General features: G+C 43.5%; 63 protein-coding genes and 1 tRNA gene (2 of these 64 cut by a window edge). 18 read left to right on the forward strand and 46 right to left on the reverse strand.

All coding sequences use genetic code 11. From position 1 onward, the window contains the following. The 8 genes from gpmI to MKY93_RS15245 all read right to left on the reverse strand — a co-directional run. On the reverse strand, positions 1-153 hold the start of the coding sequence (gene gpmI / locus MKY93_RS15210; RefSeq protein WP_340759972.1) for a 2,3-bisphosphoglycerate-independent phosphoglycerate mutase. It extends 1,374 nt beyond the left edge of the window; 153 of the gene's 1,527 nt are visible here — the first part of the coding sequence; the start codon lies at positions 151-153; its stop codon lies off the left edge, out of view. Then, positions 143-907 (reverse strand): triose-phosphate isomerase, encoded by a 765-nt coding sequence (tpiA, locus tag MKY93_RS15215; protein WP_340759973.1) that lies wholly within the window; start codon positions 905-907, stop codon positions 143-145. The genes gpmI and tpiA overlap by 11 nt, the downstream gene beginning before the upstream one ends. Before the next feature lie 11 nt (positions 908-918). Continuing rightward, positions 919-2,106, reverse strand: a complete 1,188-nt coding sequence (locus tag MKY93_RS15220) for a phosphoglycerate kinase (RefSeq protein WP_340759974.1) — start codon at positions 2,104-2,106, stop codon at positions 919-921. Between the two features lie 133 nt (positions 2,107-2,239). Then, the gene (gene gap / locus MKY93_RS15225) at positions 2,240-3,247 is read right to left on the reverse strand and encodes a type I glyceraldehyde-3-phosphate dehydrogenase (protein ID WP_340759976.1); all 1,008 of its coding nucleotides are present in this window, start codon (positions 3,245-3,247) and stop codon (positions 2,240-2,242) included. Between the two features lie 66 nt (positions 3,248-3,313). Beyond that, positions 3,314-4,339 carry a sugar-binding transcriptional regulator gene (locus MKY93_RS15230; protein WP_340759978.1) on the reverse strand — a complete coding sequence of 342 codons (1,026 nt, stop codon included), beginning with the start codon at positions 4,337-4,339 and terminating at the stop codon, positions 3,314-3,316. A gap of 132 nt (positions 4,340-4,471) precedes the next feature. Continuing rightward, positions 4,472-4,702 (reverse strand): glutaredoxin family protein, encoded by a 231-nt coding sequence (locus MKY93_RS15235; RefSeq protein ID WP_340759980.1) that lies wholly within the window; start codon positions 4,700-4,702, stop codon positions 4,472-4,474. 301 nt (positions 4,703-5,003) lie between these two features. Then, positions 5,004-5,795 (reverse strand): TPM domain-containing protein, encoded by a 792-nt coding sequence (locus tag MKY93_RS15240; protein WP_340759982.1) that lies wholly within the window; start codon positions 5,793-5,795, stop codon positions 5,004-5,006. After that, complete coding sequence (locus MKY93_RS15245; protein ID WP_078817916.1) at positions 5,792-6,370, reverse strand: LemA family protein; 579 nt, start codon at positions 6,368-6,370, stop codon at positions 5,792-5,794. The genes MKY93_RS15240 and MKY93_RS15245 overlap by 4 nt, the downstream gene beginning before the upstream one ends. A gap of 425 nt (positions 6,371-6,795) precedes the next feature. Here MKY93_RS15245 and MKY93_RS15250 point away from each other — a divergent pair, with 425 nt between their 5' ends. The 5 genes from MKY93_RS15250 (at position 6,796) to MKY93_RS15270 (ending at position 11,178) form a co-directional block, all read left to right on the forward strand. Next, a complete protein-coding gene (locus MKY93_RS15250) occupies positions 6,796-7,536 on the forward strand; it encodes a metal ABC transporter ATP-binding protein (protein ID WP_078817914.1) in 741 nt (246 codons plus the stop codon). Next, a complete protein-coding gene (locus tag MKY93_RS15255) occupies positions 7,536-8,396 on the forward strand; it encodes a metal ABC transporter permease (RefSeq protein ID WP_078817912.1) in 861 nt (286 codons plus the stop codon). Before MKY93_RS15250 ends, MKY93_RS15255 begins: the two co-directional genes overlap by 1 nt. 62 nt (positions 8,397-8,458) lie before the next feature. Continuing rightward, positions 8,459-9,436, forward strand: a complete 978-nt coding sequence (locus tag MKY93_RS15260; protein ID WP_340759987.1) for a metal ABC transporter solute-binding protein, Zn/Mn family — start codon at positions 8,459-8,461, stop codon at positions 9,434-9,436. Between the two features lie 144 nt (positions 9,437-9,580). Next, on the forward strand, positions 9,581-9,895 hold the full coding sequence (locus MKY93_RS15265; RefSeq protein ID WP_340759989.1) for an ArsR/SmtB family transcription factor: 315 nt from the start codon (positions 9,581-9,583) through the stop codon (positions 9,893-9,895). Continuing rightward, positions 9,886-11,178: an arsenic transporter gene (locus MKY93_RS15270; protein WP_340759991.1), complete on the forward strand. Its 1,293-nt coding sequence runs from the start codon at positions 9,886-9,888 to the stop codon at positions 11,176-11,178. Before MKY93_RS15265 ends, MKY93_RS15270 begins: the two co-directional genes overlap by 10 nt. Before the next feature lie 280 nt (positions 11,179-11,458). Here the strand turns inward: MKY93_RS15270 and ehuA are convergent, their stop codons facing one another. The 5 genes from ehuA to MKY93_RS15295 form a co-directional block, all read right to left on the reverse strand. Next, positions 11,459-12,232: an ectoine/hydroxyectoine ABC transporter ATP-binding protein EhuA gene (gene ehuA, locus MKY93_RS15275; RefSeq protein WP_340759994.1), complete on the reverse strand. Its 774-nt coding sequence runs from the start codon at positions 12,230-12,232 to the stop codon at positions 11,459-11,461. Positions 12,233-12,278: 46 nt separating this feature from the next. Next, on the reverse strand, positions 12,279-12,962 hold the full coding sequence (gene ehuD / locus MKY93_RS15280) for an ectoine/hydroxyectoine ABC transporter permease subunit EhuD (protein ID WP_340759996.1): 684 nt from the start codon (positions 12,960-12,962) through the stop codon (positions 12,279-12,281). Beyond that, positions 12,962-13,621 carry an ectoine/hydroxyectoine ABC transporter permease subunit EhuC gene (ehuC, locus tag MKY93_RS15285; protein WP_340759998.1) on the reverse strand — a complete coding sequence of 220 codons (660 nt, stop codon included), beginning with the start codon at positions 13,619-13,621 and terminating at the stop codon, positions 12,962-12,964. The genes ehuD and ehuC overlap by 1 nt, the downstream gene beginning before the upstream one ends. A 116-nt stretch (positions 13,622-13,737) precedes the next feature. Further along, complete coding sequence (gene ehuB, locus MKY93_RS15290) at positions 13,738-14,625, reverse strand: ectoine/hydroxyectoine ABC transporter substrate-binding protein EhuB (protein ID WP_078817903.1); 888 nt, start codon at positions 14,623-14,625, stop codon at positions 13,738-13,740. 704 nt (positions 14,626-15,329) lie between these two features. Continuing rightward, positions 15,330-15,401, reverse strand: a tRNA-Arg gene (locus MKY93_RS15295). Between the two features lie 231 nt (positions 15,402-15,632). Here MKY93_RS15295 and clpP point away from each other — a divergent pair. Then, entirely contained in the window at positions 15,633-16,226 is a 594-nt protein-coding gene (gene clpP / locus MKY93_RS15300; protein WP_078817902.1) for an ATP-dependent Clp endopeptidase proteolytic subunit ClpP, read from the forward strand. Positions 16,227-16,271: 45 nt separating this feature from the next. Here the strand turns inward: clpP and MKY93_RS15305 are convergent, their stop codons facing one another. From MKY93_RS15305 to hprK, 12 genes are all read right to left on the reverse strand, one after another. After that, positions 16,272-16,532: an HPr family phosphocarrier protein gene (locus MKY93_RS15305; RefSeq protein ID WP_009498269.1), complete on the reverse strand. Its 261-nt coding sequence runs from the start codon at positions 16,530-16,532 to the stop codon at positions 16,272-16,274. Between the two features lie 51 nt (positions 16,533-16,583). After that, a complete protein-coding gene (gene whiA, locus MKY93_RS15310; RefSeq protein ID WP_340760002.1) occupies positions 16,584-17,516 on the reverse strand; it encodes a DNA-binding protein WhiA in 933 nt (310 codons plus the stop codon). A gap of 42 nt (positions 17,517-17,558) precedes the next feature. Next, positions 17,559-18,554, reverse strand: a complete 996-nt coding sequence (locus MKY93_RS15315; protein ID WP_009498271.1) for a gluconeogenesis factor YvcK family protein — start codon at positions 18,552-18,554, stop codon at positions 17,559-17,561. Continuing rightward, positions 18,532-19,419, reverse strand: a complete 888-nt coding sequence (gene rapZ / locus MKY93_RS15320; RefSeq protein ID WP_009498272.1) for an RNase adapter RapZ — start codon at positions 19,417-19,419, stop codon at positions 18,532-18,534. The genes MKY93_RS15315 and rapZ overlap by 23 nt, the downstream gene beginning before the upstream one ends. A gap of 6 nt (positions 19,420-19,425) precedes the next feature. Then, positions 19,426-19,902: an 8-oxo-dGTP diphosphatase gene (locus MKY93_RS15325; RefSeq protein ID WP_221836865.1), complete on the reverse strand. Its 477-nt coding sequence runs from the start codon at positions 19,900-19,902 to the stop codon at positions 19,426-19,428. Positions 19,903-20,099: 197 nt separating this feature from the next. Continuing rightward, complete coding sequence (trxB, locus tag MKY93_RS15330; protein ID WP_078817900.1) at positions 20,100-21,050, reverse strand: thioredoxin-disulfide reductase; 951 nt, start codon at positions 21,048-21,050, stop codon at positions 20,100-20,102. 92 nt (positions 21,051-21,142) lie between these two features. Beyond that, positions 21,143-22,666, reverse strand: a complete 1,524-nt coding sequence (locus tag MKY93_RS15335) for a tetratricopeptide repeat protein (protein WP_340760006.1) — start codon at positions 22,664-22,666, stop codon at positions 21,143-21,145. Positions 22,667-22,756: 90 nt separating this feature from the next. Further along, the gene (locus tag MKY93_RS15340; protein ID WP_078817898.1) at positions 22,757-23,278 is read right to left on the reverse strand and encodes an acyltransferase; all 522 of its coding nucleotides are present in this window, start codon (positions 23,276-23,278) and stop codon (positions 22,757-22,759) included. Then, on the reverse strand, positions 23,275-23,931 hold the full coding sequence (gene ppaX, locus MKY93_RS15345) for a pyrophosphatase PpaX (RefSeq protein WP_340760938.1): 657 nt from the start codon (positions 23,929-23,931) through the stop codon (positions 23,275-23,277). Before ppaX ends, MKY93_RS15340 begins: the two co-directional genes overlap by 4 nt. Further along, positions 23,921-24,895 carry a nucleoside recognition domain-containing protein gene (locus tag MKY93_RS15350; protein ID WP_078817896.1) on the reverse strand — a complete coding sequence of 325 codons (975 nt, stop codon included), beginning with the start codon at positions 24,893-24,895 and terminating at the stop codon, positions 23,921-23,923. The genes ppaX and MKY93_RS15350 overlap by 11 nt, the downstream gene beginning before the upstream one ends. After that, positions 24,867-25,700, reverse strand: a complete 834-nt coding sequence (gene lgt, locus MKY93_RS15355) for a prolipoprotein diacylglyceryl transferase (protein WP_078817895.1) — start codon at positions 25,698-25,700, stop codon at positions 24,867-24,869. Before lgt ends, MKY93_RS15350 begins: the two co-directional genes overlap by 29 nt. Then, the gene (gene hprK, locus MKY93_RS15360) at positions 25,701-26,651 is read right to left on the reverse strand and encodes an HPr(Ser) kinase/phosphatase (RefSeq protein WP_078817894.1); all 951 of its coding nucleotides are present in this window, start codon (positions 26,649-26,651) and stop codon (positions 25,701-25,703) included. Positions 26,652-26,808: 157 nt separating this feature from the next. On the opposite strand from hprK, the gene MKY93_RS15365 reads away from it, so the two are divergent. Next, positions 26,809-27,360, forward strand: a complete 552-nt coding sequence (locus MKY93_RS15365; RefSeq protein WP_340760010.1) for an N-acetylmuramoyl-L-alanine amidase family protein — start codon at positions 26,809-26,811, stop codon at positions 27,358-27,360. Positions 27,361-28,239: 879 nt separating this feature from the next. Here the strand turns inward: MKY93_RS15365 and MKY93_RS15370 are convergent. The 6 genes from MKY93_RS15370 to MKY93_RS15395 form a co-directional block, all read right to left on the reverse strand. Continuing rightward, the gene (locus tag MKY93_RS15370) at positions 28,240-29,436 is read right to left on the reverse strand and encodes a DUF4097 family beta strand repeat-containing protein (protein ID WP_078817892.1); all 1,197 of its coding nucleotides are present in this window, start codon (positions 29,434-29,436) and stop codon (positions 28,240-28,242) included. Positions 29,437-29,520: 84 nt separating this feature from the next. After that, complete coding sequence (gene uvrA, locus MKY93_RS15375; RefSeq protein WP_340760013.1) at positions 29,521-32,385, reverse strand: excinuclease ABC subunit UvrA; 2,865 nt, start codon at positions 32,383-32,385, stop codon at positions 29,521-29,523. 7 nt (positions 32,386-32,392) lie between these two features. After that, the gene (gene uvrB / locus MKY93_RS15380) at positions 32,393-34,375 is read right to left on the reverse strand and encodes an excinuclease ABC subunit UvrB (protein WP_340760015.1); all 1,983 of its coding nucleotides are present in this window, start codon (positions 34,373-34,375) and stop codon (positions 32,393-32,395) included. A gap of 362 nt (positions 34,376-34,737) precedes the next feature. Then, entirely contained in the window at positions 34,738-34,995 is a 258-nt protein-coding gene (locus MKY93_RS15385; RefSeq protein WP_009498285.1) for an IDEAL domain-containing protein, read from the reverse strand. Positions 34,996-35,659: 664 nt separating this feature from the next. Next, positions 35,660-36,871, reverse strand: coding sequence for an ABC transporter permease (locus tag MKY93_RS15390; RefSeq protein WP_340760018.1), 1,212 nt, complete (start codon positions 36,869-36,871; stop codon positions 35,660-35,662). After that, complete coding sequence (locus MKY93_RS15395; protein ID WP_340760019.1) at positions 36,855-37,601, reverse strand: ABC transporter ATP-binding protein; 747 nt, start codon at positions 37,599-37,601, stop codon at positions 36,855-36,857. The genes MKY93_RS15390 and MKY93_RS15395 overlap by 17 nt, the downstream gene beginning before the upstream one ends. Positions 37,602-37,721: 120 nt before the next feature. On the opposite strand from MKY93_RS15395, the gene MKY93_RS15400 reads away from it, so the two are divergent. The 4 genes from MKY93_RS15400 to MKY93_RS15415 all read left to right on the forward strand — a co-directional run bounded on the left by MKY93_RS15400 (position 37,722) and on the right by MKY93_RS15415 (position 39,671). Further along, complete coding sequence (locus tag MKY93_RS15400; protein ID WP_040759529.1) at positions 37,722-38,147, forward strand: HIT family protein; 426 nt, start codon at positions 37,722-37,724, stop codon at positions 38,145-38,147. 127 nt (positions 38,148-38,274) lie between these two features. Further along, positions 38,275-38,631: a YtxH domain-containing protein gene (locus MKY93_RS15405; RefSeq protein WP_340760021.1), complete on the forward strand. Its 357-nt coding sequence runs from the start codon at positions 38,275-38,277 to the stop codon at positions 38,629-38,631. Between the two features lie 206 nt (positions 38,632-38,837). After that, positions 38,838-39,401, forward strand: a complete 564-nt coding sequence (locus MKY93_RS15410) for an HTH-type transcriptional regulator Hpr (protein ID WP_009498290.1) — start codon at positions 38,838-38,840, stop codon at positions 39,399-39,401. An 84-nt stretch (positions 39,402-39,485) separates the two neighbouring features. Then, entirely contained in the window at positions 39,486-39,671 is a 186-nt protein-coding gene (locus MKY93_RS15415; RefSeq protein ID WP_040759532.1) for a hypothetical protein, read from the forward strand. Positions 39,672-39,714: 43 nt separating this feature from the next. Here MKY93_RS15415 and MKY93_RS15420 read toward each other — a convergent pair whose 3' ends face one another. Beyond that, a complete protein-coding gene (locus MKY93_RS15420; protein ID WP_139366000.1) occupies positions 39,715-39,816 on the reverse strand; it encodes a YjcZ family sporulation protein in 102 nt (33 codons plus the stop codon). Between the two features lie 145 nt (positions 39,817-39,961). Between MKY93_RS15420 and MKY93_RS15425 the strand changes: the two genes are divergently transcribed. Continuing rightward, positions 39,962-40,921 carry a peptidylprolyl isomerase gene (locus MKY93_RS15425; protein ID WP_340760023.1) on the forward strand — a complete coding sequence of 320 codons (960 nt, stop codon included), beginning with the start codon at positions 39,962-39,964 and terminating at the stop codon, positions 40,919-40,921. Positions 40,922-40,981: 60 nt separating this feature from the next. Here MKY93_RS15425 and yhaM read toward each other — a convergent pair whose 3' ends face one another. The 9 genes from yhaM to MKY93_RS15465 all read right to left on the reverse strand — a co-directional run bounded on the left by yhaM (position 40,982) and on the right by MKY93_RS15465 (position 49,346). After that, a complete protein-coding gene (yhaM, locus tag MKY93_RS15430; RefSeq protein WP_340760025.1) occupies positions 40,982-41,920 on the reverse strand; it encodes a 3'-5' exoribonuclease YhaM in 939 nt (312 codons plus the stop codon). After that, the gene (locus tag MKY93_RS15435; RefSeq protein ID WP_340760027.1) at positions 41,917-44,769 is read right to left on the reverse strand and encodes an ATP-binding protein; all 2,853 of its coding nucleotides are present in this window, start codon (positions 44,767-44,769) and stop codon (positions 41,917-41,919) included. The genes yhaM and MKY93_RS15435 overlap by 4 nt, the downstream gene beginning before the upstream one ends. Positions 44,770-44,773: 4 nt before the next feature. Then, positions 44,774-45,985, reverse strand: coding sequence for a metallophosphoesterase family protein (locus tag MKY93_RS15440; protein ID WP_340760029.1), 1,212 nt, complete (start codon positions 45,983-45,985; stop codon positions 44,774-44,776). Between the two features lie 291 nt (positions 45,986-46,276). Next, positions 46,277-47,536, reverse strand: a complete 1,260-nt coding sequence (locus tag MKY93_RS15445; protein ID WP_340760032.1) for an ABC transporter permease — start codon at positions 47,534-47,536, stop codon at positions 46,277-46,279. After that, entirely contained in the window at positions 47,529-48,428 is a 900-nt protein-coding gene (locus MKY93_RS15450; protein WP_340760034.1) for an ABC transporter ATP-binding protein, read from the reverse strand. Before MKY93_RS15450 ends, MKY93_RS15445 begins: the two co-directional genes overlap by 8 nt. 62 nt (positions 48,429-48,490) lie before the next feature. Next, positions 48,491-48,649: a hypothetical protein gene (locus tag MKY93_RS20460; protein WP_425441350.1), complete on the reverse strand. Its 159-nt coding sequence runs from the start codon at positions 48,647-48,649 to the stop codon at positions 48,491-48,493. Beyond that, a complete protein-coding gene (locus MKY93_RS15455; protein ID WP_176132556.1) occupies positions 48,634-48,792 on the reverse strand; it encodes a hypothetical protein in 159 nt (52 codons plus the stop codon). Before MKY93_RS15455 ends, MKY93_RS20460 begins: the two co-directional genes overlap by 16 nt. Positions 48,793-48,810: 18 nt before the next feature. Continuing rightward, the gene (locus MKY93_RS15460) at positions 48,811-49,122 is read right to left on the reverse strand and encodes a hypothetical protein (protein ID WP_340760036.1); all 312 of its coding nucleotides are present in this window, start codon (positions 49,120-49,122) and stop codon (positions 48,811-48,813) included. A 2-nt stretch (positions 49,123-49,124) separates the two neighbouring features. Further along, complete coding sequence (locus MKY93_RS15465) at positions 49,125-49,346, reverse strand: helix-turn-helix transcriptional regulator (RefSeq protein ID WP_445683511.1); 222 nt, start codon at positions 49,344-49,346, stop codon at positions 49,125-49,127. 150 nt (positions 49,347-49,496) lie between these two features. Here MKY93_RS15465 and MKY93_RS15470 point away from each other — a divergent pair, with 150 nt between their 5' ends. Together MKY93_RS15470 and mgsA are read left to right on the forward strand one after the other, a co-directional pair. Continuing rightward, positions 49,497-49,682 carry a YhzD family protein gene (locus tag MKY93_RS15470; RefSeq protein WP_340760038.1) on the forward strand — a complete coding sequence of 62 codons (186 nt, stop codon included), beginning with the start codon at positions 49,497-49,499 and terminating at the stop codon, positions 49,680-49,682. 497 nt (positions 49,683-50,179) lie between these two features. Continuing rightward, positions 50,180-50,584, forward strand: a complete 405-nt coding sequence (gene mgsA, locus MKY93_RS15475) for a methylglyoxal synthase (RefSeq protein WP_040759538.1) — start codon at positions 50,180-50,182, stop codon at positions 50,582-50,584. A 78-nt stretch (positions 50,585-50,662) separates the two neighbouring features. On the opposite strand, the gene MKY93_RS15480 is transcribed toward mgsA, so the two are convergent. The 4 genes from MKY93_RS15480 to MKY93_RS15495 form a co-directional block, all read right to left on the reverse strand. Beyond that, positions 50,663-51,448, reverse strand: coding sequence for an enoyl-CoA hydratase (locus tag MKY93_RS15480; RefSeq protein ID WP_340760041.1), 786 nt, complete (start codon positions 51,446-51,448; stop codon positions 50,663-50,665). A 115-nt stretch (positions 51,449-51,563) separates the two neighbouring features. After that, complete coding sequence (locus MKY93_RS15485) at positions 51,564-53,075, reverse strand: coproporphyrinogen III oxidase (protein WP_340760043.1); 1,512 nt, start codon at positions 53,073-53,075, stop codon at positions 51,564-51,566. Positions 53,076-53,326: 251 nt separating this feature from the next. Beyond that, positions 53,327-53,677, reverse strand: coding sequence for a YlbF family regulator (locus MKY93_RS15490; protein ID WP_078817880.1), 351 nt, complete (start codon positions 53,675-53,677; stop codon positions 53,327-53,329). 12 nt (positions 53,678-53,689) lie between these two features. Then, entirely contained in the window at positions 53,690-54,847 is a 1,158-nt protein-coding gene (locus MKY93_RS15495; RefSeq protein WP_340760045.1) for a DUF445 domain-containing protein, read from the reverse strand. Between the two features lie 174 nt (positions 54,848-55,021). On the opposite strand from MKY93_RS15495, the gene MKY93_RS15500 reads away from it, so the two are divergent. Next, on the forward strand, positions 55,022-55,801 hold the full coding sequence (locus MKY93_RS15500; RefSeq protein WP_340760047.1) for an ABC transporter substrate-binding protein: 780 nt from the start codon (positions 55,022-55,024) through the stop codon (positions 55,799-55,801). A gap of 1 nt (position 55,802) precedes the next feature. Here the strand turns inward: MKY93_RS15500 and MKY93_RS15505 are convergent, their stop codons facing one another. Next, a complete protein-coding gene (locus MKY93_RS15505) occupies positions 55,803-56,195 on the reverse strand; it encodes a ferritin-like domain-containing protein (protein WP_078817877.1) in 393 nt (130 codons plus the stop codon). Positions 56,196-56,276: 81 nt separating this feature from the next. Between MKY93_RS15505 and MKY93_RS15510 the strand changes: the two genes are divergently transcribed. From MKY93_RS15510 to MKY93_RS15520, 3 genes are all read left to right on the forward strand, one after another. Then, a complete protein-coding gene (locus tag MKY93_RS15510) occupies positions 56,277-56,480 on the forward strand; it encodes a YheE family protein (protein WP_078817876.1) in 204 nt (67 codons plus the stop codon). 44 nt (positions 56,481-56,524) lie between these two features. Continuing rightward, on the forward strand, positions 56,525-56,677 hold the full coding sequence (locus tag MKY93_RS15515; protein ID WP_171805929.1) for a hypothetical protein: 153 nt from the start codon (positions 56,525-56,527) through the stop codon (positions 56,675-56,677). Between the two features lie 225 nt (positions 56,678-56,902). Continuing rightward, positions 56,903-57,671: the 5' portion of a hemolysin family protein gene (locus MKY93_RS15520; RefSeq protein ID WP_340760051.1), read on the forward strand. It continues 551 nt past the right edge of the window; only the first 769 of its 1,320 coding nucleotides appear in the window; the start codon lies at positions 56,903-56,905; its stop codon lies off the right edge, out of view.

Below are 57,671 nucleotides of genomic sequence, written 5' to 3' on the forward strand. Positions count from 1 at the left end.
CGCTTCCCCGCACGCCGTCAACGTAGCATGAGGGAAATTCTTCCACAGCAAATCGAAGTTTGGAATGTTGGCATGCGCAACAGCATTTCCGTATTTCTCGTCACGCAATCCAAAGCCGTCCAAAATAATGAGCGCGACTGGATTATTCGACATGAGTCCCAGCCTCCACTAATTGAACAAATGCTTCCGGATCTAGGCTCGCTCCCCCAACTAGTGCGCCGTCAATATGGTCTTTGCTGAGTAACTCAGCAATGTTTTCCGGTTTGACACTGCCGCCGTATTGGATGCGGATAGCGTCCGCCACCTCTTTTGAGTAGATGGTCTCTATTTTATGGCGGATCGCTCCGCACACTTCATTGGCATCTTCGGCAGTAGCAGTCTTTCCTGTTCCGATAGCCCAGATCGGTTCGTAGGCTATGACGGATTTTTTTGCTTGTTCTGCCGTGATATCGGCAAATGCTTTTTCCACTTGAGCGGAAACGAACGAGACCGTTTCCTTCGCTTCTCGTTGCTCCAACGTTTCTCCGACACATACGATTGGCACAAGTTGATGCTTGTGTGCAGCCACTACTTTTTTGTTGACCGTTTCATCTGTTTCATTGAAATACTGACGACGTTCCGAGTGTCCAAGTATGACATACTGCACACCGAGATCTGCAAGCATGGCTGGGCTGATTTCCCCAGTAAATGCTCCTTCATCCTTATCGTGCATCGTTTGTGCACCCACTTTGACAGCACTCGTTTCAAAACGTTGCAGCAAGTCTGTTACATAAAGTGCAGGTGGGCAAATGACCGCTTCCACTTTATCAGATGCAGTGATTCGTTCTTTGATTTGTTCAGCAAAATCTGCAGCTTGATTGGATAATTTATACATCTTCCAATTTCCTGCAATAATACGTTTTCTCAAAAGAATTCCTCCTATTCTCGATCTTCTAGTACCGCAACTCCCGGCAATTCCTTACCTTCCATGAATTCCAATGAAGCACCGCCGCCTGTGGAGACGTGATCCATTTTATCCGCCACCTCGAACTTTTCAACAGCAGCCGCCGAATCTCCACCGCCGATCACCGTGTACGCAGCCGTTTCTGCCATCGCATCTGCAACGGTTTTCGTACCGTTCGCAAACGGTTCCATTTCAAATACGCCCATCGGTCCATTCCAAATGACGAACTTGGAGTCTAGAATTACTTGCTTATACCGCTCGGCTGTTTCCGGTCCAATATCCAGTCCCATCCAGCCTTCTGAAATCTCTCCGACTGAGACGGTTTTTGTCTCTGCATCCACTGAAAAAGCATTCGCCACTACTGCGTCCGTCGGCAAATATAAGTTGACATCTTTGTCCTTTGCTTTTTGGATGAACGACTTCGCCAGCTCTACTTTATCCTCTTCCACTAACGAATCTCCAGTTTGGTGACCTTGCGCACGTGTAAACGTATACGAAAGACCGCCGCCAATAAGTAAATTATCCACTTTGTCCAATAAATTATCGATAACACCGATTTTATCTTTTACCTTCGCCCCTCCAATTATAGCAGTGAAAGGCCGTTCAGGATCAGACAACGCTTTGCCGAGGACATCTAATTCTTTTTCCAGCAAGAAGCCAAGAACTCCGGGTATGTATTGAGCAATCCCGGCAGTGGAAGCGTGTGCACGGTGCGCGGTTCCAAATGCATCGTTAACAAACACATCTGCAAGTTCAGCAAACTGTTTTGCTAGTTCTGCATCATTCTTCTCTTCACCCGGATTGAAACGGACGTTTTCGAGCAGAAGGATATCGCCATCTTTCATTGCAGCGATCGCTTGTTCAACTTCTTCACCTACAGAAGCATCCAATTTCCGTACAGGTTTGCCAAGAAGTTCAGACAATTGCTCTCCAGCAGCCGTCAAGCGCATATCTTCCTTTACTTCGCCTTTTGGACGTCCCAAGTGACTCGCTAAAATGACTTTCGCACCTTTGCCTGTCATATACTCAATTGTTGGGAGTGCGGCCCGAATCCGTGTGTCATCGGTCACTTTTCCTTCTTCCATCGGTACATTGAAATCTACGCGGCAAAAGACGCGCTTTCCATTCAACTCGACATCTCTAACCGTTTTCTTTAACTTCATAGATCTTGTCCTCCTTGCCATAATCAAAAGGGGAGGAACGGGTTTATCCGTTCCTCCCACCCATATTCATTCATTATAATCAATCAACAATAAATTGGCTATGATTTATAAAAGAATCACTCGATTTCTTGGCTTAAAGTCCTTGTTTTTCCATATAGCGAGCCAAATCGATACAGCGCGCAGAGTAGCCGGATTCATTATCGTACCAAGAAATAACTTTTACCATATTTCCGTCAAGCACCATAGTAGACAATGCATCCACTGTAGAAGAAGCTGTATTGCCATTGTAATCAATAGAAACAAGTGGCAGTTCATTGAAGTATAGAAGCCCTTTTAATTCATTTTCTGAAGCTTGCTTTAACGCAGCGTTCACTTGTTCAGTCGTGACGTCTTGACCGACTTCCGCAACAAAGTCCACAAGGGAAACGTTCGGTGTTGGTACACGTACTGCCATTCCATCTAGTTTACCCTTTAGTTCTGGAATTACTTTTGTTACAGCTGAAGCTGCGCCAGTTGATGTCGGAATCATGGATTCTGCTGCTGCACGTGCGCGACGGTAGTCCTCATGCGGCAAGTCCAAGATGCGCTGATCATTTGTATAAGAGTGGACCGTTGTCATCATTCCACGTTTAATACCGAATGTATCATTCAATACTTTCACGACAGGCGCCAGGCAGTTCGTCGTACAAGATGCGTTTGAAACAATATGGTCCGTTGCAGGATTGTATGTTTCTTCGTTTACACCCATTACAAGTGTTGTCATTTCACCTTTTGCCGGTGCGGAGAGGATGACTTTTTTAGCACCAGCATCGATGTGTTTTTGCAATTTTTCTTTATCGCGGAACACCCCAGTTGAGTCTATGACAATATCTACGCCAAGATCTCCCCATGGTAAATTAGCTGGATCTTTTTCTGCAAATACTTTAACCTTTTTGCCATCGATCACTAATGATGATTCATCGGATTGTACGTCTGCATCTAATACGCCATGGACGGAATCATATTTCAATAAATGTGCAAGCATCGCTGCATCCGTAAGGTCGTTGATTGCCACTACTTCTACGTCTTCTGTTTTCAACGTCTCGCGCAATACCACTCGTCCAATTCGTCCAAACCCATTAATCGCTAATTTCACTGTCATACTAAATCCCTCCATTTAAGTAGTTGTTTTATAGTTGCCCTTTTACAGGCATTAAATAGCCATAGTTTACATAAGCGACAGCATTTTTTGTGCTGCCCCTTCATCTGTTACTAAAATCGTTTGCGGCGGAGCGCTTGCTAGGTAAGACAATAACGCATCTGCCTTACTCTCTCCCCCAGCTACCGCAAATATTAGTGGTACATTTTGTAAATGTTCCACTTGAATACCGACCGTACGGATCCGATGAACAATTTCACCGTCCCGATTGAAGTAAAAGCCAAAAGCTTCTCCGACAGCCTGTTTATCCATAAGTATTTGCTGTTCATTCTCTGAGGAATTGCGCAGCAACGCCATCTTGGAAGCATTACCGACGCCGTGTATAACACACTCCGTCTTGCTATATAAATCCAACATTTCTTTTGCGGCAGGCTCATGTTGGAATACTGCATGTGCCTCTTCGCTAAGTGTGTCTGGATAATAAAACGCTTTGTATGAAGCATCGCAAGCTTCTGCAAAAGATGCTGCAATCATATTCGCTTGCAAACCAATTTCTTCTCCAACTCCGCCCCGCGCCGCAATGAATTGTAAATCAGACAACTCATCGTTCTGCATGAAAGGAGGTATCGCCGCCACTGAACTGCCACCTGTCACGGCTACTACTTTAAAGTCATTGATTTGAGTACGAAATTGCTTGGCTGCATGCATACCGAGTAATTTTTTTGTCAACTCGGAACAATCTGAGTCACCTTCCACTATATGGACTTCTTTAATAGAAAGTCGCTGCGAAAGTTCATTTGCAAGTTGTCGTCTGCCAGATCGTTCTTCTATCGTTTCATGCAAGACAAAAAGTACTTCTACACCTTTTGGGGTAATGGTTACACCTTCTTTAGCCACATCCACTACACCTTGTTCTTTCAATAATTCAAGCATCGTTCTAGTTTCACGTTCGGAATAGCCGGACATCGAACTCAATGGTCTTCTGCCAATCGGTCCTGTAAGTTTGATGAGTTTCAGCAAGTGATACCTTTGTTCAATTAACGATGGAAGTTCAGGTACAAGTGCTAGTTGCGCATCGATAAATGATAAGCTCAATCACATCACTCTTTTCAGCGGTGGGTTTATATTGATCCCAAATAAAATATTTTGTCCCACCCAGATTAAAAAAATATTATACATAGAGTATAACATCTTTTAAAATTCAATTCAACAAAGAAAGCGTTTTCATTATTCAATTATTTCTAAAATATCTATATATCCGATATTTCCGTATTTTAAGACGCTTCCATTTTGTTCGAGGACCGGAATCATGAGCATGTATTTTTCATGGGCTTGTTCGTCTTCTTCAATATTGATCGTCTGCCATTCAATCGGATGATCTTCCGCGACCAACCGAAGCATCCGTTCAGCTTCTTCGCATAACCCGCAGTTCGGTCTTGTGTAAAATGAGAATTTCATGTGCTTCACCCCGTAAGTTTTTCTCATTTTATCGTATAGAATGAATCGAGTCTACGCAAGGACATTGTTTACGTAAATAAAATTGTCTTATGAGCGCTGGGAGTGTCTTTATGATCGTGTTCAGTGATGTTATGAGCGCTTGAAGGTTGCGTATGAGCGGCTAGAGATGCGATATGAGCGGCAACTGATGTTTATGAGCGCTGGAGGATGGTTTATGATCGACCAGCAAATATTTCATCTACATATAATGAAAGAAGGCTGTCGGGAAAATCATTTTCCCGACAGCCCTATTGTTTTTCGCTCACCAACTTCTTCCTGCACCGCCACCTCCGCCGGCACCACCTCCGCCGAAGCCGCCAAAGCCGCCGCCTCCAAATCCACCACCGGAACCCCCGCCTCCCATCGGACCCGGGAAGAAAATCGGACCTCCGCGAGATCGGCCGCGCGGACCGCCACCGCCTTTTCCTCCACCGCCCCTAAACATACGATAGAGAATATATAAAATAATGAAGATGACAATGATAGGTGGAAGACCAGGTTCCTCCGAAGATTCAGGGTAATCAACCGGAAGCTCTTCTCCATCCAATCCATATTCCGCTGCAATTTCATTGTAGAACGCTTTATACGCTTCCATTATTGCCAAATCAGGTTGTGGTGGGTTTGCTTTTAAATAAGGCATCGCCACTTCATCGATGATGCGTCCCACTTTACCGTCCGGTAGCGCACCTTCCAATCCATAGCCCGTCGCTAGATAAAACTCTCTTTTAATACCTGCCGCTTCATCCTTTTCGGTGGAAACGATCAGCAATGCTCCGTTGTCCATACTTTTATCGCCAAGTTGCAGTTCTCGGAGCTTTTTTACGGCATACTCTTCCACCGGTACCCCATCAAGCGAATAAACTGTACGCACCGCAAATTCTGCTTTCGTAGCACCCTGTAAACGAATGCCATACTCCCGTAATTCCGCTTCTTGTTGAGGTGACAAAACATCCGCGTCATCCACTATCACTTCCGTAATCGCATGAGCAGGTGCTGCAGTGCCAATCAGGGCGAGTAGCAGCACGGCAACAAACATGCAAAAACGGTTCCTCACTTCGTATCATCCCCAAAATCGACTGCTGGCGGTTGTTGCGCCCCTTCAACCGCTTTGAAATATTCTTTTTCGTCAAAGCCAAAAGTGGATGCAATGACTTTACCAGGGAAACGTTTTACTTTTCGATTAAAGACAGACACTACATCATTGTAATCTTTTCGTGCGACCGCAATTCGGTTCTCTGTACCCGCCAATTCATCCATTAGTTGTTGAAAGTTTTGATTGGCTTTTAAATCCGGATAATTTTCCACGACTACCAGTAGCCGGCTCAGTGCACTTGAGAGCTCTGAATCCGCTGCTGCCTGCTCTTCCGGTCCTTGCGCTCCCGCCATTTTACTGCGGGCGTTCGCGATGTTCTCCAAAACCTCTTTCTCATGAGACGCGTAACCTTTTACTGTACTGACTAAGTTTGGAATTAAGTCCACTCTGCGCTGTAATTGAGTTTCAATTTGTGCATACGACTGATCGACATCTTCTTCTAAATTCACTAATTTATTATAGCTCGGGACAATCATAACAGCTGCTATGACAACTAAAATGATGACGACTATAAGTGGTCCTGTAATTTTCTTCATTCACAATTGCTCCTTTCTTGTCTGGTTAGTATTTACTTACCCTTATTCTTTATCCCGCCAAACGTCCAGTTGATTTCACCTTTTGGAAATTACACAACTTTCCTTGGGTATTCGTCCAATATCCCATTTCAATCCGTGAATATATTAACTACTATATGACGGAGATATTGTGTAAAATACTAAACCTTTTTGAGAACTTTTTTCATTTATACCTTTACAGATTATTTTGAGTAAGCTATACTGTAAAAAGTTGGACGAGGGAAAGAATCTAGTACAAATCATGCACTAGAGTTGCATGAGGGAAACTAATGTTTTATAGCATTTTATAACTTTCAAAATTGAACGATTGCCTAAATAAAATTTTCATTAGTTTTTTATTTAACTAAAAGTTGCACGAGGGAAAGATAATTGAAGGAGGAAACAAGATGGTTGATCCGATAACAGTCGAACACATCAGTGTATCGTATGACGGAAATGAAGTTGTAAAGGATATATCCTTTTCATTTAAAGCCTCAAGTTTAATTGGGGTCCTCGGTCCAAACGGTGCCGGGAAATCAACATTAATGAAAGCCATGCTGGGATTAATCCATAAAGATTGCGGTTCCGTCAAACTTGGCAGCAAGTCTATAGATGAAATGCGCAAACAAATTGCGTATGTTCCACAACGTTCGAATATCGACTGGAGCTTTCCAATTGTTGTAAAAGATACAGTTCTTCTCGGAACTTATCCTAAAGTCGGCTTATTGCGGCGTCCGAAAAAAGCCGACAAAGAATGGGCGATGGAATGTCTGAAGCAAGTTGGCATGGAGGAATTTGCGAACCGACAGATCAGCGAACTTTCAGGCGGGCAACAACAACGCGTGTTTTTAGCACGGGCATTGGCTCAAAAAGCGGATTATTTCTTCTTAGATGAACCGTTTGTCGGTATTGATGTGTCTAGTGAAGAAGTCATCATTGATATATTACGAAAATTGAAGGAAGCCGGCAAAATTGTCTTCGTTGTTCACCACGACCTGTCAAAAGTAAAAAATTATTTTGACGACCTGGTATTAATCAATAAGGAATTAATCGATGCCGGGCCTGTGAACAAAGTGTTCCAGGCGGAAAATATGACGAAAGCATACAACCGACAATTCATGTTCGATGGCTTGGAGGTTTCGATGTAATGGAGTTTATTCAAGATTTAATGACATATGGATTTTTGCAGAAAGCGTTTATCACTTCCATTATGGTCGGGGTTATCTGCGGTGTGATCGGAAGCTTTATCGTACTTCGCGGCATGGCATTAATGGGGGATGCGATTTCTCACGCCATTCTGCCAGGCGTTGCTATTTCGTATATGCTTGGCATCAACTATTTCTATGGAGCTGTCGCAACGGGAGTATTAACCGCTTTTGGAATCGGGGCAATCTCTCAAAACAGCCGAATTAAAAATGATTCATCTATCGGGATCGTATTTTCAGCGTTTTTTGCCCTTGGTATCATTTTGATCACACAAGCAAAAAGTGCGACGGACCTGACACAAATTTTATTCGGTAATGTGTTATCTGTCCGAACTTCTGATATGTGGCTGACATTGGTAATCGGAGCCATCGTGATTCTAGTTGTTATTCTGTTCTTCAAAGAATTGCTCGTTTCCAGTTTTGATGAAACGATGGCTGCAGCCTATGGTTTAAAAACTCGGCTGATTCACTACGGCATCATGTTCTTACTGACTTTGGTGACGGTTGCTTCGTTACAGACGGTTGGAGTGATTTTGGTAGTATCTTTATTGATTACACCTGCTTCCACAGCCTATCTCTTAACGAACCGCCTATCGATCATGGTCGTGCTCGCTTCATTCTTCGGTGCGATGTCTTCCATTATCGGTCTCTATTTCAGCTTTTTATACAACATGCCGTCCGGTCCCGTCATCGCTTTGGCAGCGACTGCCCTATTCGTAGTGGCACTTTTATTCTCACCTAAGCAAGGGATTGTAGTCAGTAAGTTTCGCTCCAAGTCTAAACGCAAGCCGATGGTAAATTAAAGGATCAACCGCCGATGCGGAAAAATAAATATAATTATTCACAAAGGAGTAGAATGAATCAAATGAAAAGTTTTGTAAAATGGTTAGGTTTGTCTTTACTTGCTGTGTTCATGTTAGCAGCATGCGGTAATGACGACAACGGCCCTAAGGAAGGAAACTCGGATGAAGGTAAAAAACCAACTGAGTCCAATGAAAAATTGAAAGTTGTGACGTCTTTTACAATCATCGCGGATATGGCACGTGAAATCGGCGGGGACTTGGTAGAAGTGTATAACTTAGTGCCAACTGGAACGGACCCTCACGAATACGAGCCGTTACCCGATGATATTAAAGCCGCAACAGACGCCGATGTTCTATTTTATAATGGCTTAAACCTTGAAGGCGGGAAAAACGGCTGGTTCTTTAAAATGATGGATTCTGTGAATCAAAAAGAAGAGAACATCTATAGTTTAACGGAGCGTGTGGAACCTAAGTATTTGGGTGGAGAAGATGGCCGCGATGAAGAAATCAACCCGCATGCGTTCATCGATCCAGCTGTAGGAGTGAAGATGGCTGAAGATTTGCGTGATGCATTGATTGAACAGCATCCGTCAGACAGCGATAAGATTAAAGAGCAAGGTGACGAATATGTACAACGTCTGAAAGACTTGGATGCAGAATTCCAAGAGCGTATTGAAACCATACCTGAAGAAAATCGCGTGCTGGTAACGAGTGAACGTGCTTTCCAATACTTGAATGATCACTATGGTTTGAAAGAAGCCTTCATATGGGAAATCGATACAGAGGAAAACGGTTCACCTAAGCAAATTAAAGACTTGATCCATTATATAGAAGAACATAAAGTACCTGTTCTTTTTGTAGAATCTAATGTCGATACACGTCCAATGGAAACAGTATCTAAAGAAACCGGCGTTCCAATCACGGAAAAGCCAATCTACTCTGATGAAATCGGTAACCCTGGTGATGAAGTGGATACGTACATCAAATACTTGGAATACAATATGAATCTCATACATGATGAGTTAAGCAAAGAACGGTAAACGTAGGTCAACCAACTATACAATGGAAAGAAGTCACTTTATTGAGTGGCTTCTTTTTATTTTGATAATCTTTTTCGATAATAGCATTGTACATATAAGCAACTACTTATATAATAGTTTTAACAAACATTAAAGGAGCCTTTTATGGATATTGAAACATTGGAACGCTATATGAAAACGCTAGGCGATAAATCAAGATTACGGTTGCTGAAAGCGTTAGAAGAAGGACCTTTGTGTATTTGCGACCTGACTGTTTTGCTGGACGTATCGCAGCCTGCCGTCAGCCAACATATGCACAGATTGAAGAAAGAAGGAATCGTGCTGGATGAAAGGCGCGGCAGATGGATTTATTGGTCGATTAACGCTCATCATCCTCAATACTCTTTATTACTTGATCTACTCAAACTATTACCAAGACAGACGATCACCTGCAGAGAGGAGAATAATCGATGCAAATAATTTTGGCTTTCCTAATCTTTTTACTGACACTTGTATTTGTTATCTGGCAGCCGAAAGGGTTATCCATTGGTTGGTCTGCGGTAGCAGGTGCAATTCTGGCATTGCTCGTTGGAGTTGTCAGCTTCTCAGATGTTCTGGATGTAACATCCATCGTTTGGAATGCGACGCTGACCTTCGTAGCATTGATCATCATTTCATTGATTCTGGATGAAATTGGATTTTTCGAATGGGCGGCATTGCATATGGCGAGGTTTGCCAGAGGCAGCGGATCGCGGATGTTTTTGCTCATCATTCTACTAGGTGCTGCCGTGTCGGCACTATTCGCGAATGATGGGGCTGCTCTGATTTTGACTCCGATTGTTTTGGCAATGGTGAGAGCTCTCGATTTTAAAGAAAAGATGATTTTGCCTTTTGTTATGGCATCCGGCTTCATCGCGGATACGACATCTCTTCCCTTCGTCGTAAGCAATCTCGTGAATATTGTATCCGCTGATTTCTTCGGCATAGGTTTCGCGGAATATGCGAGCCGAATGATCATCCCGAACTTCTTCAGTTTGATCGCGAGCATCCTGGTACTCTATCTTTATTTTGCTAAATCCATTCCGAAGCATTTCGATGAATCGCGGCTGCGTCAACCTGCCGCTGCCATTCAGGATCAGAGAATGTTTCGGATTTCATGGATTGTACTCGGCATTTTGTTGATCGGCTACTTTGCCAGCGAATCCCTCACTCTGCCTGTTTCATTTGTTGCAGGGGCGGTAGCACTTCTCTTCTTGCTGACAGCCAAACGCAGTCCCGCTGTAGAAATAAATAAAGTGATAAAAGGTGCGCCTTGGGCAATCGTCTTCTTTTCAATCGGCATGTATGTTGTTGTATACGGCTTACGAAACGCAGGCATGACCGCTACGCTGACTAGTTTGATCGAATGGACGTCCAGCCACGGATTGTATGCCGCCACGATCAGTATGGGCTTCATTGCTGCTATTCTGTCCTCTTTCATGAATAATTTGCCGACCGTCATGATCGATGCATTGGCCATCCAAGATGCAGCTGTATCACCTGAAATTCGCGAAGCTCTTATATACGCTAATGTCATTGGGTCTGATCTTGGACCGAAAATGACACCGATCGGATCATTGGCTACTTTGCTTTGGTTGCATGTTCTTTCATTAAAAGGCGTCCGAATTTCTTGGGGGTATTATTTCAAAGTAGGTATCGTATTAACTGTTCCTACTTTATTTATTACGTTAACCGGATTATGGTGGTGGCTGACCATCGTATGAAGATAAAAGGCTGTCCTGGAAGTTTTCAGTGACAGTCTTTTTTTCCGTGTTCCGGCAAGCGTAGAAGAGAAACGCACGAAAGTGTCATTGCACCGAGCCAAAATGCCAACGAACCAAGCGAAAAATCTTCCGGACCGCACCAAAGTCGGGTCATCCCGAACCAAATCACTTAACAAGCGAGCCAAACAGCCAACGTACCGAACATTTTCGGCTACCCTTCCCGACAACTTCTTCCCACGTTAAAAAGGAGCCGGCCGAAATTTCTCGGACAGCCCCTTTTTCATCTACTGCTTGTAAAACGTCCTAAGAAATCTTGCAGACGCTCACTTTCTGGATTCATCAGAATTTCTGAAGGCGCACCCTGTTCTTCGATGACGCCTTCATTCAGGAAGACGACACGATCAGCGATGTCGAGGGCGAAATCCATTTCATGTGTAACAAGGATCATTGCCATCTCCCCTTCCTTCGCCAAATCACGGATGACTTCCAGCACTTCTCCGACTAACTCTGGGTCGAGGGCGGACGTCACTTCATCGAACAGCATGACTTTCGGACGCATCATCAAGGCGCGAGCCATGGCGACACGTTGTTTTTGTCCGCCTGACAATTGTGCAGGATAGAGTTCGATTTTGTCACCCAGTCCCACCTTCTCAAGCATCTCAACGGCCGTCGCTTTCACTTCCGCCTTGCTTTCATTTTTCACGAGAACTGGAGCCAACATGCAGTTCTCCAATATCGTCATATGTGGGAATAGGTTAAAATGTTGGAATACCATGCCGATATCTCCGCGAATGGAACGCAGATGGTTTTCATCTGCTGTCACCCACTCACCTTTCTTCTCCATCTGCCATAAGTTCTCGCCGTTCACTTCAATGACGCCAGCTGTCGGTTCTTCCAGTGTCATCAACATCCGGATGATCGTCGTTTTACCAGAACCACTCGGACCGATCAGAGCCACTTTTTCAGATGGTTTGATATCCAGGTCAATCCCCTTTAATACTTCGGTTTGCCCAAATGATTTATGAACGTCTTTATATTGCACTATCGGTTCCACTCTCTTACCCTCTCCTTCATTCAGTTGCGTTTTTATTCAGGATGCATTATGCCATCGTCTTCTTATCGAAACGACGGTTGTACTTTTTCTCTAATTTATTTATCAACAACGCCGAAGGATAACTCAATAATAAGAAGAACAGCGCCACCACAGTAAGAGGCTCCACGTATTTATAATATTGAGCTCCATAGTCATTCGCGATATGAAGCATCGCCACCACACCGATTGTAGACGCAAGTGGAACTTCCTTAAACATGATGATCAAGTAATTCCCGAGCATTGGGATCGTAGGCGGAATTGCTTGAGGCAAAATGATTTTCATCCATTTTTGACGTGTGGATAAATTCAGTGCAGTCGATGCTTCCCACTGACCTTTATCCACTGATTCAATGCCTGAACGATATACTTCAGACATGTACGTGCTAAAATGTATGCCAAGACCGAGAATTGCAGCTACAAAAGGATTTAGCGACACCCCTACAACCGGCATCATAGGCCATGCATAATAAATAAAAAACAATTGCACGAGCGGAGGCGTAGAACGAATGAATTCCGCAAGCCATCCAAACAGCCATCGCACAGGCCGCCAAGGAAGTCTGCTGATAAACACCCAGAAGAATCCGAAGACAGCGGCAAATAAATAGCATGCCAGCGTCAGTCCTAGGGTGATCCACAAGCCTTTAAAAATCATAGGAATTACTGAAAAAAACACTTCCCAACTCCAAGTCATCAGCTAGCCACCCCTTTCTTCGATACACTCTCCATCTTTCTTGTGAAAGCAATCAACGGCAGCGCAATCACAAAGTACATCACGAGGAGAAGTACATAAACCGTCGGGGATTCCGCCAAGTGCGTGCTTCGGTAAATATTTCCGTAATACAATAAGTCCGTCAGTCCAATCAATGACACCAACGACGTTGCTTTCAAAATTTGAATCAAGTAGTTGCCGTATTCAGGAAGCATCATACGCAGCGCCTGAGGTAGAATAATATGCCGCATCCGTTGAAACTTCGATAAATTCAGCGCGACGGATGCTTCAGTCTGCCCGACCGCAACCGCTTGAATCGATCCGCGCACAATCTCAGACATATAGGCCCCATAATTTAGCGAGATCGCCAGTACAGCCACCCATATATCGCTCCCCAGATGGATATTGAATAGGCCGGGCAGCGCATATGAAAACCAGAACAATTGTACAATCAGCGATGTCCCACGAAAAATTTCTACATAGAAACCAGTGAACCCTCTCAGCAAAGGATTCGTGTTGACACGCGACAGACCTGCAACGAAAGCAATAATACTCGCACAAATAATCGACAGGACCAGCACCTGTAACGTTACGCCTAACCCTTGTACGACGGTGGCAAATATATCGGGTAAGGAACTCACAAAAACCACTCCATTATTTACGTTTTCATTTCATTCTTCTTAATCTAGTGCCATGAGCAGCTTATGGAAGGTAAGAAAAAGGCCATGCCGCTGTTGGGCATGACCCGGCCACTCTTTTAATAGTTCTCTCCGCTGCAGACACTTTCCGTTGTTATTTCATTTTCAACAATATTCATCTCTTCTGTGAAACCGAATGGTTCGATCAACTCTGCAATTTTCCCGCTGTCTTTCAGCTTTTGCAATTCTTCATTGTACGCTTCACGCAGTTCATCATCACTGTCTAGGAAAGCAGCTGCGCCATAGCTTGGTACGCCTTCGATATCAGGTTGTTCGAAATCCGTGACAAACTCGAGCTTGTCATTATTTGCTGATTCCAGCGCCATTTTAATGGTCATTTCAGTACCCGTTGTGACAGCAGCACGCCCCGATTCAACAGCTGAGAATGAAGCCGGAATATCGGGAACCATCATAATTTGACTTTCTGCAATGCCTTCACGAAGCATGAAATCTTTTTCTGTAGCTCCACTCATCACCGCCACTTTGATATCTGGATTCGCGGCAATATCTTTATAGCTCTTCAAATTCATCGGGTTGCCTTTTTCTACGATCAAGCCTTCCCCATATTTGATTTCAGGCTCACCAAACGAAACAGTTGCACAACGGTCCGGCGTAATTGCCATACCCGCTGTCACTACATCAAACTTCCCTGCGCCTAAGCCTGGGATCAATTGACCGAATTCGGATAGTTTGCCATCCACTTCCTCAACGCCCAAGTTTTCAAAGACCGCTTTGGCAATAGCGACCGCAGCACCTTGCAATTCCCCATCTTCCTCATATGCATACGGTTTCTCATTGGCAAAGCCGACTCTGACAACGCCTTTCTCTTTCAAATCATCCAACTTACTTCCACTACTGCTGCTACCGGAATCTGAATCACCATTACCGCATGCTGCCAGTAGTAAAAGCATCATCATCGCCAAAACACCTATCGCCGACTTCTTCATAATTCTCCCCCTTGACTTTTTCATCAAACATTTTTTTCTTAGTTGCTAGATTACCATAGTTAAAATTCGAGTTCAAATCGTTTTCGTTATTTTCTAAATATCCAATTAAGTGGATACCATCTACAAACATGATTATGACAGCGTTTTCAAGAGACAAGATTCGCTATTAATATATTTAAATTTTATTTTTTAATAGGTGAAAAGGCGCTAATTTAATTTCGCTTCATACAAACTTTCTTTTTCAAATTAAAGGGCTAATCTCATACTTATTTTCCCATTATTTAATTCATAAAGAAAATTAATAATATCTTTCAATTACAGCTACCTTTTGTGTGACCAAGCATAAAAAACAGAAGAAAATACCAAATCTCCGCATAAAAAGAACCATCTGATAAGTCATGTAGAAATGACTTTTCGGACGGTTTAACAAGTCTCTATTGCAACTAAACCTTTAATACTCCAAGCAACAAAGTTATTGTACCAATTGAAAAATTTCTTAGCTTCCTTGCTGCTAACATATGTTATAAAAGAGCCGTGTGTTGTCGATACTCAAGAAAGTGGACATGAGAACAGAAATAGCACACGTGAAACACAAATTCGTTTCACTGTATTGTACAAAAATGAAAAAACCCTGTAAATGATGATAAATCAACATTTACAGGATCTTTATTCAGTACATATCGTATAACGATTTAACCTAGTAACGCCCTCGGCAGGAATCGAACCCACATTTTAAGAACCGGAATCTTACGTGCTATCCGTTGCACCACGAGGGCAAAATAAAAACATTACCTATACTCAGTGATCTCGTCTGCTGCAAAAATTATAAAAGCTTCTCTAACAGACATCTTCCATTATACCGTGGAATAGAATGAAAAGCAATCTAATTTTTTAAGGCAAATGATTTGACCTTTGTTGACCATCATAGGTAAAATACAATTATAGTTGAAATACCAACTAATTTCAACCGAACGATTATTATGAAGCATTAAAAGGAGGAAGTACCATTGAATCTTATTCCTACAGTTATTGAACAAACCAACCGTGGTGAACGGGCGTATGACATCTATTCCCGCTTGTTGAAAGACCGGATTATCATGCTCGGCAGCGGCATCGATGACAATGTTGCGAATTCGATCGTTGCGCAGCTCTTATTCCTGGAAGCAGAAGATCCGGAAAAAGACATCTCCATTTATATTAACAGCCCGGGTGGAAGTATTACAGCGGGTATGGCGATCTACGACACGATGCAATTTATTAAACCGGACATCCAGACAATCTGTATCGGTATGGCTGCATCCATGGGTGCCTTCTTACTGACAGCGGGAGCACCAGGCAAACGTTACGCATTGCCTAACGCAGAAGTAATGATTCACCAACCACTTGGTGGTGCACAAGGTCAAGCGACTGAAATTGAAATCGCAGCGAAGCGCATCTTGCACTTACGTGAGAAGTTGAATCAAATTTTGGCCGATCGTACAGGTCAGCCGATTGAAGTCATCGCACAAGATACGGATCGTGATAATTTCATGACAGCGGAACGTGCAAAAGAATATGGCTTAATCGATCATATCGTTCAACGCAGCGACATGAAAAAATAAGACAAAAAAGAACCGATTCTTCCCAAAAAGGAGAATCGGTTCTTTTTATTGCTGTTCAGCTTCTACAAAATCCGTAAGATTCTGAAGTGCCAAGTCTTCATCAATGCCGTCTGCCATCAAGATGATCTCAGTGCCTTTGGCAATCGCCAGACTCATAATCCCCATGATGCTTTTCGCATTCACCTGGCGTCTTTCTTTCTTCAAATAAATATCTGCAGTGTATTTATTTGCTTCCTGGACAAATAGTGCGGCTTGTCTCGCCTGTAATCCAGGTTTGATTCCCACTTTCACAGTTTTTTCTACCATATCGTATGCTCCTTTTCTTCCTTTTTTAAGAAGGATCTACTCGTTCTTTCGTTAATTTCCGCGCAATCTTTCAGCGATCTCTTCAATCTTCCGCAAGCGATGATTGACACCCGATTTACTGACAGGCGTCCCTGTCACCAGCTCGCCCAATTCTTTTAACGTAACATCTTGATGAGCTACGCGTAATTGAGCAATTTCTTGCAGACGCTCCGGCAATTGATCGAGCCCGATCGTCTGTTCAATCAACTTAATATTCTCTACTTGCCGTTGGGCCGCACCAATCGTTTTATTCAGATTGGCGGTTTCGCAATTCACTAGTCGATTTACGCTATTCCGCATATCCCGCATAATCCGGACATCCTCAAATTTCATGAGAGATACATGCGCACCGATTATACCTAGGAAATCGGATATCTTTTCAGCTTCCTTCAAATACGCGATAAATCCTTTTTTTCGCTCTATAGATTTCGCATTTAATTGGAATCGATTCATTAACTCGACTAGTGATTCGCTATGTTCTTGATAACTTGAGAACACCTCCAAGTGATAGGAAGACGTCTCAGGGTTATTGACGGAACCTCCTGCCAGGAAAGCTCCGCGTAAGTATGCACGCGCACAGCAGTCGTCTTCAATGAGCTGCGGGTCGATTCGGTTCACCATTTGAAAATCATGCGTCATAATGGACAGTGTTTCCAATAAATCCTTAGCACCTTCCCGAATACGGCAAATATAAATATTATTTTTCTTCAAACGCATTTTCTTCCGTACAAGCATCTCTACTTTATAAGGATACAACTTTTTCAAGTTAGAATAAAGTCGTCTTGCTATCGCTGCATTTTCTGTTTGAACATCAAGACTTAATTGTTTATTGGAAAAAGACATCACGCCATTCATTCGAATAAAAGCTGCGATTTCTGCTTTCGTACAGCAGTCCTCCGCTTCAATTTGCGTCAATTCCTTTTTCGTTTTGGATGCAAAAGACATGATATTCCCCCTTTTTCGGCGATCTTCATATCTATCCGCCTTCTACGTTCTCTCTATATAGCGCATCAACACATCCGCCACGTCTGCCGATTTATGCATTATCGTTCCATTATATACAGTAGCAATTTCTTGTACAAATACTTCAGGCACGAGCGCTTGAAGCTTATCTAGATCGTTTTCGACCAACCACGGCTCCGTTTCTTCTCCAACACTTTTGTAAGCGCGTCTGAAGGCTTCTACATTATTAACGAGGACAGCATCCAGGAAAGGCTCTCCCGCGTGGTCATACAGCGCCTGAACGTGCTCAGAAGCAGTATAGCGGAAAGTCTCTCCTCTTTGTGTCGTCAAATTACCGACATAGACCTTCTTCGCGGTACTTTGGAGAACTGCGTCCCGAATATCTTGCACAAGTATGGTCGGCAAAATACTAGTATACAAGCTGCCAGGCCCAAACACGATCAAATCCGCCTTTTTGATCGTCGCCGCGGTCTCCGGCAACGGCTTGACATCTTCCGGTGAAATAAATACGTTTCGGATTTTTCTACCATAGAGAGGTATTTTGGATTCACCTGTAATTATTGAACCATCTTCAAGCTCAGCATGCAAGGTTATACGTTGATTTGCTGCCGGCAAGACTTTTCCTTTTATATTCAGCACGAGCCCCATCTGCTCAACCGCCCGCGCAAAATCTCCAGTAATTGTTGTTAACGCGGTCAGCATGAGATTTCCGAGTGAGTGGCCTTTCAGATCATCGGACCCTTCAAAACGGTATTGGAACATCTTTTCGATCAACGGTTCTACGTCTGAAAGCGCTGCCATAACCTGTCGGATGTCCCCTGGCGGCGGGATGTCATACTGATCGAACAATCGGCCCGAACTACCTCCGTCATCTGCTACTGTGACAATCGCTGTCAAATCAATAGGATAGCGTTTCAATCCACGCAAAATGTTTGAAAGGCCTGTTCCACCGCCGAACACAACAACTCTTTTTATAGTAGTGGATGGCATAGCAATGTCACACCTTTCTTTTTTCGACATCCCGGTGAGAAACAAACGTTGGGTAATCCTCTTTGAATTCTTTCATGAAGTATTCGGCAAGTGTGACGGAGCGATGTTGACCACCTGTACAGCCAAATGCGATGACTGCCTGCCCTTTTCCTTCTTGCTTATACTGCGGGATCAGGAATCTGAAAAGATCCGTCAATTTATCAATCAATACTTTTGTGTCATTCCACTTTAAAACGTATTCAGAGACTTCCGTATCCAATCCAGTCATTGGACGTAATTCTTCCAAATAATATGGATTCGGTAAAAATCGGACGTCAAATACGACATCTGCATCGATCGGCATTCCATGCTTAAATCCGAATGAAACAAAATTCAACGTAAACGTCGGCTCACCTGCCTTGGAAAATTCCCGCATAATCTTTTCACGTAATTGTTTCGGCTTTAACTGGGACGTGTCATAAATCGATCGCGACAAGCCTTTTAATTCCGTCAGTAAAATACGTTCTTTCCGTATGCCTTCGAGCAACACGCCACCTTCGGATAAAGGATGAGAGCGACGCGTTTCCTTATAGCGTTTAACAAGCGTTTCATCATTCGCATCAAGAAATAACAAACTCGCCTTAACGCCATCCATTTTGAACAACTCATCCAAAGCAGTGACCAATGAATCAAACAGGCTGCCACCGCGTGTATCCATCACCGCGGCAATGCGTCTCATCTGATTATCGGATTTCATCATCAATTCCAAGAATGTCACAAATAATTCGGGTGGCAGATTGTCGATACAATAGAAGCCCATATCCTCAAAACATTGCATAGCAACCGTTTTTCCAGCACCTGACATTCCGCTAATAATTACAACTTCATATTCATTTGAAACATGTGGTTGATCCATACTATTCTATTCACCTTCCATCGATTGTTGTAGCGACTCACGCAATAAACGAAATTGCTCTGTATAATAAAACGTTCCATATTGCGTACCTTCATGATGAATCGCAAACAATAAATTGGAACGATCTCCTTCCGCCATCGGTAATGTATGCAGACTCTCTATAGGATGCCATTCCAGCTCTCCTTCTACTGTTGTTTCCAACAGTTCACCCGAATAATCATGTGCAATGAATGTGAAAAGGAGCCATTCATTCAATAATGCCTCGCCCTCATCATCCATGATCATCATTGTATAGACCCCTTTAAGATGCGGATTGATGGGACACGCTCCAGTTTCCTCTACGAATTCGCGTATAGCGGCTTCATAGATGGATTCCCCCTCATCAATTTTCCCTCCCGGAGCCACATACCATCCGCGTCTCGGTTTCTTCAGCAAAAGGACTTGCCCATCTTTGACTACGAGTAAATTAGCAATTTTTTGCATATGTAGTTCCCCACTTTTCAAGTATGTAGTACTAGTATACAATGCTTTCCGGAAAAACGACAAAAAAAGGAGGCTATTCACGGAAGTTTGTTACCGCAAATAGCCACAAAGTTGCTATATTGTAAAAAGGGGGTCTTGACTACCTATACAATAACCTTTCTACATTGCAAACCTGTTACATTGAAGTTACGAATCGATTAAGCTTTTGCTTCTTGTTCTTCCATCAATTCTTCAATATACTTCTGAGCCGCTTGTGCAGCGATACTTCCGTCTCCCGTTGCTGTAACAACTTGACGCAACAGTTTTTCACGAACATCGCCCGCAGCGTAGATTCCAGGTATTTTCGTTTCCATGATGTCATTCGTTTCGATGTATCCATTCTCGTCCAAGATACCAAGTTCCTTGAATGGCCCCGTAAGAGGATCCAATCCGATATAGACGAACATCCCTTCCGTTTCCATCTCGCGCTCTGATCCATCTTCAGTTGACACTAATGTCACAGATCCGATCTTGCCATCTTTCTCGTTCACTTGCTTCACTGTCGTATTCCAAATGAAATCAATCTTTTCATTCGCAAATGCACGTTCTTGCAAAATCTTTTGTGCCCGCAGTTCATCACGGCGATGAATGATCGTTACCTTGTTCGCGAAACGCGTCAAATATGAACCTTCTTCAACCGCAGAATCTCCGCCGCCAATTACGACGATATCTTTGCCACGGAAAAATGCTCCATCACATACCGCACAATAACTGACACCGCGGCCCGTCAACTCCGCTTCGCCCGGGATGCCCATTTTACGGTATTCCGCGCCTGTCGTAATAATAATAGCACGTGCCTTATAGCTCTTGTCGCCCACATGAATCGTTTTAAATTCGCGGCCGTCTTTAATCTCCGTAACGTCCCCGTAAGCATATTCTGCCCCAAAACGTTTCGCATGGTCAAACATCTTCGTAGAGAGATCAGGACCTAAAATGCTCTCGAAGCCAGGATAGTTTTCAATTTCCTCGGTATTCGCCATTTGACCTCCCGGCACGCCTCTCTCCAGCATGAGCGTAGACATATTCCCGCGAGCTGTATAAACAGCTGCTGTCATACCCGCTGGACCTGCGCCGATAATAATCACATCATATACTTTATCTATTGACATCGTAGTTGTCCTCCTTAAATATATAAGCTCTACATAAAATCGTAGTGGAATTGCCGCACGAATTCAACTTAAATGCAACATCCAATTTGCTGTCAATCCGTCGTGTAAGGCAAAAATTGGATCAATTCCTGAACATACTTTGTTAAGGTGGCAACAGCTACGTCATATTTCTCTGCCAGCGACTTCTTCGTCACTTGATCATAGCGCGATGATTGGAACATATAGTCTACAGCTGCGGCAATTGCTTTAGGATTTGCAAAAGCATACTCTCCGACCAAAGCATTCTCACATAATGTGAACCACATCTGAAACAAATGTGTCCCTTGCTGATCCAGTGGCATGTACTGTTCATACAGTAAATCACACGTCGTTAACGCTTTTTTCAATGATTTTTCAAAATCGTTCTCTGCTACAAATTCGTAATCCAGGCTATGTGCCAAAAACAACTGTTCCGACGCACTTAACTCCTCCACATTAATATAGCCGGGATGCGACAAAATTTCTTGCAAATGTGAGGACTTGCCTAATAAATACAAGCCAAACATCCGCTCACTGCGATAAGGATTGGAAATCTTCTCGATTAAAAACGAGACATCTTCCTCATACGAATCCGGATCCAACTCATCTTCTAACGATTTCCAAGGCTCAAATCCAGCTTTTGACGGATCCATTTGCAATAGTTTCTCATAAGCCTGCTCTGCCACTTGGCGGTGTCCGGTAAAATAGGCGGCATTCGAAAGCCAGAAGTAATAACCGACATCACCTTGGAAGCCACGCTTCTGCAAACTGCGCAGCCAATAATACGCTTCTTCATAGCGGCCTGTCAGCGCAAATGTCGCTCCGAGTTTGTAACGATGTTCTACTTGATACGGTTTGATCTTAGACAATAACTCCATCATGCTGCCAAGCCGCTCTTCATCTCGTCCGTAATAGAAAAATACGGCTAAATTACAGAGTGCATGAATATTGCCTTTCTCCTCACGAAGTACATCGTATAAAATCTCTTCCGCATGTTTTTCTTTGCCTATATAAAAGTACGCCAGCGCCAAGTTATTGTGGACAGCCCAAGTTTTTGGGTAGTCTGCCAAAAGATCTTCCAGTACATCAATCGCTTGCTCGAAGTTGCCTTCTTCCATCATCCTTCGGGCCTTTTCTTGCATGAACAAGACTTCTCCGTCCGGGACTTCCCCATCTTCGAGATATGTTTCTTCTTGATCGGCAAACTCAACGATTTCGTGCGCTTCCTCGACAAATATTCCATCTGGAGACAATCCGATATACTTGTTCGCATACTGTTTCGCCTCACGCAACAACCCAAGATGCGCATGAACTTCAGCCAAATAAAATGTTGTCTCTTCGTCGTTCGGCTCTAACTCATCCGCTGCTCTCAGCAATTCATAAGCATCCTCAAAACGGCCGACCTCCATGATGAAAACACCATACTCCATCTGGGTCAGTGCATCCTCAGGATTCAGCTCCAATGCGCGTTTATAATATTTTTCAGCGTCTGAAAACTGCTCACGCTGCATAGCCTGCATCGCACGCTTACGATAGAAATCTCCATCTGGCAGAAATGACACAATTTTATCCTTTTTGAACCTTTGTTTTTTATCCAATCGAACTCCTCCGAAAAAGTAAGAGGAACGTTCAAAACGTCCCTCTCTGCAATCTACCTTCTATTATAGCACAACTTATTCACTCGTCATTCATTTGTCTTCCCGGGCAGCCCGTGCCTTCATTTCCTCAGCTGAATAAATGACTTTGACTGGATTTCCGCCCGCAAAAACACCGGCAGGAATATCACGGTTGACTAATGATGCCGCTGAAACGATGGCACCATCGCCAATTTTGACTCCAGGTAAAATCGTCGTATTGGCACCAATTAAGACGTTGCTGCCAATTTCCACATCTCCTATACGATACTCATCGATCAAATATTCATGCGCCAAAATGGTCGTATTGAAACCAATGATTGAGTTATCGCCGACCGAAATGCGTTCAGGAAACATGACATCTGGCACGACCATTAACGCAAATGCCGTCTGTTTCCCTACCTTCATCCGAAGAAATAGACGATACAAAACATTTTTCCAGGATACGAACGGAGTATATCGAGCGATTTGGATGATAATGAAATTCTTTGCTACTTTAAAGATCGAAACAGTCCGATAAATATGCCAAAGTGAATTCGCTTCTCCTTTGGAAGGATAGCGTTCGGTGCGTCTCACGGCCGCTCTCCCTTTAGCACGTCGTATAGATCCGACATATGATGCAACATGAAATCCGGTTTAAATGTCTGCAAATAGTCTTCCCCTTTTAACGCCCAGGCAACAGCGGCAGTGCGTACACCCGCATTTTGCCCTCCTAATATATCATGGAAATTATCCCCTATCATCAGGGCTTCTTCAGGCGTACGGTCTAAGCGCTCTAATGCCAGAATAAGGGGCTCAGGGTCTGGCTTGGCATTCGTCACATCATCCAGACCGATAACTGTCTCAAAATAAGAATCTATTCCAATCAGACGCAAGCCTCTTTCCACCATGTCACGCTTTTTCGTTGAAACAACAGCCATTTTCATGCCCATTTCATACAATCTGCGGAGCGTACCCTCTACTCCATCAAAGGCACTGACCAGTTCATCATGATTCGCTAAATTCCAAACTCTATATTCATCGATTAATTGGTCTGTCATTTCAGGTGCAATTGAAGAAAAGGTGTCATGCAATGAAGGACCGATGAAGGGCAATATTTCCTCTCTTTGAAAACGGCCTGGAAAATGGTCATTCAGTACATGTTGGAAGGTAGAGATAATTAATTCGTTCGTATCTCCCAAAGTCCCATCAAAATCAAACAATAAGGTAGTGATCGGTTTAACAGTCAACAACAGACTCCTCCTTCTCTCTCGGCTGTTTCCACAGCACGCTGACCGTAACAGTCAGCAATATGGCAGTCACAAGCCGTATTAAGAATAATGGCCAAATCGGAATGCCTAACGGTAAGAAGAGCAATGTGTCTTCAATCACCGCATGGCACGCCATTAAGAAAATAAATGCCAAAGTAATATCACGTTTGGAAACTCCATCTTCCTGAACAGCTTGAATCATGACACCTGCCCCATACGCTAGGCCAATTAACAGACCCGCGACAAGTGTCATGGAAGCATTTGGTTTCACGCCAATCAACTTTGTAAATGGGGCGACTCCATTTGAAAAACGTTCCAAATAATTTCGGTCTTTCACGAACTGAACAAATAGCATCAGCGGGATAACGATCAGAGCAAGCTGTAACACTCCGAACGTTGCTTTTTCTGTACCCAAAAGGATAATCTGCCAAATGCCGTCAGGAATAACTTCCGCTTTCGGAGTCAAACCGTATTGTGCGGTTTCCGAACCGCCTGTCCAGAAAAGGTTCAATAGTATGCCAGCAAGCGCTGCCAGTCCAAGACGGACCACAAGGACAAGCCAAAGCTTCACACCAACTTTCAGTGCCACGGCTGTTTCGATAAAAAGATTATGTGCGAAACTGATCATCACGGCTATGATGAATACTTCCTTCACCGTCAACTCTAGGGAGATGATCCCTGCAATCCCCGCATACAAATTCAATGCATTCCCAAGCACAAGTGGAACGGCTGCTTCACCGCGCAAGCCAAAGATATGCATGAGCGGAGAAATGAGTTCCACTAACCAAGGCAGGATAGGCGTAAATTGCAAGATGGTGACGAACAATGTAATAGGAAAAATGATTTTCCCCAGTGACCAAGTGGTTTTCAGCCCAGCCTGCAAACCGCTTTGCAACGTACTGGACAATGAGATATTATTTTTGTTTGTCTTCATAATTTTCATTCACCTTCATCACAAATCTTCGGTATAACAAGATCGCGATCCCAATAATAACGCCGGCAACAGATACCATCTGTGCCGCTCTCAAGCTGCCGATTACATACAGACTGTCCGTCCGCATTCCTTCAATGAAGAAACGACCGATCGAATACCAGATGACATAAAATAAAAAGATTTCTCCGCGCTTCATCTTCAATACTCTTCGAATGACTAGAATTAAAATTAGCCCTACAACATTCCACATCGACTCATACAGAAATGTCGGATGGTAGGTCACTCCTTCGATGGTCATCTGGTTCATAATCCAGTCTGGAATGATCGTGTTTTCTTTAAACGCATCTGAAACAGGACCACCATGCGCTTCCTGGTTCATGAAATTCCCCCACCGGCCGATAATCTGACCGATCAATAAGCCGGGCGCTGTAATATCCGCGACTTTCCAAAACGACACGCCGCGCTTCCTCGTAAAAATAATGGCCGTAATCACGGCACCGATCAGCGCACCATGAATGGCAATTCCGCCGTTCCAGATCTGGATAATCTGGCCGGGATGGTCACGATAATAATCCCAAGTGAAAATGACGTAATAAATACGCGCACTGATGATTGAAATCGGAATCGCCCAAATGAGCATATCCGTCAAAAAGTCAGGGTGCATGCCCCTTCTCAACATTTCACGTTGCACGATGATGAATCCTAATACAATCCCTAATGCAATGAGAATACCATACCAGCGTACTTCTAAAGCTGTATCCGAAGTGCCGATTCTAATCGCGACAGGATTAATCGCAAGTAAAAATAAATTCACTTAGTCGCTCTCCTCTGCTTTCAAAATTTCCGCATTCTCTGCGATTGCTTGGTCCAAACGCTTTGTAAATTCATCCGCTGCATTGAATCCTAGACGCTTCATACGGTAATCCATAGCAGCGACTTCAATGATGACCGCGATATTCCGACCTGGTCTGACCGGAACGGACAAGCGTGTAATTTGTGAATCAAGGATTTCAATCTTTTCCTCATCGATTCCCAAACGATCATAATGCTTATCCTCATCCCAAATTTCCAAGTCGACCGCCAACAGCACCCGCTTATCATCCTTCACTGCACTCGCACCGAATAACGTCATCATATCAATAATGCCAATGCCACGGATTTCCAACATATGCTTAAGCAACTTCGGTGACGTACCGATCAAAACGTTTTCCGATACTTGGCGAATTTCCACCGAGTCATCCGCGACAAGTCGGTGACCTTTTTTAATTAGTTCCAACGCGGTCTCACTCTTTCCAACGCCGCTTCCTCCAGTGATCAAGACACCGACACCATAGACGTCCACTAATACACCGTGGACTGTAGTCATAGGGGCAAGCTGACCGACTAAGTAATTCGTCAGCATGCCGGAAAATTGCGTCGTTTTGTAATCAGTGCGCAAAACCGGAACATTTTTTTCATCCGCCAGCTGACTTAGTTCTCTCGGTCCTTCTTCACCATGTGCAATAATGAATGCAGGCGTATCCTCCGAGCAAAGACGTTCCAAACGTTTTCTTCTCGTAATCGACGGCAATGTTTCCAAGAACGACATTTCCTTGCGGCCGATCAATTGCACGCGCTCCGATGGATAATAATCAAAATAACCAGCCATCTCAAGACCTGGCCGTGAAATATCGCTCATATTGATATGCCGATGAATACCTTCGTGTCCTGCAATCAATTCAAGGCCGAATCGATTCATAATATCTTCTACTGTTAGTTCCCCCATAAAGCTCCCCGCTTTCCAACTCGTGTCATAGCTATCCAAATCTTATTTTAACATGAAGAAAAAGAAATGAAATGGATTTATCCTTGTGATACTTCATACGGGCTGTCTCCTTTTTCAACAAGACAACTATCTACAGAGTAAAGGAGAGTGGATGAAAATGACACTAATCATTCTTGACGCTGGACATGGGCCAAACACGCCAGGAAAGAGGTCCCCTGATGGAAAGCTGCGTGAGTTCCAGTTTAATTCGGCGGTTGCTGCACTTGTTGGAGATCGTTTAAGCCGGGAAGGTATCAATGTTCGATACGTGCATGAGGCTTCACGTGATGTGCCCTTAAACGAACGGACGGCGCTTGCCAATCGATTACGGGCAGATGCGTATGTATCAATCCACGCAAATGCGCATGGTAATGGATGGAGCGAAGCACACGGGATTGAGACGTATATTTATCCACAGGCAAGCAAAAGTTCCTCCGTACTGGCGTCGCTAGTCCAAAAGAACATAATCACCGCCTGTCAACGAACCGATCGCGGTGTAAAGAAGGCGAACTTCGCTGTCTTACGAGATACTCAGATGCCAGCCATCCTGGTAGAATGCGGCTTCATGTCGAATCGCACAGAGGCTCTGTTGCTGCAGAGCAAAGCGTATCAACTGCAATGCGCAAGAGCGATTACGTTTGGGATTCTTTGTTGGGTTTATACCAAATAAAAAAGCCCCTGTCCAATCACTTATTTTGTGATTGGGCAGGGGTTAAAGCTAAAATTAGAGAATTGGTGATTAATAATGGCATCGTTGCTCTACGTTCTAGTCGGACGCTTTCTTACCTCTAGTCAAAGGTTTTGTTAGAATAAAAGATAAGTATTATGATTTACTATCCGAATAGGCGTGTGAAACCACAGCTAGTGAGCGCTCCGGGATTTCCGCTCCAGACGGTACGCTTTCCGGGGGGCGTGGCCTTGAGCCTCCTCGTTCGCTTCGCTTCCTAAGGGGTCTCAAGACGCACGCTGATCCCCCAGGAGTCGACCGTCTTCCGCTCCAATCGCTAATTAGAGTGTAAAGTCATATGGCAAATTCCTTGTAATTTTTATAAATCTAGAAAGTGCTCCCACAGTCAGAGTACAAAACCGGCACTTTTCATTGACTTTGTTAAAGGGCAGAAGTGATTTTAACATCAACAAGCTCACAGGCAATGCTCCATGCCATTTAGCATTTGAACTATTATCACTATTGTTGGAGAACAAAACATTGCCACTTGAAAATTACGATGAACTACACTTTAAAGTTACCGTCACAAAGTAGGGATTCGAGCGAAAGACGGGCGAAATGCAAAAATGTGCTGCCAACGCTTCGCTTATGCTCGCAAAAGCCTTACTTCGTGACGGCTTTTCCTGTGGGATTTAGCGCGAATGATGAGACACTGGACTGAGCGTAGCGAAGGAAGCGGCTCATCCGCGCCCCGCGGAAAGCGTCCGCCTGGAACGTAGATCAACGTTGCCCTTACCACCCCCTATTCTTGTTTCTTCAGCTCAAACACCCGCCCTATCACAAGATAAGTGACAGGGCGGGTGTTTTCATTTTCAAGTATGTTTACAGTTCGATGGAGTTATAGTGAACTAAGACAGACCCGGTTCTGGATTCGCCGTTAACTTGTAAAGAGGCTTTCGTTTCATCGTCGCCGGCTTTGCTGAAACGAATCGTGCGGTGCAGGAATTGCTCTTGCTCTTCCACTCGCGAAACGTCTTTTAGCTGCAAATCCAGTTTTCCCATATTCGACGTAATTTCTCCCCTTAGACCTAGAGTAGAAGGAATATAAAGCTCCACTGTTCCGCTGATGGACTTCGCATCGAGACGTGTAGCTTCCGTTGAAGTCGTTGTCAGACTTACGTTGCCGTTCAATGACTTAGCATCTATGTCTATCAATTCTCCATCCACATACACACGGCCGTTCAATGTTTCGGCTTCGAGTTTATTGCCTCGCACCTTCAACAGACGGACCATTCCATTAGCGGTTTCCAATTCCGCTTCGTCAAATCGAATATGCGCACATTCGATTTTGCCATTGGCAGTTTTGATGCGCAGATTATCAAAATCTACTTTCTCCACTGTACAACCGCCATTCAAAAGACGGACGGAAAGTTTACGGTAAGGCTGCTGGCTAGGCACGTATAATTGGACATTCACTTGCACCATCTTCAAATCACTGCCGATTCGGAGTTTATTGCCATCTTTCACAAACAACAATTTATCGAGGAACTGTGCGCGCGCTTCCGTCTCTGAGTCGTGGTTGAAATGCTTAACAGAGAACTTCGCAGTGATTTCATCACCATCAGACGGAAGGACTTCCACTTTTCCGTGATCTATATGGATAATGATTTCCTCTACATCTTCTGCTGTTTTGTTTTCAGTATGGGTAAAAGAGACGGACTTGCCAAATGGCGCTTCAAAATCGAATGTTTTCACTCTTTGGACAGCCGTATCCATAAATTGCATGAAACGATCTCCCGCCGTCATGAATTCTTTGCGAATATCTTCAAAAAAGTCATCCGCTGAAGATTCATCTGTCGTGTCTTGCGGATTCGTCGATTCTTTCTTTTTCTGTTGCTCATCAAACCAACGGTGATCCTGTTCAGTATGGAGATCGGAATGTTGCGCAGTGGACGGCTTTTCGTCTTGCACGGTGGATTCCGTTTGTTTCCCAAGTGCTTCCAACAATTTCAACGCTTCGTCTGCTGTGATTTTGCCTTCTTCCAGCAAAGTTAATATTCGTCTGCGTTCGTTTTGCATCTCTAGACTCCTCCTTGTTTTGAACATGCTTTTCATTTCCTATCTATTTATACGGCTGCGCTTCATAAAAGTTTCATTAGGAAGTTATTTCCCTGTTTTTCCGATTAGCTCTTTCATACGATTTCGGTCACGTTCCAAGATTGAACGCAAATACTTTCCAGTGTATGATGCCTCAACTTCTGCTACTTCTTCCGGTGTTCCTGTTGCGACAATTTCTCCACCTTTGTCTCCGCCTTCCGGGCCGATATCGATAATATAATCGACGGTTTTGATAACGTCCAGATTATGTTCAATAACGAGTACCGTATTACCGCTATCAACCAAGCGCTGAAGAACGTCTAGCAATTTCGCAATGTCATGAACGTGCAAGCCAGTCGTTGGTTCATCTAAAATATAAAAAGATTTTCCATTCGATCGCTTGTGCAGTTCGGAAGCTAATTTAACACGTTGAGCTTCCCCACCCGACAATGTGGTTGCGGGCTGACCCAGCTGAATATAGCCGAGACCAACGTCTACAATCGTCTGCAGCTTCCGGTGGATTTTCGGTATATTCTCAAAAAACATCATTCCATCTTCAACTGTCATCGCCAATACATCTGCGATATTCTTTCCTTTGTATGTCACTTCCAACGTCTCTCTATTATACCGTTTGCCGTGACACACTTCACACGGTACATAGACATCCGGCAAAAAGTGCATTTCGATTTTAATAATTCCATCTCCGCGACAAGCTTCACAACGACCGCCTTTGACATTGAAGCTGAATCGCCCTTTTTTATATCCGCGCACTTTCGCTTCATTGGTCATTGCAAAGACATCTCGTATATCATCGAATACTCCTGTATATGTTGCCGGATTGGACCGCGGAGTACGTCCGATCGGTGACTGATCAATATCAATGACCTTCTCGAGATGTTCAATTCCGCTGATTTCGTCAAATTTTCCCGGCTTTTGTTTTGAACGGTTCAATTTCTGAGCCAATGTCTTATGCAGGATTTCATTTACGAGCGTACTTTTACCTGAACCCGAGACACCCGTAACAGCGATGAACTGGCCTAAAGGGAACTCAACATCCAAATGTTTTAGATTGTTTTCAGCCGCTCCTTTAATGACAATACTGCGTTCATCCCTAGGTCTGCGCTTTATAGGCAGCGGAATAAATAATTCACCGCTTAGATATTTTCCAGTCAGTGATTTTTTGTTTTTCATGACTTTAGCAGGTGTCCCGGCTGCCACAATTTCTCCGCCTGCTACACCGGCTCCAGGACCGATATCGATTAAGTAATCGGCAGCCATCATCGTGTCCTCATCATGCTCGACAACGATTAATGTATTGCCGATATCTCGCATATTTTGCAAGGTGGAGATAAGCCGGTCATTATCCCTCTGATGCAAACCGATGGATGGCTCGTCCAAGATATAGAGGACACCTGTCAGACGGGAACCAATTTGAGTTGCGAGGCGAATCCGCTGTGCTTCACCACCGGATAATGTGCCTGCAGAGCGTGATAAGTTCAAATAATCCAAGCCAACGTTAATTAGAAAACCTAATCGCTCTTGGATCTCACGCAGAATCATATCGGCAATTTGTGCGTCTTTTTCTGATAGCTGAAGCTGGTTAAAAAAACTCACGGTATCTACAATAGAACGTTCCGTGATTAGACCGATATGCTGACCGTCAATCAATACAGCAAGCGATTCAGGCTTCAAGCGATAGCCGAGACAAGCAGGACATGGCCGCTCCGTCATATATTTTCCCATCTGCTCACGAATGTAATCGGACGACGTCTCATGATAACGCCGCTCAACATTGCGTAAGACTCCTTCAAAATAAATATTGCTGTCGCGGGTACTGCCGAATTCATTTGTATAACGGAAGTGGATTTTCTCTTTGTTAGAACCTTTCAAGAGTTTTTCCAGGTCTTCATCCGCCAGCTCACCGACCGGCACATCCATGGCAATACCATGATGCTTCGCAACGGTTTTCAGCAATTCCGGATAGTATTGTGAACTTGTCGGTTCCCAAGGAGCAATCGCATGCTCTTTCAACGTCAGTTCCTTGTTGGGAATGATCAAGTCGGGGTCCACTTCCAGTTTCATGCCTAATCCATCACATTCTGGACAAGCACCAAATGGACTGTTGAATGAAAACATACGCGGCTCCAGCTCACCAATGGAAAAACCGCAAATCGGACACGCGTGATGCTCACTGAAAAACAACTCTTCTTCGCCAATTACATCTACGATGACATTTCCGTCAGCAAGACGTAATGCCGATTCCAGCGAGTCACTAAGACGTGTTTCAATGCCCTCTTTTATGACAATTCGGTCAATGACAATTTCAATCGTATGTTTTTTGTTTTTATTTAATTCGATATTATCATCTAGATCCATGGTTTCTCCGTTGACTCGTACTCGGACATACCCTTGTTTTTTAATGTCTTCAATTAATTTCGCATGCGTTCCTTTTCGCTCCGAAACGATTGGAGCAAGGACTTGAATGCGCGTTCGTTCCGGCAGTTCCATTACCCGATCGACCATTTGCTCGACGGTTTGCGTGGAAATTTCCGTGCCGTGCAATGGACAGACAGGCTTTCCTACCCTTGCATAGAGCAAACGTAAATAGTCGTAAATTTCAGTAACTGTACCGACCGTCGAACGAGGATTTCGGCTAGTCGTCTTTTGATCGATCGAAATAGCAGGAGACAGTCCCTCTATAGAATCGACGTCAGGTTTGTCCATTTGCCCTAGGAATTGCCGGGCGTATGCAGACAAGGATTCCACATAACGCCGCTGCCCTTCTGCGTAGATCGTATCAAAAGCAAGCGAAGACTTACCGGAACCCGATAATCCAGTAATGACTACTAACTGATCACGAGGGATTTTAACGGTAATATCTTTTAAATTATGCGCTCTTGCACCTTGGATCACTAATTCTTTATTTTTCATCCAGCCTCTACCTTTCTGCCTTCAGTTCTATAATACTGTCCCGTAACTCGGCTGCTCTTTCGAAGTCCAAAGCCTTTGCTGCGTCCTTCATCTCTTTTTCCAATTTTACGAGCAGCAAGCCTCTTTCCTCCTTAGACAGTTTCTTGCCTTCTATTCTGCGCTGTAAGTAAGATTCCGTTTCTTCCGCCACTTGAGTCGCACGGATTACTTCGCGTATCGGCTTTATAATTGTTTGTGGTGTAATGCCATGCTCTTTATTGTACGCAAGCTGTATTTCCCGGCGTCGTTCTGTTTCCCCAATCGCTTTTTCCATTGAATCCGTCATTTTGTCTGCGTACATAATTACGCGTCCTTCAGAATTACGCGCCGCCCGCCCAATCGTCTGGATTAGAGCACGTTCAGAGCGCAGGAATCCTTCTTTGTCGGCATCCAAAATAGCCACTAACGAAACTTCCGGTATGTCGATCCCTTCCCGCAGCAAGTTGATACCAATCAGTACATCGTATGTGCCAAGACGCAATTCTCGTATGATTTCAGTACGTTCAAGCGTCTTCACTTCCGAATGAAGGTACTGCACCTTTATACCGATATCCTTCAAGTAATCCGTCAGATCCTCCGACATTTTCTTCGTCAGTGTCGTAATCAATACGCGTTCATCACGTTCAATGCGCAACTGAATTTCATCCAATAAATCATCGATCTGCCCCTCAATCGGACGCACTTCGATGATCGGATCAAGCAGACCCGTCGGACGGATGATCTGCTCAATCATCTTATCTGTATGCTCAATTTCATAAGGACCCGGCGTAGCGGAAATATACATCGCCTGACTGATATGCTTCTCAAATTCCTCGAACATCAACGGACGGTTATCAAGAGCGGACGGTAAACGGAAACCGTGTTCTACCAATACCTTCTTACGAGCTTGGTCGCCATTGTACATGCCTCGGATTTGCGGCAGCGACACGTGACTTTCATCTACCACAATCAAGAAATCATCCGGGAAGTAGTCAAGCAGCGTATAAGGTGTCGCTCCCGCTTCCCGTAACGTCAAATGTCTTGAGTAGTTTTCGATACCCGAACAGAAACCCATTTCACGCATCATTTCCAAATCATAGCGTGTCCGTTGCTCCAACCGTTGCGCTTCCAGCAATTTATCATTTTCACGCAAATATTTGAGCTGTTGCTCCAATTCAATTTCTATATTTTCAATCGCCTTCAACAATTTCGCTTCCCGCGTTACGAAGTGGGAACCTGGGTAGATCGCTACATGATCCCGATCGCCAATCACTTCACCTGTCAAGGCGTCTACTTCCCGAATGCGTTCAATTTCATCCCCGAAGAATTCAAGACGAATACAGCGTTCGTCGCGTGAAACCGGAAATACTTCCACTACATCTCCTCTGACTCGGAATGTTCCGCGGGTAAAGTTGATGTCATTGCGCTCATATTGAATGTCTACCAGTTTGCGCAATAATTCATTGCGCGGAATTTCCATGTCTCTTCGCAGTGACAGAACCATCTCGTTATACTCTTCAGGAGAACCGAGACCGTAGATACAAGATACGGATGCGACAATCAGCACATCATTACGTTCAAATAAGGAACTGGTCGCAGAGTGCCGCAGTTTATCAATTTCATCATTGATAGAGGAATCTTTCTCAATATACGTATCCGTCTGCGGTACGTACGCTTCCGGCTGATAAAAGTCATAGAAGCTGACAAAATACTCGACAGCATTGTCAGGAAAAAACTCTTTAAATTCACTATATAATTGGCCAGCCAATGTTTTATTATGGGCAATGACCAGTGTTGGTTTATTGATTTCGGTTAGGACGTTGGATACGGTGAAAGTTTTCCCGGTCCCCGTTGCACCTAACAGCGTTTGATGCTTTTTGCCTTCTTTTATACCACCAACAAGGCTCGCGATCGCTGACGGCTGATCTCCTTGAGGTGTATATGGGGCTTGCAATTGAAATGTTTCGTTCAAAAGGTTCCACTCCTATTCTAAAACACCTAGTCCTTCTATTTTACCACAGCTACAGTTTTTTCTAAAGAAATAACGAACGTACGTTTTAAGCTAACTATGTATGTATTTTATTGTACCCTTTAAGTCGTTAAAGAAACTCTTGTCGAGAAGGAATAGCGAAGCAAATAAAACAGACGGACGTATCAAGGCGCCGCCTGACCGTTTCATTTTTTTGTGAATGCATGTTAGTTAAGCTGCACCTCTTCAGACTAGCCATATACCGCACATGAAATATACCTAAGAGGATGATTAATTATCTTCATACAAAAAGAGCTGTTCGAAAGGTCAGATGAAGATGACTTTCCGGACAGCTCTGTCTTATGTTATTTAGGCTGATATTCATATCCTTGTTCTTGAGTGAACTCTTGGAGTTGTTGTGTATACATTTCAAATGCTTCTTCATCGCGACGATCCAACGCGTCATCGATCAGGTTCATAATGCGGGCTTGCGTTTGTTCCCAGTGAATGTGTTGCAGAAACAGATCCCAATAAATTTCATTCAGCAGCTTTTCCGCCTGGAGAGAAGTGCTGTTGTTCCCTACGGCTTTTAAAAATTCAGCATATGAGTTGTTATTGTTCATCTCTCTCACCCCTGATACCTTTTAGTAATTATATATGCAAATAAACCAGAATTGCAACCAGATTATGAACTATTCGAACTTTTGAATGATTTCTATATAGTCAGTTAACAATTTAATAGGTATATATATTCAGATAATTCAACTCTATGAAGGTGACTTATAACGAAGCTACTAGACCGACAATTCGACTGCACCATTTTTGAATGGCGAATTCACAGCTGACATTTATTTTTTTCTCGTCGCTCGACTGACAATGGGTTCGGGACAGAGTATGTGTTATGCGTTGTGCTTTGGCACCGCTTCGCCGCTGGGGGATTGCCTCCCGCCAAGAGCCAACTAGCAAAGAACGCTAGCTGTCTCATGGCTTCGGCCGACCCCGCAGTTGCGGCTTCGCTAGAATCGTCAAAATAATGAGTGTAGTGTTTAAAATTGAGATAGCCTCAGAATCCGGCTTCTTAGTCGGAGGACAATATACAATTAGATACCCAGTGCTTTCGCTTACTAAACGCAGGCGCCTTACAAGCGGTAGGCGGAGAAATGGGACAGACAGGCGATCTTCCTGACTGGCTCATTGTAGAGCCATCCGCAAGCGCCGAAGTGTTTTCAGTGACCATACTCCCGCCACACACTGTGCCTTGCACCTTTTCTAACCCAGCAGCATAAACTAAATTTCTACTTCCTGCTCTTTCGTCAAACGAATAGTAGCCTCACCGATTATAACTGCAACTACTGCAATAAGGACCGGAATCGGACTTAATCCGTACAATGGCAACGCTGCCAACAGGAGGAGGATGGCTTGCAGCATGATTAACTTTCTTACAAGCACGCGAACAGCCTTACTCTGGGACTTTTCCTCTTCTTCCGGAAAAAGCTGATCCATCGTAAACTCAACTCCGCCTTCAAGCGCTAAGATTAGCTGTACCGCTGTCGCGAATGCTAATGCGCCGACGAAGATGAAAGAGACGATAGGTATAGGAATCAGAAATGCACCAAGCGCCGACAATACAGTCAGCCTGAGCCATAGCCAGAATGTGTCGTCGGTCCGGATGAACGTGCGCCCGACAAGATAAGCTTGTACATTTCGGCGTTCGAATCTCGCACTTTTCATTGCGAACTTTAGCCAATTCCGTTTACTGACGGAACCGACTAGATGCGGTACTTCCGTGAAGTAATTGGCAAATCGATAAAAACGCATCATTCGATTTTGTTCCAACTCTATGAACTGCTCATATGGAAATGGCTTTTGAACAGCTTGTTTTTCCCACCACTTTGTATAGAGGATCGCCACTAAGATGCCTGCGATGAACGCAATGGGACTCCAAGTCAATCCGAAATAAATCGCCAAAAACGCCAACACGAAGCGAATCATACGATCTGGCCAGACAAATTCATTGTTGGCAATTCGAACATTGTATTCTGTACCAACAAATAGCCCTTTCAATGCAATAATCAATAACACAGCTAGTATATAGTCAATACCTGTCCCCACTTCCGTAGCTTTCAATAAAGGAAGAGACACGACCACAGCAATGAGCGGCAGAGGTAACTGCGAAAATGTAGACCATGACAGTGAGCGTTTCATGTAACCTGGCAATTGATGTTCTAACGGCAAGAAATAGACGATATCAGCAGGCTTCAGCAATGTCGTGGGTGCAGATTTCATTAAGATCAATGCGATAATGAAGGATACGATCAATGCAGATGGAAAACTGACCGGCACTTCTTTCAACCATTCGCTGTAGGCATATCCGCCCGCTCCGATTGCAAACATGAAGACGATTGCAAGGTGTCCGGTGAATACATAGCGCATATATTTCTGCAATTCATTGACATAATGAAAGAATCGCTGTCCCCAAATATCATGCATGCTGTTCATAATCAGATTCCTCGGTCATCGCAATATATAAATCATCCAACGTTGCATTGGGGCGCCCGAACGCTTTACGCAAATCGTCCATTGTACCGTTCGCCCGGACTCGGCCTTCATGGAGCAAGATGATTCGGTCGCAATATTTTTCCGCTGTCGCAAGGACATGTGTGGACATCAAAATGGATGCACCCGCTTTTTTGCGCTCAATAACTTGATCCAGCAACGCTCGAATCGCCAGCGGGTCTAAACCGACAAATGGCTCATCGATGATATATAATTTCGGCTCCACTAAGAAGGCACACATGATCATGACCTTTTGCCGCATACCTTTAGAAAAGTGGGCAGGAAACCATTTCAAACGTTGCTCCATTCGAAATTCCTTTAATAACTGTTCCGTACGTATTTCAAATTGTTGCTTGTCCAATCCATACGCCATCGCAGTCAGCTCAAGATGCTCCTGTAAAGTGAGCTCTTCGTATAGAACCGGCGTTTCGGGAATATAGCTGAATGACTGCCGATAATGTGCTTTATCGCTAAATGTTGCTCCGTCAATTTTGATTTGACCTTGTAGAGGATTCATCACACCGATAATATGTTTGATTGTTGTACTTTTGCCCGCGCCGTTCAGACCGATCAAACCAACCAATTCCCCTTCTTCTATCTGGAATGAAAGGTCGTGCAAAACCGGCTTGCGCGTGTAACCGCCTGTTACGTGTTCTAGTTCTAGGATTGCCATTATAGTTCCTCCAATCTTCATTTTCATTTTAGCAAAGAAAATATAAAATTGCTCTGTCTGCCTTCGTTAACTATCAGAAAATATGCTACAATACATCCAAACATGAAAGGAAGTGTAGAAATGACCTCATGTATTTTCTGCAAAATTGTTGAAGGCTCCATCCCGGGTGAAAAAGTTTATGAAGATGAGCATGTCATCGCGTTTATGGATATCATGCCCGTCACTAAAGGTCATGTGCTTCTCATACCTAAAACACACCGTGAAAACTTGTATGAATTGACAGAAGAAGAGGCTTCCAACCTATTTAAAGTCGCTCCTAAAATCGCAAACGCATTGAAAGAAGAATTTCAGCCTGTCGGGTTGAATCTGTTACAGAATAACGGTTCTTTTGCCGGGCAATCTGTATTTCATTTTCATATGCATTTTATTCCTCGCTATGATAAATCGGATGGTTTCCAACCTGAATTCAATTCGAAAGTGGAACAATTCCCAATGGAAGTCGTTTCTGAGTTAGCAAATAATATTAAATTGAGATTACAAGCATAAGATGTTTTGATGAAAGCTTTTCCTTAGGAAAGCTTTCTCCTGCATAATAAATGTACGATTTTTTCTTGCCCATCCGTGGCTTGCATGCTTTAATAAAATAATAACCTTCAAAAGGAGTGTTTTCTACATGAAAGCGTCTACATTCTTTATCGGCTTAGCGGCAGGTGCTGTCACTTCCGCCATTACAGTACTATACTCAACTCCAAAACCTGGCAGCGAGTTGCGATCCAGTGTAAAAACAGCTTCGCAAGAGATGAAAGATAAGTTGAAAGATGTCAGAGGTAAAGTAGCGGATCTAAAGGATTCTGTCACAGATTTGACAAAGGAAACAAAAGAACTGGTTCCAGAAACTGTAGAGGAAATGAAAGACTCCGTAGCCGACTGGAAGCGTTCAACTGAACACAATAAAAAACGTTTGGAAAAAGAGATCTCTGCAATCCAAATTGCTTTAGAGGACCTTGAAAAGTCCATTAGCAATCGTTAATTTGGCTGGATAAATCGCCTCTGTGTATCAGTTCAACCACCTGGCTGATCAAAGTGTAAGGAGGGGCTGCAGAATATCGTCGTGAATGTCGACCATATTCTGTAGGCACTTACACCTAGTATTAGTTATTTTATTATTCCGTCTTTTTTATTTGTTGCTTTTTTGCTATAATAAATAAAAAGACTGACAAGAAAGCAGGTGCCCCGATGGCAGAGCAGAATATTACACGTAAAGATGCCATGATCTTCAATCAGCGCGTCGCCCAAATGTCCAAAGCATTATGGAAGGCTGTTGAAAAAGACTGGCAGCAATGGATCAAACCTTATGATCTAAATATTAATGAGCACCATATTTTATGGATTGCCTATCATCTAGAAGGCGCCACAATTTCCGATATCGCTAAATTTGGTGTGATGCATGTTTCTACCGCGTTCAACTTCTCTAAAAAACTAGAACAGCGAGAACTCCTCTACTTCTCCAAAAAAAATGACGATCGACGCAATACATATGTGACTGTAACGGAAGAAGGAAAGGACCTGCTGATTAAAATGAACGCCAATTACCATAATGAAGATTACAGTATCCTCCAAGGTTCCTTGCCGATAAGAGATATTTATGGAAAATTCCCAGAGTTCTTAGAGGTAATGTCCGTTCTTCGCAATATTTACGGGGATGATTTCATGGATATTTTCGAACGCGGTTTTCAGAATATCGAGAAGACTTATGAAGATCAAGAAGATTATCTTCAGAAAACAGAAGTGGAAACATAAGAACCACCGTTAATCAATTCGGTTTTTTTCTTTTACTCGCATACTCTGATATGATAATATAGACGCATAATGAGGAGGTTTAAAATGGTTCTCACAATTACCATTCTATTTTCACTGTTCTACTTATTTCAAATCAATAAAATGACATTTGCTCTTTGCCAATCTAGAGAGATTCCAGAAGAGAAGCAGCCGAAAATCTATCGGACTGTTAATATTCTCATCACAATCCTTATCTTGTCTTTATATGTGGAAGTTTTCTTTCACGCTTAAAATGATTATGTATGCCCGCCCCGCTCACGGGGCAGGGCTTTTTTTAATACAAGTACGCTGCACCAACAATAATCAACAAGATGAACAAAACAACAATTAAAGCAAAGCCGGATGTACCTGCCCCGCCGTGATTATAACCGCTCATGAAGGCACCCCCTTTCACACTGTATCTTATGCGAAAGTGGAAAAAAGCGGTTGGGCGTTGTAAAAAGAAGGAACCTTTTTGTTTTTCAAACGTTTTATGCTATAGTGATATCTTGAAATGACATTTAGATTAGGGGAGTTATTTGATGAAAAAGAAAATTTTAGCTTTTACACTTGCAGCATCCGTTGCAGCATTGTCTGCATGTTCAGGCAATGGGGATAGCGAAGTCGTCATGACATCTAAAGCAGGAGATGTGACGAAAGAAGAATTCTATAAAGAGATGAAAGATTCCGTTGGTGAACAAGCATTGCAGATGATTGTTCTCGAAAAAGTTCTTGAAGATAAGTATAAAGTCGATGAGAAAAAAGTTGACGAAGAGTTCGACAAGAATAAAGAACAGCTTGGCGATAACTTCGAAGCCTTCTTGGCACAACAAGGACAAACACCTGATAGCTTCAAGAAAATGATTCGCCTGAATATGTTACAAGAGGCTGCATTGACTGATGGAATTGAAGTATCTGATGAAGAACTGAATAAGCGCATCGAGGAGGCTCAATCCGAGATCAACGCTCGCCATATTCTTGTGGAAGACGAAGAAACAGCTAAAGAAGTAAAAGAAAAACTGGACAAAGGTGAGGACTTTGCGAAAGTCGCAAAAGAATACTCTACAGATCCAGGTTCTAAAGAAGAAGGCGGAAATCTAGACTGGTTCGGTTACGGAGTTATGGTTCCTGAATTCTGGAATGCAGCTTACGACCTTGAACCAGGTACAATCAGTGAACCTGTTCAATCTGAACACGGCTTCCACATTATCGAAGTAAAAGAAAAGCGTAAAAAAGAAGATGAGAAGATCACTGATGAAAAGAAAGATGAAATTCGTCAGGAACTTTTGATGGAAAAAGCAGATGAGAATGAATTGTTAACAAAAGTATCCGATTTGGTGAAAGCGGCTGACGTTAAAATTAAAGACAGCGATCTAAAATCTGCACTCGATTTGTTCAAGATGGAAGAACAACCAGCAGATTCTGAAGAAACTCCTGACGTCGAAGAAGAACAAAAAGATTCAAAAGACGCAGAAGCTGAAGGAAAAGAAGAAAGTAAATAAGATGATAAAAACTCCCATGATATTATTATCACGGGAGTTTTCTTTAATCTATTTACCGGATTACTCAAATGTCGGCTTATAAAACGATCGATTGTCGAGCGGGAATACACGCTCAGAAAATTCACCTGGGTTTGTTTTGGACATGACGCGATTCAACATATTCATCTTCGCATCAATATTATCAATATAATGCAGGATTTCAGCTTCCTTCAGCATAGGCCGCTTCGGGCTGCCCCATTCTTCTTTGCCGTGATGAGACAATACCATATGCTGCAGCAGCATGATCTCTTCACCATCGATCTCGAGTTCCTCAGCCGCCTTCGAAATTTCATTCACCATGATGGTAATATGGCCGAGAAGATTTCCTTCGATCGTATATTGTGTACCGATTGGGCCGGAAAGCTCAATAACTTTTCCGATATCGTGCAAAATAATTCCCGCATACAATAAATCTTTATTCAGTGTTGGATACAGCTCTGCAATCGCCTTACCGAGCTTTAGCATGGACACAACGTGATCCAGCAGACCAGTTACATAGTCATGATGGTTTCTTGTCGCAGCAGGATACAACATAAAATCAGCTTGGTGTTTTTTCAATAAATGACGAGTGACACGCTGGATATCCGGATTTTTCATCTCAAAGAAATACTGCATTAACTCTTCAAAGAGCACTTCTTTGCTTTTTTCAGCAGATGGGACCAGATCTGCGATCGTAATGCCTTCTTCTTCCTTCATCGGACGAATCGCTTTAATACGTAATTGGTTTTTGCCACGATATTCATGGATTTCGCCGCCTACTTTTACGATGGTCGCTGCCTGATACAACTGTGCCTGTTCTTCACCAGTATCCCATAGTTTTGCTTCGAGATCTCCGCTTTTATCTTGCAGAATCAGTGTCATGAATGGACTGCCTTGTTGGGTGATGCCTTTTGTAGCCTGTTTAATCAAGAGAAATAGATCAACAGGCTCTCCTACTTGATGTTCCAATAATTTTTTCATAACTGGATCTCTCCTTTTACCCTTGTTCCAATCTCGACTTTATGTACATCACTCGTCCATTTCGATTTCATTTCTTCATGGCAGGTGAAATATAAAAATTGATGAGATGGTTGCAACTCTTTAATAATTTCTATCATACGCGAAAGTCTCTCATTATCAAAGTGAACAAATGGATCATCCATAATAATAGGAAATGGTGCACGATCCGACAGAGCGGAAGCTAATGCGAGCCGCAATGAAAGATAAGCCTGCTCTTTTGTCGCTTGACTCAGTTCATTGATCATAAATTTCTGACCGTTCTGCGCCGCAGCTTGGAAATATCCTTCTGAAGTTAAACCAAGTGTGCGATATCGATATGCAGTTAAACGGCTAAACCATTCATTTGCCAGTTCCAAAACAGCCGGCAATTGATGTTCTTTCCACTCACTCATCGTTTGCCTGATGGCTTCCGTTACTGCTTTTCGAACCGTCCATTGTTTTGCCAGTTCCTCGAGTTCCGCTCTTCTTACTTCGAACACTTGCTGGAGCTCGCTGAAAGTCTTACTCGTTCCCATCTGTGCAAGCTCATGATCTACTTTCACTTGCTCATCCACTAACACAGTCACTTCTTTGCGGATAGCTTGCAGACGGTGCGCTGTCTGTTCACGGCTTCGTTCAAGCTCAGGTAACGTCCTCAGAGGTTCTTTTGTATACATCGAGAGTTGTGAATTAATCTCCGCTAGTTGCCGCTTCAGTAATTGCGCATTTTGATCATTTTGATAAGCAGTATAGAACTGTTCTTTCTCGGACACAGCCGTCCGGTCGAACAACTCCTGGATTTCTTGTTGTACTGCCTTCAAAAATGCATTCGTTTCCTGCAACTGACCATCAAGATCTTCAAGGGTTTGCTGCTGGTTGTAGTACTTTCCAAGCAGTTCCTTCTGATCCATCAGTTCTTGGCGCAAATGTTCATACAATGCACTTTCCGCTACAGGTCCAATCAAAGATTCGACCTCGTCCATTTGGTTTTGCAGTTGTTGTTTTCCTGCCTCCAAACGTTGCTGCCATGTGTGTTGCTCTGCTAACGTGTCCTGCAGCTCACGCAACAACCGGAAGCTCTCTTGGATGTTGAATGTCAGATCGATCGGATCATCTTGTACGGCTTGTTTCAATGCGCTGATTGCTTGTTGCTTTTGCCGATGTACTTGCTCCATCTCAGTAGCTAGTTTCTGTAGTTTGCGGTCCAGCCTTTCAATCTCCGTATATACTTGCCGTTGGGTTCGCTGCTGTGTTTCAAAGCGCTCCTCCAGGCTCTCCATCTCAGCGGCCAATGATTCATGTTCTTGAATAAAAGTTCGTTGTTCTTCCAATGTAGCTGGTTGCTTTTTCCTTAGAAACATTCCGACAGCCAAACTGATCACGCCTAAAATCGCGATGAACCACTGCTGTTGCCATAGACCATATACTCCAATAATGAGACCAATGACGAGTAAGAATAATGGAACCAGGCGCTCCGATGATTGCTGATGATTCGCTACAGACAGCATAAGTTTCGCTTCTGAAAGTTGCCGTTTCAACTCAGGCCATTTCGCCAGCTTCTTCATTTCCTGTTCTGTGATAGCTTGGCGTTCAAGCTGTTCTTTCCGCTGCTCTGCTTCCTGGCGCTCACTTTCCGCTTCTGCAAGCATACGATTCAGTGTTGTCAATTGTTGCTCCGCCTCAGCCTGTTCCTGCACTAGCGGTTCTAATTGACGCTCTCTCTGAATTGAAATATCCATCTGTTCGATAGCTGATAACTGAGCCTCTGTCAGAGCAAGACGATGTGTCAGCTGATGTTTTTTCGTCGCGAGCAATCGGATTTCCTGTTCAGCAGAGAGCGTGTCCGTTCGCAAGCGATGCCATTCTGCTTCTTGAGCCACCCAACGTTCCAGCTGCCGCCGTTCACTTTCTGGTCGCAACCCGACTAGTTCAGTTTGCCATTGTTGCTGTTCTTTTTCTAAACGAGCCTTTTTTATTTCCAATTCCGCCTGTTTGCTGGCTAGCTCTTCATACCTTCGAATACCGTCTGCCGGGAAGTCCCCGCTTGGATACTCGGCCAATTGCTCTAAAAGTTGTTGCTGTCGTTGTTGCAGCGGGACGATCTGCATCGCGGTCATCTGTTCATCCGCTTGTACATGCAGCTGCTGTTCTTCCAGTCGCAAGGCTTTCACTTGCTCTGTCAATTGGTGTTGCCGTTGCGTTAACGGTTCGTAGGCTGCAAGTTTCTGCTGTTCGTTTTGGATTGCGTGTTCAAGTTCTTTTATTTCCGCTAGTTTTTGATTCATTAGCGGCAGTTTTCCGGACTTCTTAAATAAGCCGGCTGTTTCTTTTTCTAATTTCTTTTCCAATTTCCACAGCGTGTCGAGACCTGTAGTGCCAGATGCCAGCAAGGTGCGGCTCAGTTCATCTTCGTCCATCTTGTCGAGACCTTGCAGCTGAAACAACGAGAAAGAAAAGATCGCTTCAAACGCCTGGCGGTCATAGCCTCTCAATAAATGTTTCAGCTCTTCTTCCCCTGCCGTCCGTCCATCTTCAAACTGTATTCTGACGTCACCCGAGGACTTACCTTGCACTCGTTCAATCATCCAATTGCCAAATTCTGCGTCCGTTACATAAAGACAACCGCCATACTTTCCGCCTGTTTTCGGTTCATAGCGAAGTTCTTGCTGATTCTTTTGCGGGAATCCGAATAAAATATGAAGAATCGCTTGCTGAATCGTCGTCTTGCCCGCTTCATTCGGACCATATAGAAGATTCATGCCATTAGAAAATTTGATTTCTACATTCTCATGCTGACCAAACCCATATAGGACGATCTTTCGAATATTCATTTGATCACCCTTCCTTCAGCAATTCATTTGCCAATAAAGCAGCCGCTTGCTGTTTCAATTGTTCTATATCATGTGGTTCCAAACGTTCCAAATAACGCCCTGCCCGATGACTGTATACATCTTTCACAAGATTGTTCCAGTCGTCCTGCTCCCATTTTTTTATTGTTTGTTCTATAGGTTCCAGCAAAGCTTTCGGCAACTCCCTATTCGTATCCAAGGGCCATTCAATTGATGAAATCCACACAAACGGCTCCATACCGCTATATTGTTCCCTTAATACATCCAGCCATTCCGATTCAGTAGATGCCCCCTGCAGATCATCACTCAGTCCCTCGACGTGCTCCATCACCAGTTCCACTACCACACTTCCTGACTCGGCAACCAGCCCGTTGATCGCTTCCTGACACTTCGTCAACCAAGCATCCGCAAATTCAATCCCTTCACACGAAATAGTCAATTCAGTAAAGACAATATCCGAAGTCTCAACAAACTTCAAAGATGCTTTTTCACTGGATAACGAAATATCGTAAAATCCTTTTATTCCTTGTTCTTTCCGATGCCGTCCCTGCAAATTTCCGGGATAAATGATGGGAGGATATTCCACTAACTGCTGACGCTTATGGATATGTCCCAGCGCCCAATAATGATAGTTCTTTTCCTGCAATTCACGGATAGTGAACGGTGCATACACAGCATGCGCGGAATCTCCCGCCACACTGCCATGCAGCAAACCAATATGAATACCTTCACCGTGCGCACTAGGATATTTCTCGATCATCGGTTCTCTCACATGCCGCTGAGGATAACTAAAGCCGTGCAAGAACACATCTTTCCCCTTTACAGTCATCTGCTTCTGTTCTACTTCATCTGAAAATACCTGCACATTAGCCGGCAATGAGACTCTTGTCCAATTACCTGCCAAATGATCATGGTTTCCATACGTTACGAATACAGGAATCCCAACATCAAAAAGCCGTTGCATTCCTTGCTGAAAACGAATTTGCGCACGTAAGCTTCGGTCTTCTCCATCATATACATCGCCGACGATTAAGATAAAGTCTGGCTGTTCTTTCACTGCATAATCTATAAAGCGATCAAATGCCGTGAACGTCGATTGTTGCAATCTAAGCAATTCATCCGGCCCGGCGGCAGCCATGCCTTTAAAGGGGCTGTCCAAGTGCAGATCAGCTGTATGTAAAAATCGGATCGTCTCCATAAATGCACCTCTCCCGCGAATACTCGTTCTCTATTTTACCATAAGCCATCTCCAACTGAAAAGAGCATGAAAAACAAGGACTGCCCCGAAAGTCATTTATAAATGATTTCTTCTTCGGAACAGCCCTTGTTCTTTTTATTGTATCATGCGTTTGCCTGTGATCATTAACTGCCTGTACTCGATCATAACAGTATCACTAGCGCTCATAACGCAGTTTCTCTCTCTTAGATGGCAAAGCCTTTATCAAAACCGTATCTCTTTCGTCAAAAACCATTGACATCTAAGAGTATATTATTCTTTCCCTAATTGAATTGCTTTTTTCAAGTCTTTCAATGAGCGCGATGGACCGTACATCAACACCCCGCCTCGATAGACCTTCGCTCCAAACCAGCCGAGCACGATAATCGTCGCAACCATAATGGCAATCGAAAGCAAGGGTTCCCATAACGGCAAATCCAACATACCGACACGCAAGAACATAACGAGCGGTGTGAAGAATGGAATGAACGAAGCAATCTTCAAATAGCCTAGCTCAGGATTCCCAAGACCTGTTGCCGCAATGATGAATGCCGCTACCACGAGCAATGACATTGGCATGATCATTTGCTGGACATCCTCTGTACGGCTGACAAGCGAACCAAGCAACGCTGCCAGTGTGGCATATAAAAAGTACCCCAACAAGAAGAAAATCACCGCATAGACTAACGTGCTGACTTGTAAATTTTCTAGACTGAAGAATGCAGAAAGTTCATTTTCTTCTCCCATCGAAGAAAGTTTGTACGCAATGAATCCCGCCAATCCATAAACCACAATCTGAACAATCCCTAATGATCCGATACCCAGCACTTTCGCAAACATATGCTTAACCGGCGATACACTCGATATCAAGATTTCCATTACACGCGAAGACTTTTCCGTCGCCACTTCTGTAGCAATCATGGAAGAGTAAATAATGACCGCAAAATAAATGACGAACATCAGCACATAAACTAGCACTCGCGCCTGATTCAGTTCATCCTCTGACTTAGCTGAATCAGAAATATTTTGTTTTTCAAATTGAATCGGCGCAAACAAAGTAGCTACTTGTTCACCGGAAAGCGATAATTGCTCTGCTTTTACTTCCGTCTGAATCGACTGCAATGCATCTTGTAAGGCAGAAGGCAAATAGTTATCCACCAAGCTTGCTGTCGTATACGTTGCTTGAATGGTCTGCGTTGCGTCCAAATCCAATTCAATGAATGCTTCGATGTCTTCCTCTTTCACTTGTTTTAACAACTGTTCTTTCGGTTCATCCGCAAGCTCGACTTTAATCTCTTCATCACTTTGCTTGAGCTGTTGTTGCAAACGCTCAGCCAACATACCGCTTTGATCTAAAACAAGTACTTTATCTTCTTTGCTGTCTCCTATCAATTTACCCGCCTTATCAATAATACTCGGCAAATTCGCAAAAAGGAAAATTCCTGCAACCATGATAAGCGTCGTAATAAAAAATGATTTAGTTTTTGCTTTCGTCATAAAACTCTGTTTGAAAATAATCCAAAACTCACGCATGCTCTTCCCCCACTTTCGCAATGAAAATGTCTTGCAAAGAAGGTTCTTCTATTTCAAAATGACGAATTGGTCCTTTTAGTAAGGCCGCCTGTAATAAGTCATTCGCAACTTTTTCATCCTCCACCTGAAACACTGCACCTTCTAATGAGTGATGGGAAGTGATGACGCCATCCATTGACTCCATTCCTTCCAATGGAAAATCCGAACGAATTCGAACATTTTGTTTACCAAATGAACGCTTAACATCACGAAGTTTTCCGCTGACGAGTTGCTGGCCATGATGAATGATGCTAAGTTGCTCGCATAACTCTTCTACGTGATCCATTCGGTGACTGGAAAATAAAATCGTCGCTCCATTGTTGCGGAAATCAACAATCGCCTTCTTCAACATTTCCACATTCACTGGGTCAAGTCCTGATAATGGTTCATCGAGAATAAGCAACTTCGGGTTATGCATTAATGACGCAATCACCTGGATTTTCTGCTGATTCCCTTTTGATAATTCTTCCACTTTCTTATTCGTATAGTGAGGGACTTCAAAACGTTCCAACCATTGGAGTGCTGCACTTTTTGCACTGACTTTATCCATACCGCGTAATTGACCAAGAAACATTAATTGCTCCAGCACCTTCATCTTCGGATACAAACCTCGCTCTTCAGGCAAATATCCAATTTGAGGGCTCGTTTCATATGAGATCGTCCGCCCATTCCATGCAATGGACCCTTCTGTCGTGTTCAGCAATCCAAGAATCATCCGGAATGTCGTCGTCTTACCTGCTCCATTCGCCCCTAAAAAACCATACATTGTCCCTTCTTCTACCATCAGCGATAATTGATCAACCGCAGTAAAGTCTCCAAATCTTTTGGTCACCTGTTCCAGCTGCAAAGCCATACTCACAGTCTCCTTTCATTCTCTCTTTCTAGTTCTACGGATTCTACCAACAAATTGTTTCACTATTCTCTTTTATCTATCACTAAGCTTGCGATTCCATAAGATATCAACATGATTCCATATGCCACGGAAAGTAAAATAAAGGCAAGCTGAATTCCCTCATATAACAAAGCTCCAAGCCACATCGCAGCCAATACAATTATCGTTATCCCCCAAGAAATCGTTCTAGCTTTAGCATGGACTTTTTCATAGCGTTCATCAAAGAGACGTTGTTTTTTCCTTTCCGGCGCAGATACACTGCAATTGCTAACACAGTGCCAAACCCCATTAAAAAACCTAAGAGTCCAGAGCTAGATGGTAACATATAAAATCCCCCTCTAAATTAATTTTTACTATTCGCTATGGCCGCTCCAACTCCATAGGACGTCATATGAATAACCCAAATAGCAGTTAAAATGAAGAAAGCTATACCTGGTCCCTCCAACAGCATGGCAACCATCCAACCAATCAAAATTGCCCCAGTGGTAGCAAGCCATGAATAAGATCGTGCTTGCCTATGGATATTCCGGTATCGTTCATCATAACGACGTTGTTTTTTTCCTATTCTCCAATTGATGAACCATACAATTCCGGCAATGACCAAGCCAAGCGGCAATCCCAGCAGAAAAGACCAAGTATTAAATCCATCGTACATACTTATTCCTCCTCATAAATAAAAATGTCCTCAATACGACAATCAAATAATGCAGCGATTTTGAAAGCTAATATCAGAGACGGATTATACTTCCCTTTTTCTAATGAAATGATCGTCTGCCTAGAGACGTCCAATTTTTCTGCCAGCACATCTTGCGTCCACCTCATTTCCAACCTTCTAGCTTTGATATAGTTATTCACTGATATCCTCCTTTTATCTGCCATTCCGCACAAGAAGTAAAGCAACCTTTACGTAAAGTTTACTTTACCTCCAATGTAATGTCAAACACACTTTACATAAAAAATATAAAATGAATCGCTATTCATTTCGATAAATTCATAGTATACTGAATAAAAGCATATGGAGGAGATTAAATGAAAACCTACAAATTGACTGCATACGAGAAAAACGGCACTTTGATTACAGAAGAATCATTCACAGCGGAAAATGATGAGGCCGCAAAGGAGCAAGGACGCCAACTGCTCACTGAAAAAGATTTATCGGAACGCACACACCGCCTTGCATCACCGCGCGGCAAACTATTACTATTCCACGTATAAAAAAGAGGTTGTCCGAAAAGACGGGATGTCTTTCCGGGACAACCTTTTCTTTCGGATTCAGATAGTGGAGACTACTAAACACGTCAAGTCCTTCGTCAGGAACGTTAGTTCTATACAGAGACTCAAAACCCTTTCAGTCCGCGTTTTCTTCTTAACAGTACTATGTTAAAACAGTAGCGCAGAAAAACTATTAGCGCTAGAAGAGGGACATAAAACTTCCCTCAAGACAAACAAAAGCTGTCCAAGAAATCAGTTGAAATGACTTCTTAAACAGCTAGTTTCTATTGATTAAAATCGATATTATTTCCCGGGAAACAATAATTAAAAAACTTTAATTTACATTTAATGTAAATCTGTTCATTTAATATTAATTGTTTTCTACCCACTAAATCTATCTTCCAATTTTTCTTTTTTCTTCGCTCTCAGAAAAGCGAGATTTTTCGCGCTGTTTATGATACGCTATCTTCGTCAATAATTCGTAGAAGGAAGTGACTGGTTTGAACATCGCGTTAATTGCCCATGATGAAAAAAAGTCTGAATTGGTAAACTTCGCAATTGCTTATGAACAAATATTTGCTAAACATGATCTCTATGCTACTGGTACAACAGGTACACGTATCATGGAGGAAACAGAGCTTTCAATAAGTCGACTCATGTCTGGACCGCTTGGCGGAGATCAGCAAATTGGGGCGATGATTGCTACAGGGCAGCTAGATCTGATCTTATTCTTTCGCGACCCGCTCACAGCTCAGCCACATGAACCGGACGTCAGTGCCTTGCTGCGACTGTGTGATGTCTACGGTATTCCGTTAGCCACAAACTTAGCTTCAGCCGAACTATTATTACGAGCGATTGAAAAAGGCTATTTCTCTTGGCGAGAAACAGCAGCTAAATATAAATAATCTATTTCTGAAATCCACCAAGGATACATTATATTTCAGACGCGCAGCTAATTGCGCGTCTATTTTTTGTTCACTTCTTTATTGCCCAGTAAAACTTGGTTTTCTTTTCTCAACGAATGCTTGTATTCCTTCACGGTGATCGGAAGTCTTTCGCATTGCTGCTTGTGCTTTACTTTCTAATTCCACGATTCTTTCAAGCTCCGCCACACCGGCCGCATGTAAAATTTGTTTAGATACCGCCATTGAAGCTGTCGGTGAATTCAAGATTTGTTGGGCACGCTGCCCTGCTGTATTCCACGCTTCCCCATCTGGAACGACTTGATCAATGAGTCCGATTTGCATCGCCCGTTTACCATCTAACACTTCACCCGACCAAATCAGCTGCTTCGCTCTCGCTGTGCCGACTCGTTCCTTCAGGAAGAAATGACCTCCGCCATCCGGTACCAAACCGATTCCAATGAAATTCATCGCGATTTTGCTCGATTCTTCCGCAATCACTACATCACAGGCAATCGCTATACTGCAACCAAGTCCCGCTGCTGCACCATGGACCGATGCAATCGTGATTTGGGGCATGCTGTACATCGACAGAGCCAATCTCGACAAGTCGACCATAATATCCTCCATTTTCATCGGTCCACTTGGGTCGAGCATCGCTTTAACATTTCCACCTGCTGAAAACGCACGTCCTGCTCCTTGGAATAATACAACATGCACAGAAGATTTCCCTTTCAGTTCATCGACGATATCCGCCAATTCCCTCATCATCTCGCCATCCATCGCATTCATGACATCCGGCTGATTAAATGTCACAGTTGCTAATCTACCTTCGATTTCCACTTCGATCTGTTTTACCAAAATCAATTCCCCCTTTTGTGTGAATGGTCATTCATTCACTCCATTATACACAAACCTCTGACCGTTTGCATAATTTTCTCACAAAAATTCCCCAGCCAACTTTATGACTGGGGATTGAAACTTATTTTATGGATTCAGCAGAAGGAAACAATCCATCTAAATACGCTATTTTGCGATCGATGGCGTCTTCAAATCCTAGTATATAGGCTGCAGGTTCTTTCGGATTATGAAATTGCGTCAGTTTACCGGTGGCAGGGTCCATGAATTTACTCGATGCTCCACAACCTAGACCGATAATCGTCTGTGCTTCTTCCATAATTAAAATATTATAGAGACTCTCTTCTCCCGGCTTGGAGTAGCCGACATTTTCAAGATTGCCTAAAATGTTTTTCTGGCGATACAAATAATACGGTATATAGCCGTTGTCTTTCGCCCACTCTTCGCCACGCTTCATCATCTGACCAACCGTCTTGCGATCAGCCACTTGATACTTATCTTTATTACGTGTCATTTCCGAAGCTCTTTTAAAAGACAGCGTATGAATCGTCAATGATTCCGGCTGCATCTTCTCCGTTTCCGCCAATGAATGCTCAAACTCGGCGAGACCTTCATTCGGCAGACCGATGATTAAGTCCATATTGATATTGCGCATGCCTTGCTCGCGAGATAGCCAATACTTATCGATGGTTTCCTGCACACTATGGTGACGTCCGATTGCTTTCAACGTTTCATCTGTATAGGATTGTGGGTTGACACTGATTCGGTCGATCCCCCACTTCTTCAGTACTTCGAGTTTCGGAATGGTGATCGTATCAGGCCGTCCCGCTTCCACGGTCACTTCCCGCACTTGCTCCATATGGGGAAAGGAGTCAACCATCGTTTGATAGAGTGCATCCATTTCATCTGCCTCGATCGATGTCGGCGTACCGCCACCAAAATAAATCGTTGTGATCCGGATATCATGTTCCTTCAGCCAGTTTCCGATGACCCGCATCTCTTCATGTAAACCGTCCAAGAAGTTTTCTACGCGCCCATTCTTCCGGTGAATGGCATAAGCGGGAAAGGTACAATAGGCACATTTTGTTGGACAGAATGGAATGCCGATGTAAATACTGACTTCCTGCTTCAACGAATACAAATCAGGCAGCGCATTCAGCTGGACATCTGCAATTTGTGCAATCAGATCACTCTTTCGTGCCGAAACTCGGTGACGATTCCTCAATAATGCCAGCGCTTCTTCGACTGATTTTCCTTCCTGTCGGTACATATGATAGAGTTTGGTGGGACGGATACCGGTTAAAACACCCCATTCCTGTACCATACCTGTCGCTTGTTCTAATACCTCCAATAAGACATGAGAATACATTCTCTTCTTTTGGCGCAGTAGCTCTTTTTCGTCAGTCTCTAAAGCATCTTCTGCAAATTGCGCGGTATGTCGTTGGCCATTCCATTGCAATTGCGCTGATATGCTCGGAGATTTCTCTTCAAATTGCTCAAAAAATCGTATGTTGATGGTTGCCTCGTCTACAGTTTCTGTCCCGATCTTCGATTGCTCAAAAAATAAATTGGCCAAATGGGTGAACATTCGGATCCAATCTTGCGGGAACTGTTCGTTTACATTTAGTTGCTGCATGTTTCTCTCCTACTCTCCATCTGTTGAAAAAAACCGGCAGAGGCCGGTTTCCAATCAATCACACCTTGGCGTGATTGCATCTGAATTTTGAATCGTGCGTGCACGATTAACTCCCTACAAAATCCATGACATCCGCCAGAGGCATTATCTTAGTTCAGCGGGCGTTTGAACACCCGCTGTACAGGTAATAGAATCGCATTCATCTCATCACTTATAGAGGTGGGAGTCTTCTGCTGAATAAAGATAAAGTATTAATTGAAGCTTTCATACAAGTCTTGCACTGGTTTCAGTACAACACGATTTACTTCCTCAATCAATTCGCTTAGCTTCATCTCTGCTGTTAGCATCGTCATGATTTTCGGATTTTCCTGAGCCAGCTGGGCAGTCTTCTGGGCATGTTCCAGCTCTTCGCCTGCGATTTCCTCGCCTGCCATTTGTTTTTGCTGCAAATTCATTTGGATCTCGCGGAAGCTTTCAAATAAAACACGAGCTTCCTCATCGCTCTTGACGTCCTCCATCGCAGATTTCACCGCTAAATACTCATCCGTCTTGCGCAATGTGGATTCCAATTTGTTCATATCATCATAAATATTAATCGACATTTAAATCTCCTCCTAAAATCCATTCAATGTAAGAGCTATAATTCCTTGCACGATTCCGATCACGCCGCCAAGTAAGGCGCCAAGAACCGTAATCATCTTAAATTCCCTACGTGAAATACCGAGCACTAGATCTTCCAGCACAGCAACAGGGAATGTGTCGACCTGTTCCTTCACCATTTCATCCAGTTTCAGCTTCTTCAAAGACTGCTCCAATTGCAACTCCGCCTGATCGAATAAAAATCCGACAATTTTCGGCGTGACGTTTTCGGCTGTCCATGCAGTTCCATTCGGCCAGTAATGAGCTAGACTGTGATCCAATCGATCACTCAGTGCCAATTGGTCAAGTGCATAGCGCTTCACCGAGCTGAACACACTATTAAAATCAAAATCTGCAGTCAATTGCTCCATCGGCTGTTGCTGGATATTCCGCCATTCTTTCCAGATCAGCTTATCCAATAACTCTTTCGTTCCTGGCGCTCCAACAAAACGCAACGCTTCTCGTTGCACCTTGCCGACAAGAGATTCCGATTCACCGAAAAACATATTCAGCATTCCGCCAAACGTTCCTTTTGAATTGAGAAAGTCGTCAATCATTTTTTGGAACGTCTGTCTTCCTTCTGCCGAACCAATGAAACGTTCTGCACGCTGCAACAAAAAATCCGACGCAAGCGGAATTTTCTCCTCTACTTGCTGCTGCCAACGCAACGGCACGACTTCTTCCACTGTTCCTGTCGTCACCCTTAATCTCATGTCATCCAATTGACGATCGATCAAAGCAAGCAGTTTATCCTCCACTTGATTCGGAAGTTCAGATGCTCCTGCAAGCTCAAGCCAGTCATTCAACGTCTTGTCCGATTGCAAGACGTATTGGTTCATTTTATCCTGAACAAATAGTTCGGCGCGTTCTTTCATTGCAGGTGTCAACATTTTTTTCCGGAACAAATCCGGTGTCAGCAAATAATTCGTCACCGTTTTTCCAAGCTGCGTTGCCAACTCATTGCGTCTTTTAGGAATTAAGCCTGGCGTAAACGGCAAACGGGTTTTTCCAATAAATTTTGGTTCATGCGGCCTGAAAAGCATCTTGATCGCTAAGTGATTTGTTACTCCGCCAATCAATGCCCCGATAAACGCCATGAACAAAATAGTTAGCACTATAGTCAATCGTTTCACCTTATTCCACTTGGTCTTCGTTCCAATTATAACAAAAACCAGCTGAATGAAAAGGAATTCGAGGCGGGGATTTTTGACTTTACAATCGACTACCTTTCAGGTACGTTGCAAGTAGGACGATTCTATAGAGAAGTTTGTTACTTCAACTATTATGTCGAGGAGGTCATCCACTAATTGAAGAAAGAAATCATCGATCATTTAGGACGCACAGTTGAGTATGAGTTTCCGCCGAAGCGTATCATTTCTTTATGCCCCGGCATTACCGAAACTTTATTCGCGATTGGTCTTGAAAACGAGGTCATCGGACGAACACGTTATTGTATTTATCCCGAGAAAGCAAAAGAAGTTCAGGCCGTAGCAGGAACAAAAGATCTACAGCTTGAGAAGATTCATGCTGCAAAACCTGATTTGATCATCATGGAGAAAGAAGAAAATACGAAAGAGATGGTCGAGACACTGTCGGCCTTTTATCCAGTGTATGTAGCCGAGGTCCAAACGATTGACGATGCGTATCGGATGATGACAGATATGGGTGATTTGACAGATCGCCAGAAGGAAGCGGCATCACTTGTTTCTGATATCCAACAAGCATTCACTGCGCTGCCCAAACTCCCTGCCGCTCGTGTTGCCTATGTCATCTGGAAAAAGCCGTATATGGTAGCTGGAAAAGATACATACATCAATACACTGCTTCAGCGAATCGGCTTCGTGACACCTTTTGCTGATTCGAATGACCGCTATCCTGTCGTGACAGAAGAGCAGTTTAAAGAAGCTCAGCTTGATCTCGTTTTATTGGCATCAGAGCCTTACCCATTTAAAGAAAAACAACAAATCCAGTTCCAAGAATTACTGCCGGATTCCGCAATTCAGCTAATTGACGGAGAAATGTTCTGGTATGGTGTTCGAATGCTTGAAAGCGCACAATACTTTAAAACATACGACTTCGGAGTTTGATTCATTTCGTACCATTAAAGATCGTAGACATCCGAATAGCATGCTCCATCTCATCATGCATTGCGATGAATACAGGGTCATAGGCTTGATCAAACGGAACTGTCAGAAGCATTTCTTTATACTGTTCGACGGCATCGAGTTCATCAACCAGCGCATTTTTTGCGCATTCCTTCAAGTTCGTGCACGGTGCCAGCTTTTTCGGATTTGGTACGAATTTTCCCGTCATCATATAATAGAGCTGTTGAAACATTTCGTAGTGACTTTTCTCGTCTTCATACGCATGTCGAATGAACTCCTGCCATAATGGATCGTTCGTCAGCTGGTACATGGACTTATAATAAAAGTAGGACTTGTATTCGTCTTCGATGGCGCTTTTTAGTTGGTTAACAAACACGCACTCATCCTTTCCTTCCCTTTTGGCCAGTTTATGAAAGGAACGGCAAGGATATCACTAATTTAGAAAGAGTTGATCAATATGCTGCAGCATTTTAGTTATAAAAAAATGTTTGAAGGATCGGATTTGCCAGGTTGGACAATTTCTTTTTATTATCAAAACAAACAATATGCGGGTGATTACCATAAAGACGGATCGGTTAATTGGAAGAATGACACGCCGCCGAACGAGACAGAAGTTTTGAAAATGGTGCATGATCTCATGACTTTTCACGTCTATGAATGATTTTTCCTGTAACTGACCATCCTTCTCTTAGAGGAGGTGCTGTTATGGGGAAAGATAAGTCAAAAGGTAAACAACAGTTTGAAAAAGAGCGTCTGCACGTACAGGACCAGAAAACAGAAAATGTTTTTGAAGATCAAAGTCGTGTTCCGAATGAGCAGAATGCCTTTAAAGAAACTCAGCCGAAATACGGCGAATAATGATGTGGAACCTTCCTACTTAGGAGGTTCCTTTTTTCTACAGCCGTCCCCATTCAGCACACCATACTCTATCTTTTCACGATATGTAAGTGGCAGGAATTGTGTTTTCTCTATAAATAAATTATTATAAAAGATAACTAACTTTACATTACAGGAGGTGTACGCTTTGTTCTTTTCCCTCATTTGGGTTAAGCACAAAGCCATTATTTGGACATTGCCATACGATTGGCAGCATTTGCTGCCTTGATCGCACTCACCGCTTTCTTCGTCGCGTGTGAATTTGCAATCGTGAAGGTCCGGTCATCGCGTCTCGATCAGCTGATCGTGGAAGGAAACAAACGCGCGGTCCTTGCGAAAAAAATTGCCGATAACTTAGATGAATATCTATCCGCCTGTCAGCTAGGGATTACGATCACTGCGCTTGGCCTGGGTATGCTTGGGGAACCAACAGTTAAGTTAATGCTGGCTCCTGTCTTTGATTACCTTGCTCTAGACACAAAAGTTGAAACGATTCTTTCTTTCGCCACGGCCTTAGCCATCGTGACCTATCTCCATGTGGTCATTGGTGAGCTTGCTCCTAAGACGATCGCTTTGCATAAAGCTGAAGAGTTGTCTATGAGTCTATCCGGACCTTTGAATTTATTTTACAAATTGATGTACCCTATTATTAAAGGGATGAACGGATCGGCGCGGCTAGTCACAAGATTGCTTGGCTTCAAATCCATTTCCGAATTGGATGTGGCGCATACAGAAGAAGAACTGCGGATCATCCTATCGGATAGTTTACGAAGCGGGGAAATTAATCAAGCTGAATATAAATACGTCAATCGTATTTTCGAGTTTGATGATCGGATTGCCAAAGAAATCATGCTGCCTCGTACCGAAATGATGACAGTGGAAAAAGAGATGACGTTATCCGAAGTCTTCGAATTGATGGACGTGGAGCAGTACACACGCTATCCAATTACGGATGGGGACAAAGACCACGTCATCG

This window comes from Sporosarcina sp. FSL W7-1283, from assembly GCF_038003105.1.
In the GTDB taxonomy this organism is placed as follows: domain Bacteria; phylum Bacillota; class Bacilli; order Bacillales_A; family Planococcaceae; genus Sporosarcina; species Sporosarcina newyorkensis.

Excerpts from the sequence above, each read along its gene's own strand:
- MKY93_RS15220 (WP_340759974.1), bottom strand. The coding sequence starts at position 2,106 with ATGAAGTTAAAGAAAACGGTTAGAGATGTCGAGTTGAATGGAAAGCGC.
- gap (WP_340759976.1), bottom strand. The coding sequence starts at position 3,247 with ATGACAGTGAAATTAGCGATTAATGGGTTTGGACGAATTGGACGAGTG.
- MKY93_RS15235 (WP_340759980.1), bottom strand. The coding sequence starts at position 4,702 with ATGAAATTCTCATTTTACACAAGACCGAACTGCGGGTTATGCGAAGAA.
- MKY93_RS15245 (WP_078817916.1), bottom strand. The coding sequence starts at position 6,370 with ATGAAGAAAATTACAGGACCACTTATAGTCGTCATCATTTTAGTTGTC.
- MKY93_RS15250 (WP_078817914.1), top strand. The coding sequence starts at position 6,796 with ATGGTTGATCCGATAACAGTCGAACACATCAGTGTATCGTATGACGGA.
- MKY93_RS15255 (WP_078817912.1), top strand. The coding sequence starts at position 7,536 with ATGGAGTTTATTCAAGATTTAATGACATATGGATTTTTGCAGAAAGCG.
- MKY93_RS15260 (WP_340759987.1), top strand. The coding sequence starts at position 8,459 with ATGAAAAGTTTTGTAAAATGGTTAGGTTTGTCTTTACTTGCTGTGTTC.
- MKY93_RS15265 (WP_340759989.1), top strand. The coding sequence starts at position 9,581 with ATGGATATTGAAACATTGGAACGCTATATGAAAACGCTAGGCGATAAA.
- MKY93_RS15270 (WP_340759991.1), top strand. The coding sequence starts at position 9,886 with ATGCAAATAATTTTGGCTTTCCTAATCTTTTTACTGACACTTGTATTT.
- ehuD (WP_340759996.1), bottom strand. The coding sequence starts at position 12,962 with ATGACTTGGAGTTGGGAAGTGTTTTTTTCAGTAATTCCTATGATTTTT.
- ehuB (WP_078817903.1), bottom strand. The coding sequence starts at position 14,625 with ATGAAGAAGTCGGCGATAGGTGTTTTGGCGATGATGATGCTTTTACTA.
- MKY93_RS15305 (WP_009498269.1), bottom strand. The coding sequence starts at position 16,532 with ATGGTAGAAAAAACTGTGAAAGTGGGAATCAAACCTGGATTACAGGCG.
- whiA (WP_340760002.1), bottom strand. The coding sequence starts at position 17,516 with ATGTCTTTTGCATCCAAAACGAAAAAGGAATTGACGCAAATTGAAGCG.
- MKY93_RS15315 (WP_009498271.1), bottom strand. The coding sequence starts at position 18,554 with ATGTCGAAAAAAGAAAGGTGTGACATTGCTATGCCATCCACTACTATA.
- rapZ (WP_009498272.1), bottom strand. The coding sequence starts at position 19,419 with ATGGATCAACCACATGTTTCAAATGAATATGAAGTTGTAATTATTAGC.
- MKY93_RS15325 (WP_221836865.1), bottom strand. The coding sequence starts at position 19,902 with ATGCAAAAAATTGCTAATTTACTCGTAGTCAAAGATGGGCAAGTCCTT.
- trxB (WP_078817900.1), bottom strand. The coding sequence starts at position 21,050 with ATGTCAATAGATAAAGTATATGATGTGATTATTATCGGCGCAGGTCCA.
- MKY93_RS15350 (WP_078817896.1), bottom strand. The coding sequence starts at position 24,895 with ATGAAAATTATGAAGACAAACAAAAATAATATCTCATTGTCCAGTACG.
- hprK (WP_078817894.1), bottom strand. The coding sequence starts at position 26,651 with ATGGGGGAACTAACAGTAGAAGATATTATGAATCGATTCGGCCTTGAA.
- MKY93_RS15365 (WP_340760010.1), top strand. The coding sequence starts at position 26,809 with ATGACACTAATCATTCTTGACGCTGGACATGGGCCAAACACGCCAGGA.
- MKY93_RS15370 (WP_078817892.1), bottom strand. The coding sequence starts at position 29,436 with ATGCAAAACGAACGCAGACGAATATTAACTTTGCTGGAAGAAGGCAAA.
- uvrA (WP_340760013.1), bottom strand. The coding sequence starts at position 32,385 with ATGAAAAATAAAGAATTAGTGATCCAAGGTGCAAGAGCGCATAATTTA.
- MKY93_RS15385 (WP_009498285.1), bottom strand. The coding sequence starts at position 34,995 with ATGAACAATAACAACTCATATGCTGAATTTTTAAAAGCCGTAGGGAAC.
- MKY93_RS15390 (WP_340760018.1), bottom strand. The coding sequence starts at position 36,871 with ATGAACAGCATGCATGATATTTGGGGACAGCGATTCTTTCATTATGTC.
- MKY93_RS15395 (WP_340760019.1), bottom strand. The coding sequence starts at position 37,601 with ATGGCAATCCTAGAACTAGAACACGTAACAGGCGGTTACACGCGCAAG.
- MKY93_RS15400 (WP_040759529.1), top strand. The coding sequence starts at position 37,722 with ATGACCTCATGTATTTTCTGCAAAATTGTTGAAGGCTCCATCCCGGGT.
- MKY93_RS15405 (WP_340760021.1), top strand. The coding sequence starts at position 38,275 with ATGAAAGCGTCTACATTCTTTATCGGCTTAGCGGCAGGTGCTGTCACT.
- MKY93_RS15410 (WP_009498290.1), top strand. The coding sequence starts at position 38,838 with ATGGCAGAGCAGAATATTACACGTAAAGATGCCATGATCTTCAATCAG.
- MKY93_RS15415 (WP_040759532.1), top strand. The coding sequence starts at position 39,486 with ATGGTTCTCACAATTACCATTCTATTTTCACTGTTCTACTTATTTCAA.
- MKY93_RS15420 (WP_139366000.1), bottom strand. The coding sequence starts at position 39,816 with ATGAGCGGTTATAATCACGGCGGGGCAGGTACATCCGGCTTTGCTTTA.
- MKY93_RS15425 (WP_340760023.1), top strand. The coding sequence starts at position 39,962 with ATGAAAAAGAAAATTTTAGCTTTTACACTTGCAGCATCCGTTGCAGCA.
- yhaM (WP_340760025.1), bottom strand. The coding sequence starts at position 41,920 with ATGAAAAAATTATTGGAACATCAAGTAGGAGAGCCTGTTGATCTATTT.
- MKY93_RS15435 (WP_340760027.1), bottom strand. The coding sequence starts at position 44,769 with ATGAATATTCGAAAGATCGTCCTATATGGGTTTGGTCAGCATGAGAAT.
- MKY93_RS15440 (WP_340760029.1), bottom strand. The coding sequence starts at position 45,985 with ATGGAGACGATCCGATTTTTACATACAGCTGATCTGCACTTGGACAGC.
- MKY93_RS15445 (WP_340760032.1), bottom strand. The coding sequence starts at position 47,536 with ATGCGTGAGTTTTGGATTATTTTCAAACAGAGTTTTATGACGAAAGCA.
- MKY93_RS15450 (WP_340760034.1), bottom strand. The coding sequence starts at position 48,428 with ATGGCTTTGCAGCTGGAACAGGTGACCAAAAGATTTGGAGACTTTACT.
- MKY93_RS15455 (WP_176132556.1), bottom strand. The coding sequence starts at position 48,792 with ATGTTACCATCTAGCTCTGGACTCTTAGGTTTTTTAATGGGGTTTGGC.
- MKY93_RS15460 (WP_340760036.1), bottom strand. The coding sequence starts at position 49,122 with ATGTACGATGGATTTAATACTTGGTCTTTTCTGCTGGGATTGCCGCTT.
- MKY93_RS15465 (WP_445683511.1), bottom strand. The coding sequence starts at position 49,346 with ATGGCAGATAAAAGGAGGATATCAGTGAATAACTATATCAAAGCTAGA.
- MKY93_RS15470 (WP_340760038.1), top strand. The coding sequence starts at position 49,497 with ATGAAAACCTACAAATTGACTGCATACGAGAAAAACGGCACTTTGATT.
- MKY93_RS15485 (WP_340760043.1), bottom strand. The coding sequence starts at position 53,075 with ATGCAGCAACTAAATGTAAACGAACAGTTCCCGCAAGATTGGATCCGA.
- MKY93_RS15490 (WP_078817880.1), bottom strand. The coding sequence starts at position 53,677 with ATGTCGATTAATATTTATGATGATATGAACAAATTGGAATCCACATTG.
- MKY93_RS15510 (WP_078817876.1), top strand. The coding sequence starts at position 56,277 with ATGCTGCAGCATTTTAGTTATAAAAAAATGTTTGAAGGATCGGATTTG.
- MKY93_RS15515 (WP_171805929.1), top strand. The coding sequence starts at position 56,525 with ATGGGGAAAGATAAGTCAAAAGGTAAACAACAGTTTGAAAAAGAGCGT.